The following is a 57,671-nucleotide window of genomic DNA, read 5'->3' as shown; positions in this document are numbered from 1 at the left end:
AACGCTGGGCTATCGCTTCTCCACCGACCTCACGGACCGCCTCCGGATGCAGTCGCTGCGCGTGTATGTCAATGGCACCAACCTGGTGACCAGCCAGGACTACAGCGGCTATAACCCGGAGATCTACAACGACAGTCTGTTCAATAACGGCATCGACCAGGGCACGATCTACCCGATCGCCCGGACCATCACCGCCGGTATCGATATCACCTTTTAAGCAACCCTAATCATGCAAACCATGAAATCGCTCTATCAATGCCTGGGTCTGGCCGTGCTGCTCTCCGCTTCGGCCTGCTCGGACGTCATCGACCGCACCCCCCAGGGCCAGTACACCCTGGAAAATTTCTTCCAGAACGAGGAACAGGCCGTACAGTCGGTCAACGCCGTCTACAACCAGCTACGGCAGTGGTCCACCCACGTCTTCAGCTTTATCGGCATGACGGACATCGTGAGTGACGATTCCGACAAGGGCAGCCTCGTTTCCGACGGCTTCTTCCTGGAGGAGGTCGATCGCTTTACCCATACCGCCACCAACGTCGCCCCCGGTACCGTGTGGGAGGGGTACTACACGGGCGTGTTCCGCGCCAACCTCGCCATCACGCGCATTCCGGAGGTGCCGGAAATGGACGAGGACCTGCGGCAACGGCTGATCGGGGAGGCCTCCTTCCTGCGGGCTTACTACTACTTCAATCTCGTTCGCTGGTTCGGCGGCGTACCGCTGATCCTGGACCCCTTCCCGCAAGAGTTGCAAATTGCCCGGGCCCCGGTAGACGAGGTATACGCCCAGATCGAATCGGACCTGCGGACCGCCATCGAAAGCCTGCCGGCCAGCTACAGCGGGACCGACATCGGCCGCGTCACCAGCGGGACCGCCCGCGGTATGCTCGCCAAGGCGGCGCTCACCCGCATGGACTACGAGCAGGCCGCCACCCGGGCCCTGGAAGTGATCAACAGCGGCGAATATGCCCTGTATCCCGACTACGCCGGCATCTTTACGGATGCGGGAGAGAACAGCAGCGAAAGCCTGTTCGAAGTGCAGGCCGCGGCCTTCGAGATCGGGGGTGCGGGCAGTCAGTACAATGAAGTGCAGGGCGTACGCGGTACACCCAACCTGGGCTGGGGCTTCAACCGGCCAAGCGACGACCTGGTATCTTCCTTCGAGCGCGGTGATCCTCGCCGCGAGGCCACCATTCTCTACGTAGGCGAGATTCTGCCCGATGGTTCCGGCATCGTCGAGGGTGATCCGGGCATCGAGGGCGAGCGCTTCAACCAAAAGGCCTGGGTACCCGATCACCCCGGCGGTAATGGCAACGGCCCGGGAAATATCCGCATCCTGCGCTACGCCGACGTGCTGTTGATTGCCGCCGAGGCCCTCAACGAGATCGGCCGTCCGGAAGAAGCCCTGACCTACCTTAATATGGTCCGCGAGCGGGCTCGCGGCGGGGCCAACGTCCTGCCCGACGTGACCACAACCGACCAGGCCGAACTACGGCAGGCGGTCTGGCGCGAACGTCGTTCGGAACTGGCCCTGGAGCAGCACCGCTGGTTCGACCTGGTGCGCACCAACCGGTCCTTCGAAGTGATGAAGCCCCTGCGGCCAAACTTCACCGAGAATAAAAATGAACTCTTCCCGATCCCCCAGACCGAGATCGACCTGAGTGAGGGCGCGCTGGTGCAGAATCCCGGCTATAACTAAGCGGGCAGCCGAATCGCCGAAAAGAAGCGGGAGCGACGATCTACGGATCGCGCTCCCGTTTTACATTTACCGGCGGTGGCTTACCTTGCTGGTATGCAAAGTCGATTCTACACCCTTCTCACAGTGGCCCTCTGCGCCGGCCTGTTTTCCACCGCCCTGAGCGCCCAGCAATTTCGGGCCCTGCTCATTACCGAAACCGCCGGCTGGCACCACCCCTCCATCACCGCCGGCATTCCCGCGCTGGAGGCCATTGCCAAGCGCCATCAGTTTGCCCTCGACCGTCAGCAGGACGCCTTGCCCATCAGCGATCGCTCGCTGGAGAAGTACGACGTGATCATCATGCTCAGCACGACCGGCGATGTCTTCAACGACGAAGAGCAGGCCGCCATCGAGCGCTTCATCCAGTCCGGAAAGGGCTGGGTCGGCATCCACGCCGCCTCGGATACCGAGTACGATTGGCCGTGGTACACCCAGCTGGTCGGGCACATGTTCAACGTCCACCCCCACAACCAAACGGCCATGCTCCAGGTCCGCGACGCCACCTTTCCCGGTCTCGAGCGCTGGCCGGAGCGGATGCTATGGACCGATGAATGGTATGATTTTCAGGACGCGACCGTCGACGACCTAAACTACATCCTGACCGTGGACGAAAGTACCTACGACGCTACCGCCGACTGGGGCGAGAAGAAAACCGACGGCATGGGGGAGATGCACCCCATCGCCTGGTACCACGACTTCGACGGCGGCCGGGCCTTCTACACCGCCCTCGGCCACATCGACGAAACCTTCCAGGACGCCTTTTTTCTAGAGCACCTCTACGGGGGCATCTACTGGGCGGCTACCGGACGCGGACTCCCCAGCAAGAAATAAGTTTTTGCGGCGGGGCGCAGGTAATTTACCTATCCCCATAGCCGGAAAGCCTGTATGCCGGCGAGCAACACGAATAAACCGCCCACTAGCAGGTGGAAGTGGTGGGTAATGTAGTGGGCGTGCTCGTCTACCCACCGCGCACCGAAGGCGTATCCACTCAGGATGACCATGCTGCCCGTCCCCGTACCCAGTACGAAGAGCAATTTCCCGACGACCGCCGTAGTCAGCACGCCGTCGGACATCAGCCAGCTGCCAATGGCGAAGTAGTACGGTATGGCGATAAAATTGAGGAGCGCGACACTGATGCCGGAGGAGAAGGGCCGGTCTACGGAGTTTTCTTCCCGCTGTTCTTCCACGCTTTTATCCGACTGGTGCTCCCGATACCAACGGAAGAAAAAGAACAGGGCCAGCAAGACCAGTACCGGTACCGCCCACCAGCTCAGAATTTCAATGATGTCGGGATTATCCCGCAGGTAATTCGCGCCCACGATGGCAATGCCCGCCTGTGCGGTCATGACTACGGTGATTCCGGCCGCGTACCGCACGGCCGCCCACTTGTCCTCTTCCAGGCTGCAGTTGACTACGGACATATTCAGCATGCCGGGCATCAGTACGGCTCCGAAGGAGGACACGAAGCCAAGCAACAATGCAATAAGGATATCCAAGCGGCCGCGGTATAGGGAGCAAATGAAGGTAACACCACGAAGGCGACCATAGATGCTTATCCTCTAATCGGAAGGATCATTCGTCATCCAGCAGATCAACGACCGGTTCGATGACCGCTTCCCAGATATCGTAGCCGGCGGCATTCATATGGAGGTTGTCTCCTACGAAAATGTCGCTCCTTACGGAACCATCGGCCAGCAGGGCGGGGGCCCAGACGTCGATGAAGTAGGTGTCTTCCGTAGCGTTAGCGTAGTCTTCCAGCAGCTGGTTGGCGGTTTCGTAATCTGCTTTCATCTCCCACCGGGCAACGCTGGGTTTCGGGGATATAAAAAATACGGGGACCTCCTCCCCTACGTTCTCGGCAATCATCTGCCGAAGTTGCTTGGCGTACTCGTGCACCTGCTCGGGGGAGACGCCCATGGAGATATCGTTGTCGCCCTCGTAAACGAATACCGCCTTTGGCTGGTAGGGATAGATGACCCGGTCGGCGTAGTGGATCAGGTCGTTGAAATTGGAACCGCCGAAGCCGCGATTGAGTACATGGTGTCCCTCCAGGTCTTCGGCCAGGGTTTTCCACATGACAATGGACGAACTTCCCACGAAGAGGATGGGCCCTTTGTCGACGGGGTTTTCGGTATCCGCCGACTCAAAGCCTTCGATGGCGGATTCGAAACGGGTGGGTTCGGGAAGGTCCTGTGCGCTAAGGGTCATCGACAGGAGGGAGAAAAGGATAATGCAGCGGATCATGCGCCTAATTTACTATTTCCTTTGCTAGTCGAGTGATGTTTGGCTTCCACTTACGGGATAAGCCTATTACCTGCGCTCCGCCGCCAAAAAGCAGAGAGCGCGCACCGATACGATCGGTGCACGCTCTCCAAAAATCGTGTAAAATGTATAGCCGTGAATATTAGGTCTTACTGATTTTCCAGCGCGGTCACGCGCGCCTCCAGCGCGGCGTTTTGCTCGGTCAGGGCCTGCAGGGCCTCCTCCAGCTCGGTGGCCTTCATCTGCTGCTGCTCGATGATGTCCTGGAAGGAGGCGGCTTGCTCGGTGAGGTTGGAAATGGTCATCTCGAATTGGTCGGCACGCATGATCTGGGCGTTGATGATCGATTCGTAGGTGCCCGCTTTCGCTTTCAGGTCCTCTACGATTTGCATCTGCTCCTCCATCGTGGTGATGTAGGGGCGAACGTAGCCTTCCACGTCGAATTCACCGCCGTCGTGGCTCATTTTGAGGATGCCGTTTTCGAAAGTGAACTCCTGCAGCTCGTTCGTATCGTCGCTGTCGCCGTCCATGCCGCCGCCACCGCTGGGGAGGGTGATGCTGCCGCCGCCGTTGGTGAGCACGATCTTGTCGCCGTCCAGGTAGATCTCCTGCAATTCGTTAGCGGGATCGTTGTCCAGGCTTTCGACACCGGGAATGTACACCACGTTGCCACCCTCGATGCTCAACTGACGGTTCATGGGGTTGAACTGCAGTTCCTGGTTGTCGGTGTTCTTGACGGAGGCGCTGGGTAGGGTGACGGAACCGCCACCGTTGGAAAGCTCAAGTACGTCTCCGTCGAGCTTCAGGACCTGAATTTCGTTAGACGGGTCGGCATCGGCGTCCGAACCACCGGTAGGGAGGACGATCGAGCTGCCGCGGGTGATGGATAGCTTACCCGTGGACGCATCGAAGCTAATATCCTGGATTTCGTTTTCGGGGTCGGAGTCGTCGTCTTTGCCGGCGGGAATGTATACGGTGTTGCCGCCGTCGATGGACAGTTCACGGCTGCCGGCATTGAAGCTGAGCTCCTGGTTGTCGGTATTGCTGACCGAGCCATCCGAAGAGGGAAGGACAACCGATCCGCCACCGTTGGTAAGTTCCAGCTTGTTGCCGTTGAGTTTGAGTACCTGGATTTCGTTCTCCGGATCGCCATCGCCATCTTTGCCGACGGGAATGTGGACATCGTTGCCTTCGCTGATGCTCAGGTTGCGGCTCACGGGATCGAAGGTGAGCGTTTGATCGTCGGTATCGATGCCGCCGGGGAGCTCAACGGTCCCGCCGTCACCACTCAGGGTGAGCTTCGTACCCTCGATGCTGATCTTCTGTAGTTCGTTGCGGGGGTCGGCATCGTCGTCTTTACCGGCGGGAATGTATACGGTATTACCGCCATCGATGGCTAACTCGCGACTGGCGACGTTGAAGGTCAGTTCCTGATTGTCGGTATTGGTTACGGAACCTTCGCCGCTGGGCAGAGTGACCGCACCGCCGCCGTGGGACAGTTCCAGCTTATTGCCGGTCAGTTTGATGGTCTGCAGCTCGTTTTCCGCGTCGCCGTCACCGTCGTTGCCAACGGGGATGAGTACATCGTTGCCGTCGCTAATGGACAGTTTGCGGGAGACGGGGTCGAAGGTCAGCTCCTGGCTGATGCCTTCGCCGCTGCCGGCCGGCAGTTCCACACTGCCACCGTTGCCGCTCAGGCTCAGGGTACGACCTTCCAATTTAAGCTCCTGGGGCATTTCGGCGGGGAGCGTTACGGTGCTGCCGCCGCTGATGGACAGTTCCCGTCCGGAGAGGGTGATGTCCTGAATTTCGTTGGTGGGATCGGCGTCGGCGTCCGCACCGCCGCCGGTACCGAGCAGGGGCTTCAGATCGACGCTGTTACCGTTGGAAATCGCCAGCGTCGAGCCCGTCAGGCTAAGGGTCTGCTCATCGGTGCCCGAACGGAGTACGACGGAGTTTCCGTCGGTCAGGGTCAGGGTATTCGACATGGGGTCGTAGATGAGGGATTGCAGCTCATCGGTCGGATCTTCGGTGGCACCCACTCCATCGCCACCGTTACTGCTTCCGCCGTTACCTGCCGTATTTGCGTAGAGCGCGTAGGGGACCGATAAAAGCTGGGTGGCGCCCATGTTGGCGTAGTTGCTGCCGCCGTTGGGATCCATGTCGATTTTAAGGTAGTAGCTGGCCGATCCCCAGTCCACCGCGTCGAAGGATCCGCTGACCACTTCGCCGGTACCTACCGCCAGATCAAATACGCCGTATTCGCTGGTGCGCACCTCGTGGCGCTCACTGTAGTTGGCGGGGCCCGATTCGCTCCCGCGGAGGAGACTTACCCGGACCGAGATGTTGCGGTCGGAGAGAATGTTGTCGTCGATACCCCGGGCTACGGCCTGAAAGTTGAAGCCGACGGGGGCCTGGGCGGACACGCCCAGAGAGATGCCTAGCAGGAGCAGCAGCGACAGGCACGTCCGCGCGGGGCTAAGGAAAGGGTGCATAACAGTTATTTAGGTAGAGGTGGGTGAAGGTTTGAATAGGAAACTACTGGCGTACTACGCGAAGGCTGCGCAGCGGACGCCCCGCCCGGCTGATGGTTAGCAGGTAAGTGCCGGCGGGAAATTTTTCAAGGGAGAGGTTTTTAGTCTGCGAATGCAAGGCAAGATCGATCAGGCGACGACCGAGAATGTTCGTGATGGTCACCCGGTCGCCCGCTTCCCAGTCGCCCGCCAGCGTAAGCTCGCCGGAGGTGGGGTTGGGGTAGGCTGATAGCGTCATATCGATGTCGGGCACGGACCAGGAGGAAGTACTGATCCGGGGAGCCCGGGTACGGTGAAAACCGCGGGCGAGCATGAGGCTGTTATCGGTGCGCTCTACGGCCACCTCACCAAGCGTGAACTGGAGGCTACCGCCGGGGCCTGTAAGTAAGGTGCCGGCATTGCCGATGACGCTACGCCCCAGCGATTGTGCCGGCAGCTGCGTGGCGATAAGGCAAAGTAGAAGAGTAAAAAGACGCATAGGCAATGGGAGTTAGGTTAGCGGATCAGCGTGATGACGCCGCTGATCTGTTCGGTACGGCCCTGATTGAGGTGGAGCGTGGCGACGTAGATGTAGGTGCCGGGTTTGACGTCCTTGCCGAAATGGGTGCCGTCCCAGCTCAGCTGTTCGTCGTAGTAGGGGAGCTTGCCATCGCGGAGCATGTGGAGCTGGCCCCAGCGGTCGTAGACGCGCAGGTTTTCCACGAACTCGACGCGCTTACCGACCGTGAGTTGCCACCGGTCGTTGTTGCCGTCGCCGTTCGGGCTGAAAGCGGTAGGTGCGTACGTGTCCTTCACTTCCATGACGATTACGCGGAAGCTTTCCGTTACCCGGCAACCTTCCGGAGAGGTCGCTTCAACGACGTACTCCTGGGTGAAGGGCGGGTCGACGAACACGGTCGGGCAGTCAGGACAATCCAGGCCGGGTGCCGGGGTCCAGTATAGGCTGTCGTAGGCAAAGTTGGGAGCCAGTGGCAGCCGCACGCTGTCGCCGAACGCGATCTGCGCCGAGGTCTTGCCAGGGGTGAACAGGTAGAGTTCGCCGGCGTCGGGCACGGTGGTCGTTGCTTCCGCCACGCAGCCGTGGGCGTTCACCACCCGCACGCCGTAATCACCGGCGGTAAGCTCTTCGAAGACGCCCTCCTGGCTCAGGCTATCCGAGCCCGACAGGCCATACTGAAGGGGACCGTCCCCCGAAGCGATGACGCCGATGCTTCCCGTAGCCGACCCTTCGCATACGGTGCCGGCGGGATCGACGGTCACGATGTCTACTTCCGACAGCGTCAGGTTGTGTTCGAGTTCCATCGTACACCCCTGGAAATCGGTGACGGTGACGCGGTAAAGGCCGCCTTTGTCAACGCTGATCTCGCCTTCCGTGCTTCCGTCGGACCAGGCGTAGCTGGCCATGCCCTGATTCACTTTGAGGCTGGTCTGCCCTCCCCGGCAGACATAGTCACTGCCGGCAATCGCCAGGTCGTCGTCGGAGAACGATACCTTGATCTCGAAATTTAGGATGCTGTCGCAGCCCGCCTCGGTCTGGTACCGTTCGACCAGTAGGGTATCGTGAGTGAAGGCCTGGCCGCGGAAGCGCTCTCCCGGGCAAAGATTCACGAAGTAGAATTCATCCGGAGCCGGCCGCACGGTGAGTGAGGTGTTTACGATGCTGTCGCAGCCATCGGCGGTCCGGAGTACCGTACGGTAATCACCGGTTCGGGTGAGCGCTTCCGTTCCTACGAAAAGGGTATCCCGCATACAGATCGTGTCCGCCTGACTGCTGGTGGGGATGGCCACGTTGATCAGGGTCGGATCGGTGACCCGGCGGCAGTCGCCGGCGGTGTTGCAACTATCGGCCCGGCCGTAGCGGAAACGGTAGCTGATACCGGAACGCGGCGGCTCGAGGGTAATGCTGGAAGTGTAGACGCGCGCCGACTGCCAGCTTTGCTGACCATCGTAGCTGATCTCCCACTCGTAAGTGGAGAGGTCGTCGTCGGAAACGGGGGCCTGCAGGACGAAGGGTCCATCGGTGCATACCACGGTGACGGGGTCGAAATGCTGAGCGGATAGCAGACAGCTCAGTAGCAGACTACCCGGGAGTAGAAGGGCTCGAAACATAAGGATCTGAGCGAGAAGGTTTACTGTATGAGAGACGGCACTCATGAAAAGCGCCTGATACATGTTCCCCAACGGCAAAAGCGGAAGCAATCTTGTCCGGGGAGCGAAAGAAGTGACTTTCGGTGCCTATTTTCACCCGATTTTCTCCACGGATACCTTACCTGCGCTCCGCCGCCCCAAAAAACTTATCCGTCGGGCATCGCGTTATCCCGATTCAAATTTTTCTACCCTTGCTGGCGAAACGTATCATTCCCTGTCTGGACATCAAGGACGGCCGTACCGTAAAGGGGGTCAACTTCGTCAACCTCCGCGATGCCGGTGATCCGGTGGAACTGGGCGCCAAATACAGCCAGGCCGGGGCCGACGAGCTGGTCTTTTTGGACATCACCGCCACCCACGAGCGCCGCCGTACGCTGGCCGACCTCGCCCGCGACATTGCCCGCCACCTCAATATACCCTTCACCATCGGCGGGGGAATTCGGGAGCTGAAGGACGTAGACGTGCTGCTCGACGCGGGAGCCGATAAAGTGAGCATCAATTCCGCCGCCGTACGCCGACCGGAGTTAATTGACGAACTGGCCTACGCCTTTGGGAAGCAATTCGTGGTCGTGGCCGTGGACGCCCGCGTTGCTGAGGGTGGGGAGTGGTACGTCCACCTCAACGGCGGGCGGATCAAGACCGAGCATAAGTTATTCGACTGGGTGACCGAAGCCCAGGAGCGCGGGGCCGGGGAGATCCTCTTCACCAGCATGGATCACGACGGAACCAAGGCCGGCTTCGCCAACGAGGCGCTGGCCGAAATGAGCGACCGGCTCAGCATTCCCATCATCGCCAGTGGCGGCGCGGGAAACAAGGAGCACTTTGCCGATGTGTTCACGACGGGCAAGGCCGACGCCGGACTGGCGGCCAGCATCTTCCACTTCGGGGAAGTGGAAATCGCGGACCTGAAGACCTATCTGGCCGGAGAGGGGGTAGCCGTTCGCCCGGTAGATTAACCCAATAAGGCGGCCGCGCCGGAAAACAGGAAAATGGCGACCGAGAGCGCCATGAAGGCCAGCTGAATGATGGTCAGAATACCGAGAATTTTCAACAGTTTACCCAGGGAAGCGAACGAGGTGGTCATTGCCGCCTGATCCCCCCGGTCGACGGCCTGCATGGCCTGGGCGCCGAAGTTGTAGAGTAGGTAAGCCAGGTACAGCATGATAGCGAAGAAGATGCCGTAGAACAGTATCACCGGCAGTATGACCGCCGCGAAGGGATTGCCGGTTTCACCGCCCATCCCGGCCATGGTCATGGCCGTGCCGCCGAAGAGCAGCATGAGGATAATTCCGATGCCAATGGAAACCATGGAGACGATACCGAGGAAGCGTCCCCATTTTCCGGCTTTTCGGAGATTTTCGCTGCCCTCCGGTGGCAGCAGGGCGGTACCACTGCCGTAGCGGTCGTCTAAGGGGTCGGTGTTTTCGTACATAGTGGGGAGGGTGCTAATTGAGTTCGAAAAGATAAGGTTTTCTTTCCGTCGCATTCACCGCCGTAGTAGTTCCCCCTAAGCCTAGCCAAAGGCAGCAAAAGCACCGCCAATGACGGCGAAGACGATACCGATCGTCATCAGCGCCAGGTATACCAGCATGATGATGCCGTAAATTTTGTAGTAGCGGCTCAGTGCAGCCAGGCTTTCGGACATGGCCGCACCGTCGTGATTATCGACGGCCTGCATGGCTTGGCTACCGAATTTGTACTGGAGATAGAGCATATAGAGCGCGAAGAGGATGAAAGCGCCGTAGAAGACAAACGCTACCATCATGCCCGCGCCGGCTCCGTCTCCCAGACCCATGCTGACCAGCAGAGTAGATCCACCGACGATCATCCCAAGGAGGACCAGGCCTAACGCGGCCATGCTGAAAATGGCAATAAAGCGGGCCCACTTGCCGGCTTTCCGTAGGTTTGCGGCGTCTTGGGTGCTGAGGCTCGCTCCGCTGCCGTAATTATCGTCGAGGGTAGGAGAAGATTCGTACATCAGAAAAGGGTTTTGAAACTTAGTCAGTAAGGTGAGATGAAAGTAGAACTGGAAAATATCGCGGCATTAACGTTCCCGGAAACTAACGGGCTGCTTCCGGCCATAGTGCAGGATAACACGACCCGCGTGGTCCTCATGCAGGGCTACATGAACGCCGAGGCACTGGTTCATACCCTGAAATCCGGAAAGGTTACTTTCTACAGCCGAAGTAAGCAGCGACTGTGGACAAAGGGTGAAACATCCGGCAACTTTCTCACCTTCGTGCGGGCCGATGCCGACTGCGACCGCGACTCCCTGCTCATTCAGGCCATCCCCGCCGGGCCCGTTTGTCATACCGGCTCCGATACCTGTTGGGACCAGGAAAACAAGGGCGACTTTCTCGATCACCTCGAGCGGACGATCCAGGACCGCCGCGACAACCCCAGCGAGAGCAGCTATACCACCTCCCTCCTCCAGCGGGGCATCAATAAGGTAGCCCAGAAGGTGGGGGAGGAAGCCGTAGAGCTCGTCATCGAGGCCAAGGATAACGACAAGGACCTGTTTCTGAACGAAGCGGCCGACCTGATGTATCACTATCTCGTCCTGCTGGCCGCCAAAGGCTATACGCTCGAGGAAGTGCGGGACGTGCTGCGCAAACGTCATAAATAAGGGCGGCGGAGCGCAGGTAGAAAAGGGCGCAACCAAACCGGCATCTCGCAACGTTTCTTCTACCCGGGACCGAAGGGCCCGTCTACCGACCCGGAAGCGCAGCAACCGGGTCCTCTACCGCGGCAAAGCCGCTCTAACCAGGACCACAGGTCCATCTAATCATTGCTAAATGTCTTTACAAGACCGCATCACCCCCGACCTCAAAGATGCCATGCGCGCCAAGGATCAGGCTGCACTGCGCGGAATCCGCGCCATCAAGAATGCTATCCTGCTGCAAAAGACAGACGGTAGCGGTACGGAGCTGGACGAAGCCGGCGAGATCGCCCTGCTGCAGAAACTGGTCAAGAGTCGACAGGAAAGCATAAGCATCTACGAAGAGCAGGGTCGCGAGGACCTGGCCAAGCCGGAACGCGAAGAGGTCGAAGTGATTAGCCGCTACCTGCCCGAGCAGCTGTCAGACGAAAAGTTGGAAGCCATCGTTAAGGAGGTGATCGACGAAACCGGTGCTACGTCCATGCGCGACATGGGCCGGGTCATGGGACAGGCCAACGCCCGCGTAGCCGGCCGCGCAGACGGAAAGCAGGTTGCCGACACGGTGAAACGACTCCTCACCCAAAAGTAACCTTCGAGGAAGGGAGGGCCGCAGCCCCGCCTACCGATCCGCGAGCGAAGCAAGCGGATCGTCTACCCACGCCGCAGGCGTAACTACCGATCCGGAAGCGGAAGCGACCGGATCCTTTAAATGGCCCCCAGGCCCCGCATGAAAAAACTGGATTGGTACATCATCGGTAAGTTTTTGCGCACCTTCTTTTTCGTGGTGCTCATTTTCTCGATGGTGAGCATGATCGTCGACTTCAGCGAAAAGATCGAGCGATTCATCGAGTCGGACATCACGAAGCAGATCATCATCTTCGAGTACTTCCCGACTTTCCTGGTATTCATCCTGGGGTTTCTGTGGCCCATGCTCACGCTGATCGCCGTGATCTTTTTCACCGGGCGGATGGCGGACAATTCCGAGATCATCAGCATCCTCAACGCCGGCGTAAGCTTTTGGCGACTGATGCGACCGTACCTGATTTCTTCCGGCTTCCTGTTCTTGTTGTATCTGGCGGGCATCCACTTCGTTGTGCCCTGGGCCAATGCCCACCGGGCGGAACTGGAAAGGGTGTACTTCAACCGGGGACGCGACGAGGGGAAAACCACGAACGTCCACTTTTTCGTAGCCCCGGATACGAAAGTGTACATGACCCATTACAACAAACGCGATAGCGCGGCGCGAAACTTCCGGATCGAGCACATCGTGGATAACGAGCTCGTGAGCCTGACCAAGGCCCGTACGGCCCGCTTCGTAAAGGGCGACCCGGACATCTGGAGGCTGGACAACTACGAAACGCGCACCTTCGACGGGCTGGAGGAAACGATCGAGGTAGGAAGCCGAATGACGCTGGATACGGTACTGAACCTGCGCCCGGAGGACTTCGTGGAGTACCGGGAGCAGCAGTCCGCCCTGACGACGCCGGAACTGATTCGACAGCTGCGCAACCAGCAGCAACGCGGGGCAGGGAACATCCGGAAATACCAGGTCGAACTGGCGCGACGTTCCGCCGAACCCTTTACCATTTTCATTTTGACGCTGATCGGGCTCTCCGTGGCGGGCCGGAAGGTGCGGGGCGGCATCGGGGTGCAGCTGGCCGGGGGTATTTTCATGGGCGCGTTATTCGTTTTTCTCAGTCGATTTGCCTCGACCATCAGCTCCAGCGCCGACCTGCCCGTATGGCTCGGTATGTGGATGCCCAACATCCTTTTCTTTGCCGCGGCGCTCTATTTCGTATCCAATGCGCAACGCTGATCGAGTCAGCCAGCAGATACATCTAAAAGTGGAGACACCGTGTTGGTATAATGACCATCTTACACTAAATGGTCAGAGAATCAATCAATTAGAAAATGGATCAGAAAAAATTAATGACTTGGGGCATTCTCGGTTTCTTTACCGTGGTCGTGCTTATCGTCCTGAGTAGTGCAACCTTCGTTACCATCGATTCCGGTGAGCGGGGCGTCCTGTTCCGGCCCTTCGAGGGATTGGAGAAGGAGACGGTATTCGCTCCGGGCTTTCACGTCGTTGCCCCCTGGAACACGATGTACGTCTACGAGGTACGCGAACGACAGTTGGAGGAACAGATGGAGGTTCTATCCAGCAACGGATTGAACATTCGCCTGGACGTTACCGCCCGTATTCGCCCCAACTTCGGGCAGGTGCCCCTCCTTCATGAGACCTTTGCCAAGGATTACGTGGAGCGTTTGGTTCGCCCCGAAATTCGTTCCAGCGTTCGACAGGTCATTGGTAAGTTTACCCCGGAGGAACTCTACTCGACCAAACGGGACGAGGTACAGACCCTGATCACCGAGGAGCTATCGAGTACCCTCGCCGCCAACTACATCGACTTGCGCGCGATCCTGATCCGCGATATCGAACTGCCGGACAAGGTGCGTACCGCCATCGAGGAGAAGCTGGAAGCCGAGCAGGCTTCACTTAAGTATGAATACATCCTTACCCGCGAGAAGCAGGAAGCCGAACGCCGCCTGATCGAAGCCCAGGCCAAGGCCGATGCCAACCGTATCCTTACCGCCAGCTTATCCGAGAATATCCTGCGCGACAAGGGCATCGAAGCTACGCTCGAGCTTGCCAAGTCGCCGAACAGCAAGGTGGTCGTGGTTGGTGACGCCGGTAGCGGCGGTTTACCGCTGATCCTGGGCGGTGGCAACTAGCTCGCGGCTCGTTTATCAACGGTCGAAGCGCTAGGCTTTATTCGGATCGAGTTCCCGCTCGTCTCCGGTGCGGAGCATGCTGAGGTAGAAATCGTACACATACTTCCGGGTATCGGTGTAGAGCTCCTCGTATAAGTTCAGTGCCCGGGTCCGCGCCTTTTCATCCTGCTGTCCGCTGATGCGGTAGGCCGTGAGGTGGGCTTCCGCATCCTGCTCCTTGGTAAGGTGTTCGCTGGTCAATAGGCCATCAATTACGGCACGGGCTTTATCATAATTGTGTGTGTCGTAAGCCATCAGGCACCGGGCGTGCAGCAGTTTCGCCCCGAATAGGACGTCTGGATTCCCCAGGTCTTCGGCTACGTCGAGAGCTTCCTGCTCGACTACGCGCAGCTCGTCGAGTTGATTGTCGGCCAGGAGCACCTGTCCCTTCTCATACAGGCTGGCACCCAAAACCAGGCGGTTATTGGTCGTCCGGGCGATGTCGATGGCCTGATTGTAGTATTTGAGCGACAGGTCGTATTCCCCCTGCAGGTAGTAAATATCTCCGAGCGTATTCACCGCTTTGGCCACCCCTTTACGGTAACCGAGGTCGCTGCTGATGGAGAGACAGCGGTCCAGGTGGCTGATGGCCTTGGTGAAGTTACCGAGCACGCTGTTGATGTCTCCGATCAGTCCTTCGGTGACGGCTATGCCCTGGCGGTCGCCCAATTCGTAGCACATCTTCAGGTCCTGCTCGAAAAGATTCAGGGCGTCTTCGTAGTTACCCTGCCGTTCATTAATGCTACCCAGGCTGCCAATCCCGATAGCCTGCAACCGCCGGTTGCCCAGTTCCCGCGCGAGTTTAATGCCCTTATGGTGGTGCTCCAGCGAGAGATCGTAGTCACCGCTTTCGAAATAAACGATACCCAGATTGGTGTGCAGGGTGGCCAGGCCCATGCTGTCCCGGCTGGCTTCGTGACGGGGGATTTGCTCCTTGATCACGGAGATGGCCTCGGCGTATTCGCCCAGGTTCATGTACGTAAGCCCGAGGTGGCTGATCGTGCTGGCGGAGGTCGTAGTGCCGGCCTGGCTGAGTCCGCTTTCCAAAGAAAGCTTGTAGTAGTTTAGCGCCCGGTCGTAATGATTGGTCCGGAAAAACAGGTTCCCCATGTTGCTGTATGCCTTCGCGATACCGAACATGTCGTCTACGGATTCGAAGAGGCCGGCTGCCGTCTTGAGGTACTCCATGGCGAGCTCGTAGTCGCCTTTGAGGGTATGTAAATGACCGAGCGCATTGTTTGTCCGCCCGAGCAGGATCACGTCCCGGCTGGACTTCGCTATACGCTGGGCCTCCTCGTAGGCCAGCTGAGCCTCCTCCCATTTGCCGACGATTTCGCAGACGCTCCCTTGATTAAGGTATATGTTGACCGTGACGTCCTCCTGCGGTTGCTGACTCATCTTTTTGATGAGCCGCTGGTACAGATCCAGGGCCTGCTGATTCTGGTAGTTGGCGCGGGCGTAACTGGCTGCCTTGTTGAGGAACTCGATGGTCTTTTCGGCTTCCCCGCTCTGCTCGTAGTGAAAAGCCAGATCGACGTAGCGTTCCTCGATACTATCGGCGTAGATCTTTTCAATGGCGGCGGCGATTTGCCGATGGAGCTGTTGCAGTCGGGTGGTGAGCTGCATGCCGTAGACGGCCTCGCGAAGGAGACTGTGCTTGAAAATGTAGCGCAATTCGTTCATCGCGCTCCATATTTGTCCTCGTTCGGCGACCTGGATCTGCTCCTGCAAATCCTTCATCATATTATCGGTGCCGGTGAAGCCGGCCTCCGAGCGCATGACTTCGGTGAGAATGGGTACGTCGAATTCCCGGCCGATAACCGCGGCGGCCTTCACCGTTTCCCGAACCATATCCGAAAGACGGTCGATCCGGGCGGTAAGGATGGAGGTAATGCTCGTGGATAGCTGAATACTTTCGTCGCTGAGGTGGAGCAAGCCATCGTCCTTTTTGGTCAGTAGCTGTCCCTCCCGGAAGTACTCCAGAATTTGCTCCAGGTAGAAGGGGTTACTGTTGGTGGCCCGCAACAGCGTTTCGAGGGTGTCTTCGGAAACGGGATCTCCGAGGGTAGCTTCGGCGAACTCCCGAACCGCTTTTGCTTCCAGGCCCGCGATCTCCACGGAAAATTCCTTGACTCCGTGCCGGTCGCGGAAGTTTTCACCGATCAGCCTGGGGTAGTGGCCGTCGTCGTCGGGGCGTGCCGTGGCCAGTACCAGTAACGGCAGGTCGTGGCCGCGCCGTAGTAGTTCCTTGACGATCGCCCGGCTGTCGTCGTCGATCCAGTGAACGTCTTCCAGCTCCAGGACGGTAGGCTGCAACAGGCACTCCGCCATGATCAGGCTGACAATTGCGTCGATGGTGTTCTGGTACCGACCCTGTGCGTCCAGGCGGGTGTAGAGGGTGTCCGGGCGGACGATACCCAACTGGGCGGCTATGATGGATTCGGTGCGATCAAGCTCCCTGGCCAGTTCCTTTGCCTCGGGCACGTTTCTTCGCAGGAGCGCCTGCCGGAGGCGGCTCAACCGGAATTCAAACCGGCGCAGGTTCTGTTCGGAAGACAGATCGATACTCTGCCGGAACATGCGTTGCAGCAGGTAGACGAAGGGATTAAAGGGTTTGCGAAGGATCTGATCGCAGCTTCCGAGCAGCCAGTTGGTCGTATACTCCTCATTGATCCGGCGACGTACCTCGTGGGTCAGCCGACTCTTACCGATCCCGGCTTCCCCGAAGACGTAGGCGATGCCGACGAATTCGCCCTGACGGAGGGGCTCGATGAATTCCAGCATACGCTCGATCTCCCGTTCGCGGCCTATCGGTTTGCCACCGTAATCGGGTTTACCGAGGCTCTGCTGCCGGCCCTCCAGGGCGTAGGTCGGCACCGCGTCCATGATGCCTTTATATTGAATATCGCCCTTAGGTAGAAAGCGGAACTGGGGGTTCGCCGCAATCTCTTCGTCCACCAGCACATCCTGCCAGTCGGCTGCCGCCATGATCCGGGCAGCCAGGTTGACCCGGTTACCTACGCATGCGTACTGGGCCCGCTCCACGCCGCCGACAATACCGGTAAAGGCCGTACCGACGGTCATCCCCATCCGAAACCGAAAGCGGTGCTGCTCACCTTTGCTAAGTACCTGTAATTCGTGCTGGACCACCAGCGCAAATTCTACGGCGCGGGCCACGTTATTCTCGTACGAAACGGGGGCACCGAAGAAGATTACCATCAGGGCACCCTTATCCCCGTAATCGACCTCCTTGAAGTACCCTCCAAAATCCTTTACCTGGTTGAGGACAACGGTGGCGAAGCGATCCAGTTCCTGGTGGCTGCGCACGGCATCGAAGGAAAGGAAACAGGAAACGACGGTCCGGAACTCCCCGGCCTGGTCGTACCGCACCACTTCCGGCGGGAGGAAGGCAATAGCAATGTCGGGGTCGATCGAAGGCAGTTCCAGGGGCGGCACTTCCGCCTCGCTACCGGTGGCGATATCGCTGAGGATGCGGTAGGCTTCCGCGTCTATTTCCTCGGTATAGACGAGTCGGCCTTCGATCAGGCTGTGGACGTAGTTATCGATAACGATCTCCTGCTCGCCGGCAAGGGTCTGGCATTTCGCGGCCGCATCGATTGCCTGCCCCCGGAAATAAAAGGCCCGAAGTTCCTCCCCCACTATGCCGTAGCTCACGGTGCCCGCGGCCACACCGGCCTTTATCCCGATCTTAAAGCTACCGAATTCATTACCGCGCTCCTGAAATAGCTGCCTGGCCTTTTCCGCGGTCCGCAGCAGATGCATGGCATGCGTACGATTGACGGCGATGGGGAAAACGGCCGTGAAGGCGTCACCAGCGAAATAGGGTATAAAGCCACCGGAGGCGTACACCAGCGCCACCAGGGGTTCGAATACCTCGTTCAGCACCACGGAAAGTTGCTCCGCCCCGCTCAAACCCTGTTTCATGAGCGATTCGGTCAGGGGGGTAAAGCCCGACAGGTCGATGTTCAGGGTAAAGGCCTCCAGGTCGCTGTGCAACTCTTTGGCCAGAAGCCTTTGCTGTATGAAGGGGGGGATAAGGGGTTGCACGGAGGAAAGTCAGGATACGGTATTCTCAAAGGTAACCCCGTCGTACAAAACAAAACGGTTGCCGGCGTGGCCGACAACCGTTTAAATTTTTGGTTGGTTTTGAAGGGAGATGGAATGGAATTTTAGGCTGACATAAGCTTGACTACGGAAGCTAAAAGTGACGGGATCCGTCGAGAAGAGCTGAAGTGAGGCTTAGGCCACCGCCGAGCGCACAGGCGGCCATGAGTACGTACAGTATCGTCATGAAGGCAACATTTGAGAGATGATGGGTAAAATGAACAGAATTAAGAAGGCTGAAATTCGGGTCGGGAGAATAAAATGATCGCCTCTCGACCGACGAGCGCAATAAACATAATTACGTCTCTATTTCCAAACTGTCAGGCAAGGAATTTATTTTATGGTAACTTAATTATCGCAAGCGCCTGATCTTCAAGCTGAGGCGGCCCCATCTGGCCGGCTTCCCACTCGTAAATCCGTAATGTCGGTTCTGACCCTTCAAAGGGTATAACATACAGGCCATTTAACTGTCGTCCGGTGACTATTTCAGGCTCGGAAAGGCTGTTCAGATCTCCACTGTAGAGGTAATAGGCTCGCCCCTGGCCGGGAGGCGTAATGTCGGACAAATCAACCAGGGCAATCCCCGCACCGTCGAGCACGTGAATGTGTAACATTCCGGAATCCACGGCCTGATTAAAAGATGTTAAATTCTCCCAGTCGTGCGTCGCCGTGGTCAGCATAGCCCGGCCTCTTTCCATGTCCCGGCGGTGGCTGGCTACGTCCTGCGCGTGCAGTGCCCGCTCGGTGACGAGTTCGCCCCGCACGTCCTCCTTCAGCCGGAACAGGTAACCCGCCACGCCGATAAGGACCAGGCAGGTAGCCATGAGGACGTATCGCCAGATATTAAGCGAATGATTGTGTTCCATCATCGCGGTGATGACTTCGTGGTCCAAGTCACGGAAATCCTCGGCGGTACGGGGTTGCCGGTTGCCGGGCGGAGGCGCGATCTCCCGCATGTCCGCGTACGCATTCAACTCCTGGCGAATACGCGACACCTCGCGACCGAGCTCCGGATCTTCTTCGATCATCTGTTCTACCTCCGCGGTACGCTCCTGGCCCAGGAGGCCCAGCACGTACTGGTCAAGCAAGCCGCTGCGCTTTAGGTCGTCGCTTTTACTCATAGGGCCACGGGGTTAGGTAGGCTAAAATAGAAACACACCGCTTCTTTCGATGTGCGCCTTTTATACCTAATTGAATATCCGTGCCGCTTGTTTAATGCCGCCCAATTCTCTAACCCCCGGCAGGTGGGAACGTCTACTTCCCGACCGCGCTACCGTCGTACGCCCAGCGGAGGTAGAGGGCTCCCCAGGTAAATCCGCCACCAAACGCCGTCAGGATCAGGTTATCCCCCTTTTTAAGCTGTGGCTCATAATCCCAGAGGCACAGCGGTAAGGTGCCCGCCGTTGTGTTCCCGTATTTATGAATATTGACCATTACCTTTTCCCGCGGGAAATTGACCATTTTGCTTACGGTGTCGATGATTCGGATATTCGCCTGGTGGGGTACGAGCCAGTCGACCGTATCGGCCGTGAGGTTATTACGTTGCATGACTTCCGTCACTACTTCCGACATCCCCTTGACCGCCGCCTTGAAAACGGGGCGTCCGTTCTGGCGCACGAAATGTTCCCGGGCCATGATGGTGTCGACCGTGGAGGGTTTACGGGAGCCACCGGCTACCAGGTAGAGAAATTCTTCCCCGCTCCCGTCACCGTAGTGGCGGTAATCCACGAAGCCGTCGCCATCGGTAGTCGGTTCGAGCATGACGGCTCCGCCCCCGTCGCCGAAGATGACGCAGGTTGTCCGGTCGGTATAGTCGATAATGGACGACATCTTATCGGCTCCTACGACGATCACTTTTTTGTGTTGCCCCGCCTCGATAAATTTAGCGCCAACGGTCAGGGCATACAGGAAGCCACTACAGGCGGCACTGACATCGAAACCGAACGCATTATTTATGCCGGCCCGGTGGGCGGAAACATTGGCCGTATCCGGGAAGATGCTATCGCCGGTAACCGTTGCACAGATGACCAGCTCTACGTCGTCCGGATTGGTGTTGGTCTTTTTCAGCAAGCCCTTCAATGCCTCGACGACCATGACTGAGGTACCCTTGCCCTCTCCCTTGAGGATGTGCCGCTCTTTGATGCCGGTGCGGCTGGTTATCCATTCGTCGTTGGTGTCGACGATCGTAGCCAGTTCATCATTGGTTAGTACATAATCGGGTACGTAGCCCTGTACTCCCGTAATGGCGGCTCGAATTTGACTCATGGTTTAAAGGGTGCTGGTTAAAGGGCACAAGGTAAGCAGGTCACCGTCACCCAGCAACTGATAAAGTCCTGCGAAAACCGGTAGCTAAATTCCTCGCGGGTATCGGATGCGACAAAAGAAAAGGCTTCGCCGGCCGATCAGGCAGTGGTGCTGGGGTCCAGCAGGTCAGGATCCATTTCTTCCGGCGACTCGCTCAGCGCCACCAGACCGATGAAGGTGAGCAACCCATTAAAGGCAAGAATCAGGAAGCCAAACTCGAAGCCACCGAGCAATTCTGCGGAGTAGCGGTCGACGAGAATGGAAATGACGGGAGCCAGCAGGCAAACCACGATTAGGGCGGGAAATTGGGTATTCCCGATCGTGATGGTTTCCCGGACGCGGAAATTCGTGAGGAGGCCAAAGCTGAACAGACCGAGCAGGGGGCCGTAGGTATATCCGGCGGCCTTGAAGAGGTCGTTGATTACCGCCTGGTTGTTGATCAGTTCGAAACCCATAATCACGAGGAAGAGCAGGAGGCTGAAGCCGGAGTGGACCAGCAGTCGTTGCCGTTTGGGAGAGGTGACTTTGCGTCCGGTTTCCGACGGGGTTTCTACCTGCGCTCCGCCGCCCTCATGCTCCCGCATACCGAGAAAGTCTACGCAGAAGGAGGTGGTCAGCGCGGTCAGGGCGCTGTCCGCACTCGAATAGGCCGCGGCCACCACGCCGAGAACGAAAAGGACGCCGGCTACGGCGGGCAGATTAACCAGTGCGATCGTGGGGTAAAGGAGATCCGAAGTCGGAGGAATGGTCAGGCCCACGGTGGAGGCGTAGATGTAGAGCAGGGCACCCAATCCCAGGAAAAGCATGTTGGCGAAGAAGAGCACGATGCTAAAGGCGAACATATTCTTCTGGGCATCCCGGAAGTTGGGCATGCTCAGGTTCTTTTGCATCATGTCCTGGTCGAGGCCGGTCATCACGATGGTGATGAGGGCGCCGCTCAGGAATTGCTTGAAGAAGTTATTGGGGTCGGTCCAGCCTCCTTCGAAGAAGAACCACTGGCTGTAGTCACTTTGCCGGATGAGGCGAACCATGCCGCCCATGTCGGTTTCCAGTGCGTTACCGATGTAGACGACCGTGATGGCGGCCGCAGACAGCATACATACCGTCTGCAACGTGTCGGTGATGATGATCGTCTTGATGCCGCCCCGAAAGGTGTACAGCCAGATGAGCAGGATGGTGGCCGCTACGGTTACCGAGAAGGGAATGCCGATCGGCGCAGCCACGAAGCGTTGGAGGACGATGGCAACCAGAAAGAGCCGGAAAGCGGCGCCGATGGTCCGCGACAGCAGGAAGTAAAAGGACCCGATCTTGTAACCGTGCCAGCCGATGCGGGACTGGAGGTACTCGTAAATACTCGTTAGGCCCATGCGGTAATACAGCGGTAGCAGCACCACGGCAATGACGAAATACCCCAGCAGGTAGCCCATCACGACTTGCATATAGCTGAAGGCCTGGTTGACGCCACCGGCCCCTACGGCTCCCGGGATGCTGATAAAGGTCACCCCCGACAGGCTGGATCCGACCATGCCGATCGCAACGAGCGGCCAGGCGGACTTGCGGCCGGCGAGGAAGAAATCGCTGTTGTCGCTTTCCTTGCCACTGGTAAGAAAGGAAACCAGTACCAGAACCGCGAAATAGATCGCGACGATACCGAGGATAGCCAGTGGACTGAGGGATGCATTCATACGGGGGAGCGCAATTTATGCAATTCCCCCGCGAATGGATCAGCTCAGTTTGGCGAGCTCATCCCGGAGGGTCTGCGGACTCTGAACGCCCGCGGCACGGAATTTAAGGTCCCCCTTGTGAAAAATCATGGTGGTGGGCATGGCTTGCACGCCGAGTTTCTGGGTGATCTCCGGGTTGCGGTCCACGTCGATCTTGACGAGGCGCATCTCGTCGCCGAGCTCTTCTTTCAGCTCTTTGAGGATGGGCGAGTAAGCGTGACAGGGGCCGCACCAGGTGGCGAAGAAATCGATCAGGACGGGCTTATCCCCGTTGATGAGGTCATTGAAGGAGGTTTGGGCCATGATTTTTATTGAATGTAACGGGGCGGGGTAGGTGTGGGTTTGTTGTGGCGGGGTGCGGGGTGGCGGACATTTGCCCCTCGCTGCGCCCGGGTATACCGCGAGTGCAACTCGCGAACCGACAACTGACAACCCCTAACTCACGACCCGGCCAAAGCCAAAAACTCCTCCTCCGTCATGATTTGGATCGTTTCGAGCGCCTGGGCCTTTTTCAGTTTGGAGCCGGGTTTTTCTCCGACGACCAGGATGTCGAGCTTTCCGCTGACGGCGGAAACGATGCGGGCGCCGGCGGCCTTGGCGCGTTCCTGGGCCTCCTTGCGGCTCATTTGCTGGAGGCTGCCGGTGAAGAGCATGCTCTTTTCTACGAACGGGCCTTCGGTTACGGTGGGGGCGGGACGGTCCTCCTCGGTGGGGCGGACGTTCACGCCGAGCTGTTCGAGTTCCCGGAGCTGTTCGAGGTGGATGGGGTTGGCGAAGTATTCGGCCACGTTGGTGGCAACGGTGGGGCCGATATCCTTGATATGGAGGAATTGCTCTTCGGACCAGTCCGCCAGGTCAAGGATGTGCTCTACGTTTTGGGCGATGAGCTGGCTGGCCTTTTTGCCGAGGTGGTGAATGCTCAGACCGTGAAGCAGGCGCCAGAGCGGATTTTGCTTGGCGGTTTCCACACTCTGGCGGAGGTTGTCGGCGGAGCGCTGGCCGAAGCCTTCCAGGTTTGCTATTTCGGCGTAGGGCAGGCGGTATACGTCCACGATGGTCTTTAGCCAGCCGAGTTCGTAAAACTGTTCGACGTAGCGGCGTCCCATGCCGTCGATATCCATGGCCGCTTTGGAGACGTGGAAGATGATGCGTTGGAGGTTTTGCGCGCCACATACGCAGACCGGGCAACGCCAGGCCGCTTCGCCGGCGGCGCGGACCAGCGGTACGGCCTCCGCTGTCTGGTTGATGGGGCAAGTGACCGGCCATTCGATGGGCCGTTCGCTACCGTCGCGTAGTTCTTCCAGCGGCTTGACGATGTAGGGGATGACATCGCCGGCCCGTTCGAGCAGGACTTTATCGCCGAGGCGCAGGTCCTTTTCCCGTATAAAGTCTTCGTTGTGGAGGGAAACGCTGCTGATCATGACACCGGCCAGGGCGACCGGCTCGGTCTTGGCGACCGGGGTAATGGTTCCGATCTTGCCCACCTGGTATTCGACGTTCAGCAGGGTGGTCGTAGCCTGCTTGGCCGCGAACTTGTAGGCGATGGCCCAGCGCGGATGGTGGCTGGTGTATCCGGCGCGTTCCTGCAGGGCCAGGTCATCCACCTTAACGACCATCCCGTCAATCTCGTAGGGGTACGCTTCCCGCTTGGCCTCCCAATCGGTGCAGAAGGTCGAAGCTCCCGCGATCGTTTCGGTTCGGGTCCGCTCATACCCCATCACCGGTACCTTGAAGCCCAGGGTGGCCAGGATATTGAGGGCTTCGGTGTGGGTGCCGAGTGCCTGGACGGCATCGTTCCCTTCCGCGTCGGTTCCGTAACCGAAGCTATAGATAAAGGCCTCGAGATTGCGATCGGCTACCTCCGTCGGGGATTTCATGCGTAGCCCGCCGGTGGCCGTGTTCCGGGGGTTGGCAAAAAGGGTAAGCCCGGCTTCGGCGCGCCAGGCATTCATGCGCTGAAACCGGTCCTTGCGGATGATGACCTCTCCCCGCAGCTCCACGCGATGCAGCCCGTACTTGCTGAAGCGGGCGGTGAGCGGAATGGATTTAATGACGCGAGCGTTGTGGGTAATCTCTTCGCCCAGCACGCCGTTGCCGCGGGTGGCGGCCCGTACGAGCCGGTCGTTTTCGTAGACCAGGGCAATGGTGCCGCCGTCGAACTTCGGTTCCACGGCGTAGGCCAGCGCTTCGCCTTCGTCCATATTCAGCATCCGCTTCACCTGCCGGTCGAATTCCGCGAGGTCGTCGGCATTGTAGCTATTGCCCAGGCTTAGCATGGGCGTGAGGTGGGGGACACTGGAGAAATCTCCGGTCAAGTCACTGCCTACGCGCTGGGTGGGGCTGTCGGGGGTTACCAGGGCGGGGTTTTTTTCCTCCCTTGCTTCCAGTAGCTTGAACAGGCTATCGTATTCAAAGTCACTGAGCACCGGGTCGTCCTGTACGTAGTAGCGCCATTCGTGGTAGCGCAGGAGCATACGTAATTCCGGGAGTTGATCTTCCGGGGTGAGGTTGACCTTGCCTTCGAGATATTGTTTGGAGCGGGCGTAGAGCTGCCGCTGTTCTTCATTTCCGTACATAGCTGCCTCTGGTTACTGCTCGGTCTGGCTTTCGTCTTCGGTGGGTTCCGGGAGGGTCAGCAGTACCTCCTCGATGCGGCGCTTATTGACCGCCATCACCTGGAATCGGTAATTGTTAAAGACGATCTCCTCACCGACTTCGGGTAAGCGACCCAGTATTTCCAATAATAAACCGGCGAGGGATTCCGCTTCGCCCTTAACGGGGGTGAAGGTACTGTCGGGCAATTCCAGGAGGCGGTAGACATCGTTGAGCATGGTCTTACCGTCGAAGACGTAGTTCAGATCGTCGATGCGTTGGTAAACGATCTCTTCGTTCTCGTCGAATTCATCGTGGATGTCGCCAATGACCTCTTCGAGAACATCTTCGAGGGTGACGATCCCTTCCGTACCTCCGTATTCGTCGACTACGATGGCCATGTGCGTCTTTTCGGTCTGAAATTCCTTTAGGAGATCGCTGATCTTTTTGTTTTCCGGAACGAAAAGGATGTCCTCACGGACCAATCGTACCCAATCGAAATCTTCCGGCTCGTGGCGGTGCCCGAGCAGGTCCTTTACGTACAGCAGGCCCTTCACCTTGTCGAAGTCTTCTTCGAAGACGGGAATGCGGCTATAGCTCGATTCCCGGATGACATCCCGTAGTTCGTGGTAGCCGATCTTATTTTCCACGGCGATCACGTCACCCCGGGCCCGCATGATCTGACGCACGGTTACGTTGTTGAACTTGACGATGCGCTTGAGAATATCGACGTCCTGACGGGGGTGATCCTCACCACTGTCATCGGAATTGACGGTCAGGTCGATGGCTTCGTCAATGTCCTCCTGGCTGGCGGCGGCCGCGTCCATGGTATGGTTTTCCAGCCGGCGCTCGATGAAACCCGCACCCTGCACGAGACTGGATGCCAGAGGGTGGAAAGCCCGCATCATCACGTCGATTGGCCGCGCCATGGCGATGGCGAGCGACTTCTTGTTGTAGCTGGCGTATACTTTGGGGGCGACCTCACCGAACAGCACCAGGAGGAAGGTCACTCCGATGATGGTGATCGCGAAGCCAATGGCGTTGCTGAGTCCTTCCTCGGTAAAGCGTTCCATAAAGGACAGGCTACCCCGAATGGCGCGTGCCCAGCTGGCAAAGAGAGATTCCGGGAATACCTTTCGGAGGATGATCTCCGAAACCAGGACGATGGCAATGTTGATGAAGTTGTTGGCAATCAGAATCGTAGCCAGTAACAGTCGGGGTTTGTCGCGCAACTCATACAGGGTTTCCCGCGCGGGGTTGCCCTCCTGTTCGAGCTCTTCGTAGTCGTTGGCCGTCAGGGAGAAGAAGGCTACTTCCGAACCCGATACCAGGCCGGACATCAGCAGCAAGATCGAGATCACGATAAGGCCTAGCAGCAGCTCCATAGCGTAGCTAAGGAGGAGCATGCCGGGAAGGATAGATGAAAGGGCTTCAATTGCGTCCAACAGTTGCGGTTCGAGGACCACAAAGATAGGATTTGCAACGCGGCCCGGGGTACCTAGAACGGCAGGTCCTCTTCGGCCTCCATACTGGAGCCGCCGGCCGAGGTTTGTTGGCTCGATTCCGGTGACTCATTATCGGCGGAAGAAGAATACCGCTCGTCGATTTCTCGCTTACCGTCCAGACTGCGGAAGAAGGCACCGACCACCTCGGTGGTCTTTCGCGGATTTCCCTCTTTGTCCTGCCATTTACGGTGGGTAAGCTTTCCGTCCAGGTAGATCATCGATCCCTTCCGCAGGCTCTGCTGGGCTCTTTCGGCCAGGTTACGCCAGAGAACGACGTCGTGCCATTGGGTTTCCTCCTGCCACTGCCCCGACCGGTCTTTATAGCTTTCAGAGGTAGCCACGCTGAACTTAGCCACCATCACCCCGCTGCCCAGGGTACGGATTTCCGGGTCGGCACCTAGCCGACCGACGAGGGTCACTTTATTTATCATGTTTCCGGATTTGAGGCAAAGCTACGCAAGATGGACCGGCAGCACACGGAAATTCGCTTGTTTTAAAACAATTTGTGTCTATAGATCGAGCGTAAGGGCCTTCTCTTCCAGGTACCGATTAATCACGCGTGGCAGGGCATATAGCGATCGTGCCTGGCGGTCGACACGTACCAAATGCTCCGGGAACTCGATAGGGGCTTCACATTTGATTCGGTGAAAGACGGCTAGAATGGTCTGGTGCGAAAGGATTTGTCGATAAATCGTACTCCGACCTTCTGGAGTAATTCGTGATGGCGGCAGCCAATCGGGCCATGCTGGCAAAGCGATAAGTTGTTCTACCCGCAGGGCAGTCCGATCCGCCTCGATGAGGGGGAACTCATAAAGATTTTGCCAAATGTCCTTCTCCGTTCGTTGCTGTAGCAGGACGTGCCCCCGGTCCTCTACCACCAAGTAGTGAAAATGACGGGTGCGCCGGGCTACGGCTTTTGCCTTGACGGGGAGATCGTACACCCGGTCGGTATTTAATGCGACGCACTTAGCGGACAGCGGGCAGGCAGCACAGGCGGCGTTCCGGGGCGTACAAACGAGCGCACCAAAATCCATGATGGCCTGATTGAATGCCGCGGCGGGAGTATCGCCCATAGCGGCATCGACCAGGTCCTGAAAATGTTTTCGTCCACGACTACCGTCGGTGGGAGTTGCGTCTCCCGCGTACCGGGCAAGCACGCGGTAAACGTTGCCGTCCAGAACGGCGACCTGGCGATCGAAAGCGAAGGAAGCAATAGCCGCCGCGGTGTAGGGGCCTACGCCAGGCAGGGAAAGCAGCTCCTCGTAAGTGTCCGGAAAATGCCCGGCATGATCATTGGCTACCATACGCGCGGCCCGCAGTAGATTTCTGGCCCGGGAATAATATCCCAATCCCTCCCAAAGCTTCATGACGGCGTCATCCTCGGCTCGTGCCAGATCGGTGACGGTAGGGTAGGTTTCGACGAAGCGCTCGTAGTAGGGCATACCCTGGGCGACCCGGGTCTGTTGCAGAATAATCTCGCTAAGCCATACCGCGTATGGGTCCCGTACGGCCTTCCAGGGCATTGGGCGTCGCGCTGGGTCGTACCAATGGAGAAGTGACGATCGAAAAAAGGTCCAATCGAGTGCGGGCATGCTGGAAAAAACGGCGGCCCGCCAATATGTTTTGGCGGGCCGGTATAAACTGGGGTTTAAAATAAGGCTACACTGACACTGTTTATTTTTCACGGAGCTTTCCGTACTGGCGGGCGATCTGCGCCTTTAGGTCCTTGCGAGCGAAAAAGATCCGGCTCTTTACCGTACCAAGTGGAAGGGTAAGGTGGTCCGCTATCTCCTGGTATTTGAAGCCCTGATAGTGCATAAGGAAGGGGATACGGGTGGAATCGTCAAGGTCATCGATAATTTCCGTCAGTTCCTTGATCAGGATATTGCTGTCGGCATCGTTTTCGATCGAATGGGATCCGGAGTTCAGGTAATACAGGTTGTCCGTATTATCCATGATGGTATTGGCCTTCACCTTCTTCCGGTAATTATTGATGAAGATGTTCTTCATGATGGTAAAAAGCCAGGCCTTGAGGTTGGTACCCTGCCGAAATTTATCGCGGTTGGTAATCGCCCGAAATGCCGTTTCCTGATACAGGTCCTTGGCATCTTCCGAGTTCTTGGTAAGATTATACGCAAACGAATGCAGAAGCGTCGATTGCTGATTGAACTGGGCGAAGAAGTCAATTTGAGTCATAACGTGTATGGGTGTGGGTCCTTGTTTAACCAAAAGTAAGGATTACTTAGATATTAGAAGCAACGAAATGTATAAATTCGGTAATATTCTTCACAGAAAGGGCAAAATTATCGACATTTTGCTTTCCGTATGACATTCACCCCTGGAAAAGCCTAAATCAAGCTGTCTTGTTCGAAAGAAGTTTCTGAAAAAAATGAAAATTGTTTTTCGACCCGTTTTGGCAACGGCCCGGGAAGCAGAAATCGACCTTGTCCGTTCCTCCCCCACTCCGTATATTTAGTTGATGCCCGAGTTTTCTACGGAAGAATTACCCCTGGAATATGCTATTCCCGGCTTTGTCCTGCTGGTGATCATCGAGCTAGGAGTCGCGATCTACGAGGGTAGCGAGCGCTACGAGCGCCGGGATACCATTAGCAGCCTGAGCATGGGTGTTGGCAACGCTTTGATCCGTCTGCTTACCAAGGGGCTGAGTCTCGGTGTCTTCTACCTTATCTATGCGTACCGGCTTTTCGACCTGGGAGATGCCTGGTGGGTATGGGTGCTCTGTTTTTTCGCAGAGGACCTGACGTACTACATCTTTCACCGTTCCAGCCACGGGATCCGGTACTTTTGGGCCAGCCACGTCATCCACCACAGCAGCAAGAAGTATAATCTGTCCACCGCGCTGCGGCAGACCTGGACCGGTAACCTCTCCGGCGCCTTTCTCTTCCACGCTTGGTTACCGCTGATCGGCTTTCATCCGATCATGGTAGCGATCTTCGAGACTTGCAGCCTGATCTATCAGTTCTGGATCCATACGGAATATATTCAGCGATTACCCCGGCCGATCGAGTTCGTTTTTAATACGCCCAGTCACCACCGCGTACACCACGCCCGCGATGTAAATTACCTCGACCGTAACCACGGTGGCGTGCTCATTATCTGGGACCGTCTTTTCGGTACCTTCCAGGAAGAACGGAAACGTCCTACCTACGGCCTGGTGACCGACATCGACACGTTCAATCCCCTTCGTATCGCCACGCATGAATGGGGCGCATTGTTTCAGGACCTGCGCAAGGCGCCTGACTGGAGGGCCCGGTTGAATTACCTGTTCGGGCCACCGGGCTGGAGCCACGACGGAAGCCGTAAAACCAGCCGGCAATTGCGGGAGGAGCAGCAACGAAAAAGGCTCGCCTCCCCGAAGGAAAGCGAGCCTGTTCTTTAGGGCGAATAAGGCCCGAGGGTTATTCCTCCACGTAGCGAACGTCGTCGAACTCGGCGGCTAGCACCTTGAGGACGTTCATGATGGTTTCCTCCTCGAGGTCCGTACGGCGGACAAGGTCCTCCGGGCTGGTTTCGATCACGGAGCGTGCCGTGTCGAGGCCGATGGACTTGAGAGCGTCGATTACCCAGCCTTCGATTTCGTCGCTGAACTCGTCCAGATCGACGTCGTCGATTTCCACTTCGTTGTTGCGGTATACGTCGATCTCGAAGTCAACCAGCCGGCTGGCCAGCTTGATGTTCGTACCCCCCTTACCGATGGCCAGGCTAACCTGGTCGGGTTCCAGGTAGACCTTCGCCCGCCGGTTTTCCATATCGAGGTCAATATTGGTGACCCGCGCCGGGGTCAGCGAGCGCTGAATGTACAGGTTGGTATTACCGGTCCAGGGAATGACGTCGATGTTTTCCTGGTTCAGTTCCCGGACGATGCCGTGGATGCGTGAACCTTTCATGCCGACGCAGGCACCTACCGGGTCGATACGGTCGTCGTAGCTTTCCACACTGACCTTGGCTCGCTCGCCGGGGATGCGCACGATGCCCTTGATGGTGATCAGGCCGTCCTCAATTTCCGGAACTTCCTGTTCCATCAGTTTGGCGAGGAAGCGCTCGTCGGTGCGGCTGACGATCACGACGGGGTTGTTGTTCCGCATTTCGACCTCCTTGATGACACCGCGGACCATATCGCCCTTGCGGAAGTAATCTCCCCGGATAGTTTCGTTGCGGGGCATGACGAGTTCGCGGCCGTTGGCGTCATCTATGACCAGTACTTCCCGCTTGAGGATCTGCTGGACTTCGCAGAGGACGAGTTCGCCTACCCGCTCGCTGTAGCTGCGGTAGATTTCGTCTTTCTCCAGGTCCATGATGCGGCTGATCAGGGTCTGCCGGGCGGCCATGATGCTGCGGCGCCCGAAGTCTTCCAGGAACAATTGCTCGTAGCATTCTTCGCCGACCTCGTAGTCCTCGTCGATCGCCATCGCCTCGGAGAAGGAGATTTGCGAAAGCTCATCGGTCACCTCGCCGTCCGGGACGATCTCACGGACGCGCCAAAGTTCCAGGTCACCCTTGTTGGCGTTGACGATGATATCGAAGTTCTCATCGGTAGTGAACTTCTTTTTGATCAGCGTGCGGAATACATCTTCCAGTACCCGCACCATGGTGGGGCTGTCGATGCTCTTACCGGAGCTGAATTCCTTGAAGGTATCAACCAGGTTCATCATGGCTTAGAAGGATATTTTTACGATAGATTTTTTAATGGCGTCGTTGGCGATGCTGATATCTTCCACGACGGTCTTTTTCCGTTTGCCCTCTTTGATACGTTGCTTGGCTTCGAGAACGATTTCCGTCGGAGTGGCCTGCTTCAGCTCTCCGGTGAAGGTGTCTCCGTCGGTGGTGGTTACTTCCAGCGTACGGCCAACGTTCTTTAGATACTGGCGGTAGAACTTGAGGGGGCGGTCGACCCCCGGGCTGCTCACGTCCAGCACGTATTCCTCGCCGAGGGGCTTTTGCTCGTCGAGGTAACTTTCAAGATAGCGACTAATTCGCTGACATTTAGCGAAAGTCATTCCGGAGTCGCTGTCGACGAACACTTCCAACTTCTTGTTAGCGTGGTGTACATCGACCACGAAACAGTCGCGAAACTCTTCCTCGGTTTCGAAATAGGTTTCTAGTAGGTTGGTGATCTTTTCTTCCATGTCAGTTACACTACACCTGCGCTCCGTCGCAAAAAAGAGGTAGCAGGTACACAAAAAAGAGGGAATCTCGCGATTCCCTCTCCTGCTTTTTACGGCCTTGTTTAACAAAGATAACGCTTTGCCGCGATATATGGTTGTCTGGTGGGGAATGGTCCCCACCAGACGACGGATTAGTCCTCCAGGTTAGGGAGTAGAATACCGTCGATCAGGTGAACGACACCGTTGGTGCCCTGCACGTCAGTCGTGATGAAGTTGACCATGGTGCTGTCGTAGGTAACGATGGTCGGCGCCATGTCCTCTTCCATATTGATGCTGAAAGTCTGACCGCTGCTCAGGGTGGTGATCACCTGATTGTCGGATAGACTATCGGACTGGATGTTACCGGAAAGCACGTGATAGAGCAGTACTTCCTGGATACCGCTCATGTCGAGGGTAGCGAGGGTGTCGGCGGCGGCGGTGAAGGCGGCGTTGACGGGAGCGAATACGGTAAATGGTCCGTCCATCATCAGGTCGTCATCCAGACCGGCGGCCATGAGGGCAGCTTCCAGGGAATCCAGTTGATTGGCCTTCATCAGGAAGTCGGAAATCGATTGCATCTCCAGAACGTCGTCGATGCCGTGGATGACACCGTTGGTGCCGTAAAAGTCGGGAGCGACAACCATCGCCTGACCGTTGACCGTCACGCTATCGTCGTTGGTGATCATCAGGGAGAGCATGGAATCGTCCGGGCCGTCGGTGCTGAGGGTGGTCTGGAACGACTGGCCGGCGGGGATGTCGGCGGCCGGAATACCGGTACCCAGAACGTGGTATAGCAGCAGGTCGGTGAGGTTTTCGTCACTTACCGTGCTCAGGTTGATGCCCGAAGCATTGAAAGCATCGTCGGTCGGGGCAAAAACGGTGTAGTCGCCGTCTTCGGAAAGCACGTCGTCGAGGCCTACGCGGGCGAGAGCTTCGAGAAGAATGGTGAAGTTACCGTCCAGCGTGGCCCGGTCGACCAGGGTCGGGGGCATGAGCACGTTGTCGATGGTGTAATAAACACCGTTGACCGCTTCCACGGGGCCGGCGGTGATGTTGGCCATACCCTGCAGCATGATGCTTCCTCCGCTATTGTCGAAGGTGATGGGCACATTGGCACCACCGGGACCCTGACTGTTGCGCGCGTCGTAGAGCGACCGACCGTCGGCGATGTCGCCGTCGCGAAGAATCTCGCCGTTCAGGTAGTGGTAAGAGATGATATTACCGAGCTCCTCGTCGCTGATGCTTCCGAGATCGATTCCGGCGGCGGCAAAAGCGGCGTTATTGGGAGCGAATACGGTCAGGCGGGCGGTAGGTCCGTCCAGGAAGTTGATCTGACCGGTCCGTTCGAGGGCGGCTACGAAGGAGGAGAACTCGGGATCGTCCTGGAGATTATCGGCAATGGTCCCGATAACGGGGACCGTGGGGAATTCATCGTCTTCGCCGCAGCTCGAAAATCCGAGCACTAGGGCGAAGAGAAGGAAGGTGAATAAGCGGTATGAGCGCAACATAGGAGGTGTTTGTGTGTCGGTAAACTTTTTACCGGCATTGTATGAATTGATAGAAAATTGGTGCATGATTGAGCAGGTGCTTCTGGGTAAGGGATATAGATTGTTAGAGGGCGAATGGGTAGTTAACCGATCTTTATACGGTGGGATTACCCCTATCGCTGCTTTAAACACGGAAAATTACACAATCTAATCGTGTTGGACAGCCGGAAAGTTCCAATCCCGACTTTCCCCCCGGTCATAATGGTAGCGGATAGCATCCTGAATAGACAGGAAATGGCTTTCCACGCCCATTCGCTCCATCAGCCCCGATCGGTACAGGGTATCGCGCACGGGGCCGATCATACCCGTCAGGTAGAAATGCAGCTGCCGTTGGTGCAGCCCTTCGTACAGTTTTTCCAGCGCGTACAGCCCCGTCGTATCGAGGTCGTTGACCGTGTGCCCATCGAGAATGACCGCTTCGAGCCGGTCGTCACGCTCTTCGACCATCTCTTGGATCCGGTCCGAAAAGTACTCGGCGTTACCGAAGTACAGTTCCGCATCGAAGCGCACGACCAATAAGGCCGGATCCACCTCCGCGCCGGTGAACCGGCTGATGTTACGGAAGGCATTCGTGCCGGGAATACGGCCCAGCTCCGCCAGGTGGGGTCTCGCGGCGCGCAGAAAAACGAAGGTCAGTGAAAGCACGACTCCGCCGGCAATGCCATACTGCAAACCGGCAAATAGGGTAAACAGGAAGGTGACCAGCAACACGGCCAGTTCCCGCGGTGCCAGCCGGTACAACCGACGCATTTCCTCCAGGTCGAAGAGCTTACCCACCGAAAAGGCGATCACCGCCGCCAGCATGGCAATAGGCAGGTAATAGAAGAGCGGAGTCAGGAATAGCAACACGAATACGAGCAGCACGAAGGTGGCCAGGTTCGCCAGGGCGCTTCGCCCGCCGCTTTCTTCCAGGACCGCCGAGCGGCCGAAGCTGGCCGAAGTCGGTACGGCGGCAAAGAGGCTGCCGGCGATCTTGGACAGCCCCAGCGCCAGCAGCTCCCGGTTGGGACGTACCCGGTAGTAGCCGTGGCGGGTGGCGAAGGTGTTGCCGATCGACAGGGTTTCGACAAAGCTGATCAAGGCGAGTACCGCCGCTACGGGCAACAAGGTTAAGGTATCGTCCAGGCTGATGCCCGGAAAGGAGAAAGCGGGAAGGCCCGCCGGTACCTCGCCGACCACATCGATGCCCGATCGATCCAGGCGCAGCAGCCACGTGAGCAGGGTAGCGCCGACTATCCAGATAATGAGGTAAGGAAGGCGCGGAAAAAAGCGTTTGCCGACAATGAGTATACCGAGGCTACCTAGTCCCATCAGCGCCGTAGGCCAGTGGAAGCTGTTCAGATGAGCGGCAAAGGCATAGATGGTTTCGTGGAGATAGGCCGTCCGCGGCATGTCCAAGCCGAAGAGCGACTTAAGCTGAGAAGCCACGATGAGCACCGCGGCGGCCGATACGAAGCCGGACAGGACCGGCCGGCTAAGCAGACTCACCAGCCCACCCAGGCGCAGCATTCCAAAGAGCAGTTGAATAAAGCCCGTGAGTGCCGCCAGCTGCAGGGCAAGGCGTATGAACTCCTCGGTCCCCACGGCGGCCAGATCGGATAGTCCGTTCAGCGTCAGCAGGCTGGCCAGGGCGGTGGGACCTACGGCAATGTGGGGTGTACTTGCCAGTAGGGAATAGACGATAAGGGGAACCAGGGAGGCGTATAATCCATACACTGGCGGAACGCCCGCCAGTAGGCCGTAAGCCATGGCCTGGGGGACAAGAACGACCGTCACCGTGAGGCCCGACAACAGGTCTTGGCGAATATCTTTCCTGCCGTAGTCGGCCGGACGCGGCAGGTAGTTTAGCAGTTTAGGCATCCACGGACTCGGTCGCCAGGATGTCGGCTACCTTGTCCTGCACGTTTACGATACGGTGGAAGCCCCGCGATTGCAGCATACTGGCCGCGATGGTTGACCGGTAACCGCTGCCGCAGTGGATGTAGTACTCCTGATCGGTGTCCAGTTCCGAAGTGGCTTGGCTCAGATTGGCCAGCGGAAGATTGGTGGATTGGCGGAGATGGCCGCTTTCAAATTCCGTTTCCTTACGAACGTCCAAGATACGGGGAGCCTGCAGTGGATCGAAGCCTTCCGCCCGAATAGTCGATATACGATCCGTTTCGCCACCGTAAGCTTCCCAGGCCGCCAGGCCGCCCTCGAGATAACCGAGCGCATTATCGTAGCCGACCCGACTTAGGCGCTCCACGGTTTCGGCCTCCCGGCCCGCATCGGTGACCAACAGTATAGGCTGTTGCAGATCGGGGATCAATTCACCCACCCAGGGCGCAAAACTACCGTCGAGGCCGATGAAGATGCTGTTCGGGATGAATCCGTTTACGAAATCTTCCTTGCTGCGCACGTCTAGAATCAGTGCCATTTCCCGGTTGGCAACTGCCTCGAACTTGGCCGGACTTAGCGCGACCGCGCCGCGCTTCATTACCTTATCGAAGGAGTCATAGCCGGCCTTATTCATGCGTACGTTCTCGCTGAAGTAGGCGGGCGGCGGAAGTAGGCCCTCCGTGACTTCAGCGACGAACTCGCTCCGGGTCATATTCTTTCGTAGCGCGTAATTGGTGGCCTTTTGGTTGCCTAGGGTATCGGTCGTTTCCCGGCTCATCTTCTTGCCGCAGGCCGATCCGGCCCCGTGTGCGGGGTAGACGATCACGTCATCGGGAAGCACCATGATTTTGCGCCGCAGGCTGTCGTAAAGCAGGCCGGCCAGGTCCTCCGTAGTGAGGGCTCCCTTTTTCTGCGCCAGGTCGGGCCGTCCGACATCGCCGATGAACAGCGTATCGCCGGTGAAGATGGCATGGGGCCGGCCGTTCTTGTCGAGCAGCAGGTAGGTCGTGCTTTCCAGGGTATGGCCGGGGGTGTGAAGCACCTTTATCGTCAGGTCACCTACCGAGAATTCTTCCCCGTCTTCCGCTTCGTGCTTATCGTAGTCCGTTTTAGCTCCGGGACCATAGATGATCTCCGCGCCGGTTTCCTGCGCCAGGTCGAGGTGGCCACTGACGAAGTCAGCGTGAAAATGCGTCTCGAAGATGTATTTGATCCGGTCACCGGCCTCCTTTGCCCGCTTGATGTAGGGGGCGGGGCTCCGCAGCGGATCCACGATGGCCGCTTCCCCCTTGTTGGCAATGTAGTAGGCGCCCTGCGCTAAGCAGCCGGTGTAAATTTGCTCGATGGTCATCCTATAGTGTTGTATGAAGCTTTCTTCATACGAAAGAAGGCGCTAGCGGCCGATTGGTTGACTTTTCGGGTGGCGAGCAAGAGGAAGCAACGGAAAGGAGAGCAGCTATCAGGGTACCTCCACTACGTTCAGTACCCGGGCGATGATATCTTCCTGCCGGATATTCTCCGCCTCGGCTTCGTAGGTCAGGCCGATGCGGTGACGCAGTACGTCTTCGCATACCGAGCGCACGTCCTCGGGGGTAACGTAGCCGCGCCGCTCGATGAAGGCTTGGGCCTTGGCGGCCAGCGCCAGGTTGATGCTGGCGCGCGGGCTGCCCCCGTAGCTGATCAGGGGCTTCAGGTCTTCCAGCTTGTAGGCCTCCGGTTCGCGGGTGGCGAATACGATGTCGATGATGTAGCGCTCGATCTTATCGTCCATGTAGATCTGGCGGACGGACTCCCGGGCGTGCAGGATATCGCCGGGGGTAGCCACGGCGTTGATCTTCTCGAAGCCCTCGCCGAGGTTGCGGCGAATGATCGTCCGCTCGTCTTCCCGGGTGGGATAGCCGATGTTGACCTTCAGCATGAAGCGGTCGGTCTGCGCTTCGGGCAGGGTATAGGTTCCCTCCTGGTCGATGGGGTTCTGCGTGGCCAGCACCAGGAAGGGCTCTTCCAGGCGGAAGGTCTCGGTGCCGATGGTGACCTGCCGTTCCTGCATCGCTTCCAGCAGCGCGGACTGCACCTTCGCGGGCGCCCGGTTGATCTCGTCCGCCAGGACGAAATTGGCGAAGACCGGCCCCTTCCGTACGCTGAAGTCGTTGAGGGTGGGGTTATAGATCATCGTGCCCACGATGTCGGCGGGCAGCAGGTCCGGCGTAAACTGGATGCGGCTGAAATCGGCGCTGACCGTCTGGGCCAGCGTCTTGATCGCCAGCGTCTTGGCCAGCCCCGGAAGTCCCTCCAATAGAATATGGCCGCGGCTCAGCAAGCCCAGCAGGAGGCGATCGATCATATTTTCCTGCCCCACGATCACCTTGGCGGTTTCCTGGCGAATACGCTCGACGATCTCACTATCGGCACGGATTTGTTGGTTCAGGGCTTCGATGTCTACGCTGGGCATATGCAGGATATAAATTTTGGGCGGCGGCGCGCAGGTGCAAAGTAAACACATTCGGGGCAGCCGGTAACGCAACATGAATCCTGGCTAATCGGTACCCCGTCCTCTTCCTGCAAAAGCGGCCCGTTTCCCGGGCCGATGGAGTACCAGGAAAGGGCTTGTCAATCTCCAATGTCAACTCCAGGTTAATAAACCCCGACCGCTTACCGCGCGACCGCCGGCGGTCCGACCGGGTGGCGGAGGCAACCCCGGGAGCCGATGCGGGTTCTCATCGGTAACTATCTATACTATGGAGCATACGGACGTGAACACGCTAGGCGAATTCGGACTCATCGATCACCTGACGGAGGGTTTTCAGAACAAACAGGCCACCACCATTCTGGGGGTAGGCGACGACGCCGCCATCATTGACGGCGGAGACGAGCAGATCGTGATCAGCACGGATATGCTGGTGGAAAGTATTCACTTCGACTTCACGTATACCCCGCTCAAGCACCTGGGATACAAGTCGGTGATCGTCAACCTATCGGATATCTGCGCGATGAACGCGCGGCCCCAGCAGATCACGGTCAGCATTGCGCTTAGCAATCGATTCTCGGTGGAGGCCCTCGATGAGTTTTACGCCGGTGTAAAGGCGGCCTGCGACCAGTACGGGGTAGATCTCATCGGTGGGGATACTACCAGTTCGAACCGCGGACTCATCATCAGCGTCACGGCGATAGGGCGCGCCCCGGCTTCCCGGATCACCCGCCGCAGTGGAGCGAAGGTCGGCGATCTGATCTGTATCACCGGCAGTCTCGGTGGCGCCTATCTGGGCCTTCAGCTACTGGAAAGGGAGAAGCAGGTCTTTATGGACAACCCAGACATGCAGCCGGACCTGGGCGAGTATGCTCCCACCCTGCTGCAGCGCCAGCTACGCCCCGAAGCCCGTACCGATATGGTCGATACCTTCGCCAAGGAGGGCATCGTTCCCACCTCGATGATCGATATCAGCGACGGGCTGGCGAGCGAAATCTTTCATATCTGCAAGTCATCCGGCGTAGGCGCGGTCATCGAGGAGAGCGGAGTACCCATCTCCAATGACGCCCAGATGCAAGCTTTGGAATTCAACCTCGATCCGATCACTACGGCATTATCCGGTGGGGAAGATTACGAATTGCTCTTTACCATCGATCCGAAGGATACCGAGAAGATCCGCTTCCTGCCCGATATCTACATTGCCGGGGAGATCGTAGCGAAGGAAGACGGCGTCAAACTGCACACGAAGGGTGGCAACATTCACGACATCAAAGCCCAGGGCTGGAACCACTTCGACTAGCGAAGTCGGATCTCTTATGCCCCAATTGAAAAGGCCAATAATTAGCGTACGGGTACGGTGAGTTCAACATCGAACGCGTCGCCGACCGTAAAGGCCAGCCAGGGTCCCTCTATACCGAAGGCTTGCCGGTCGACCGTCAGTTTTCCTTCGAATCGACCGCTCTTTCCCGTTTTGGTGAAGTTGAAAGGGATGGGGGCGGACTTACTTACTCCGTGCAGGGTGAGCGTTCCGTTGGCCAGGTAGCCGGATCCCGTGCGCTCGAAGTCGGTAGCCCGGTAGCTAATGGTGGGATAATTTTCCACGTCAAACCAGTTCTCTCCACGGGCATGCTTGTCTTTCAGGTCGTTGCCGGTAGCAATGGTGGCCGCTTCTACGCTGACGTCCATACGGGCTGTCGAAAGATCCTCCGGATCGAAAGTGATCTCGCCGGTAAGTCCGCTAAAGGTACCTTCCGCACCACCCCCACTAAAGTGGATCACGTAATCGGGGCCGATCTCATAGTTGCCTATATCATAGTAGCCAGCACTCACGGTAAGGAACACCAGCATGATCCCGACTAAATATTTGACCGCCATACGCATTCGATGTATGCTCTATCTACAGGATAAGGAATGACTAAAATAGTGACCGGTGGGGGTGTATGGGCTTCAAAGTGCCAGGGTGTCGTCCTGCACATAAAAAGCATTATACCTGCGCTCCGTCGCAAAAATCTGGCGCGGGTTGAGGGGGAGGTAAATTTTCCAATACGGTAGGAGAGTGCTCGCCCCCGAAATCGATATCCGTTGATCTTGTACGAACAATGCAATTGCCTGCTCGTGGCTACAACAATCTAGCGGCTAGCGGGTCACCAGTTCCTCACGGTCAGCACCGGTGCTGACCATCGTGACTGGAACATCCAATTTTTCTTCCAGGTACTGGATGTAGTTGAGGCAGGCCTGGGGAAGGGCGGCTTCTTCCTTGACGCCGGAGAGGTCGCTGTTCCAACCCTCGATTTCGGTATAGATCGCTTCGTAGTTTTCGTGGACGAGGTCGAAGGGCAATTCATTGCTCTTTTCTCCGCCAATCTGGTATGCATCGGCGGCCTTGATGGTCTTGAAGCGGTTTAGTACGTCCACTTTCGTGACAACCAACTGGGTGACGCCGCTGAGCATGATGGTGTACCGCAACTGGACCAGATCGATCCAGCCACAGCGCCGGGGCCGTCCGGTGGTGGCTCCGAACTCCGCGCCTTCCTTGCGTAGGAATTCCCCGGTTTCGTCGTGCAACTCGGTGGGGAAGGGGCCACCGCCCACGCGCGTGCAGTACGCTTTCGTGATGCCGATGACCTCGCCGATGCGCTGCGGTGCGATACCGAGACCGGTGCATACGCCGGCGGTGATGGTATTGGAGGAGGTAACGTAGGGGTAGGTGCCGAAGTCGATGTCGAGCATGCTCCCCTGTGCGCCCTCGGCCAGGATCTTCTTGCCGTCGCGGATTGCCTTGTTGATGTAGAATTCACCGTTCACGAAGACGAGTTGGCGCAACCGGTCCACGGCTTTGAACCAGGCCGCTTCCTCCTTGGCCAGGTCGAACTCGATGTAGGGGTAAAGCCCCACCAACTGCAGGTGCTTTTCCTTGAGACGTTCGTACCGTTGCCGAAAGTCCGGAGCTTCCAGATCGCCCACCCGCATACCGTTACGGCCGGTCTTGTCCATATAGGTCGGGCCAATGCCCTTCAGGGTGGATCCGATCTTGCGTTCCCCCTTGGCATTTTCACGTGCGGCGTCCAGGAGGCGGTGGGTCGGCAGGATTAGGTGGGCCTTGCGCGCAACGAATAACCGGTCGGCGTATTCGATACTGGCCGCATCCAGTTCGTCGAGTTCCTTGGAAAGGGTAATCGGGTCGATCACGACGCCATTACCGATCAGGTTGTGGAGGGAGGCGCGGAAGATACCGGAAGGCACGGTATGCAATACGAACTTCTTACCATCGAAGATGAGGGTATGTCCCGCGTTGGGGCCACCCTGGAAGCGGGCGATAATATCATAGCGGGGGGCGAGAACATCTACGATCTTGCCCTTCCCTTCGTCTCCCCACTGGAGACCCAGAAGTACGTCTACGGCCATTTTAGCTTGGCTTTTAGGGGCGAATTACACACTCTTGTGTACCACCCATTGCAAATCGTGGGCAAAGGTAGTCGAAAAATTCCAGCTACCTACCTGTCTGGCGGCTGACTGTTCGTGCGAACATCCGATGTATAATTAGCCATTATAGTAGTAAACATACACATGGCCTTAAGTCACTCTACCCAAAACAAGCTTTTTACTACCGGATATATTGCCAAAGGAGTGGTTTACTGCCTGATCGGCATTTTTGCCATCATTGCGGTAGTCGGCAGCGCCGGCGAGGGCAGCACCAGCGGTCCCAAGGCGGTCATCACCTGGATCGGAACCAACCCGTTCGGGCAGGTTTTACTCTTCCTCATCGGTGTGGGGTTGCTTGCCTACTGTAGCTGGCGGTGGTACACCGCGGTTAAGGACAAGGAGAATGAGGGGTCCGATAAAGAAGGCATCGCCAAGCGTATCGGTTATGCAGTGAGTGGTACGGCTTATGGTGTACTGAGTGCCCACGCTTTCAAATCGGCCTTTGGCGGAGGAGGCAGTAGTGGAAGCAGCAAGCAGGATATAATTGCCCGCATCCTATCGGAGAGCTGGGGACCCTGGGTGGTCGGCATTATCGCGGCCATCATGGCCGGCGTGGCTTTTTTTCAGCTATACCGGGCCCTGACCGATAAGCATATGGAAGGCATCGAAGGCCTGGGATTAGGGCACGATCAGCGGGAAACTTTTAAAAAGACGGGTGAAGTAGGTCTGACCGCTCGCTTCGTGGTTTATGGCATTATCTCCTATTTCTTGTTCCGCGCTGCCCTGATGGACGATCCCAGCCAATTCAAAGGCGTTGGCGAGAGTCTGAGTTTTATCCAGGACCAATCATACGGTGCGGTACTATTGGCTCTGGTGGGGCTTGGCTTGTTAGCCTACGGTATATTTATGTTTGTACGGGCGAAGTACGAGCGGGTATAGATAAGCGCTTAGATGCGTTGAAAGCGCTGGGCGCCGGCTGCCGAGCGGGCGAAATAGACGCCTTTTTTCAAACCGGAAACATTCACGCTGTACGTTCCGTCACCGGTATGGTGAGGGGTGAGTTGAGAGGTTACGTCCCGGCCCTGCATATCGAAGATGGTAACCTCATCGAAACCGCGGAGATATAATACGTCCGAGACCGGATTAGGGTAGACGGACATTCGGTCATCCGGTGAATGGACGGCCCTGATGTCCGATATGGTCGACGTACCATCAACGGACATCATTACTATCCGGTAGTAGGCGACCGTTGACAGCGGGTGTTCATCACGAAACTGATAACCTCCAAGCACATCATTTCCTTTTCGGCTTGGAAGCGTCGCGAGAGGAAGCCAGTCGCTCCCATTGGCAGAACGCTCTACGGTAAAATAATTTTGATCGGCCTGTTCCACCGTGTTCCAGTGGACGCGGACGCTACCGGTAGGTTCGGATTCCGCTCCGAAGTCGGATAGGGCAATAGGAAGGACCGCGTTGCCATCCATGTAGGCCATGCTTACCGTTTGATTAGGTACGCCGGGCGCGCTAATGGTCAGGTTCATGGTTTCGCAGGCAAAGTCTGCGGGGTCTATCCTGTGGCATGGCGTTTTGGTATTGCTGTACTTGTTGTACGACTGGATACTTCCGCTGAGCGAGGAGGATTCGGGGATGCCGATAGTTCCACCGTTGGTCACGCAGCCGTCGCCAATTCCCAGATAATAGGTACGAGGCCCGCCGCCGCCACTGTAGTGCACCTCGTAATCGAAGTTCTGCACGTAATTGAAGCCGTACCTGCAGTTGTTGCTTTCGTTCAGAACGGTGATACCGGTGTACCGGATGGCTACGGTTATGGTCCAACCCTCTGAAGAGGTAACGGAGGCGTAATTGTCCGCCCGGAGGTGTGTACAGGCGATCAGCACCGCAAAAGCGGTAAGTAGTGTTCGAAATAGCATGTCTGAGTGTTATAACTGTGTCTGGAATCCGTGACATAAGGTCACCGGATTAAAAAATGAAAGTGTGGAGTGTCTATAAGGCTAAGGCAAAAATTAGAAGCAGGCAGTTAGTGTAATATCGTTCATATGTCTCGTCCATTAAAACGCGTGTTCTTCCATGCAATTGTCAACTTAACAATTTTACCATTCTCCAATCTTCCATTAGGTACCCTTCCCCGATTTCCGTAGTGTACTGTTCGACTTTCTCGAAGCCCATCCGTTCGTAAAACCTGATCGCCGGGTTTTGGTAGTTGACATCGAGTTTAAGCGCCAACTGTCCATTTCGGGTAGCGATGGATTCTACCTTATCGATCAGGAGCCGGCCAAATCCCCGACCCTGCATTTCCGGCAGGACGTAGAGTTTATGAATCTTAGTTGCACCCGGCGCCTGATCGGTCTCGTGACTGACGTATCCTACGGCTTGAAAACGCCGACTCTGCCCGGAGTAGTCCGAGCGGAAACTTTCGTCGCTGGCCAGCAACAGGTGAAACACATGACCGCTTTGCATCTGGTCTAGCAGGGCATCCGGGCGGTACATCATCTGGAGCATATACTCGATCTGAGCCGCAGAAAGAATATCTCCAAAGGTGTCGGGCCACGTTTTGCGGGCAAGCCGCTCTATGGTCGCGACATCATCCGGAGTGGCTGGTAGAATGCGGACGTTGGCGGAATTCACGGAGCAAGATTATCGGGCGATCAGAAGAAAGAATTCAGGCAGATGGCTCGTGGAGCCGCGGGCCGTTATTTCGTACGTTGCCCACTTCCTGAGAAACGGGATATGTCTTCAGTGTCCCGTCAGGGGGCGTGGCCAGAAGATCCAGTATGGCAGGTAGATCGGCATCACGGTCCAGCCATGCGCCTTGTTGTTCGGCGGTGGTCAGCAACATCGGCATGCGATCATGGATGGACGTCATCTCTTTATTGGGGGGACCGGTAATGATGGAGTAGGTGTAGACCGTGTCTCCGCCATCTTTGGGCGACCAGCTTTCCCAAATACCTGCCATGACGAGCAAGGTGTCGTCGGTCGGGAGTATGCGGAAGGGTGTCTTGCTACCGCCTTCGCGCTTCCATTCATAGAAACTGTCTCCAATCACCAGGCAGCGGCGCTCACGGATGGGTTTTCGGAAACTTGACTTGTCTTCAATTCCTTCCCGCCGCGCGTTGATCATCCTGGCGCCGATCTTGAGGTCCTTGGCCCAGAAGGGCACCAGCCCCCATCGGAAGGCCGATAGCTGTCCGGGTTCCCGGTCCGTTATTACCAGGCCGTCCTGGGTCGGGGCCATATTGTAATTGGTGGGTAGTCCACCCGTGGGCGTTACCAGATCTTTCGTGAATTGCTTACGAAGCTTGGCTTCGTCGATCACTACTGAGTATCGTCCGCACATAGGGTATCGAATTGATGAAACGGGGAATATCCAAATTAGTGAATAGCCCCTTGCGCAGAAGGTTCGCTATTCACTAATTCAGCCATTCGTCCGTTCACCAATTAGTTCGACTGCATCTTCTGCTTGATCTCTACGATCTCGTAGCCTTCGATGATGTCGCCTTCCTTGATATCGTTGAAGTTCTTGATATTCAGACCACACTCCATGCCGCTGCGTACTTCCTTGACGTCGTCTTTGAAGCGTTTGAGGCTTGCCAGTTCGCCGGTTTGTCCTTCCTTAAGCGGGAAGACAACGATACCGTCGCGAATGACGCGGATGAGGGTGTTGCGGGTGATCTTTCCTTCCTCGACATAACAACCGGCGATCGTACCGACCTTGGAGATCTTGAAGGTCTCGCGGACGGCAACCTGACAGGTCGTCTTTTCCTCGCGGGTAGGCTCCAGCATGCCTTCGATGGCGCTGCTGATTTCGTCGATCGCCTCGTAGATGATCGAGTACGTCTTGATCTCGACACCTTCTCGCTCGGCGAGCTTGCGGGCCGAAGAGCTGGGACGTACCTGGAAGCCGACGATAATGGCGTCGGAAGCGGTTGCCAGCAAAATGTCGGAATCGATGATCTGGCCGACGGCCTTGTGAATAACGTTGACCTGTACGGTTTCCTGCGACAGCTTGATGAGCGAGTCGGATAGGGCCTCTACGGACCCGTCCACGTCACCTTTGACGATCAGGTTCAGTTCCTTAAAGGTACCGAGAGCAAGACGGCGTCCGATCTCGTCGAGCGAAACGCGCTTGGCGGCCCGGTTGGCCTGTTCACGGCTGATCTGTGCGCGGCGGCTGGCCAGCTGGCGTGCTTCCTGCTCACTGGGCATCACCTTCAGCATCTCCCCGGCTTGCGGAGCACCGTCGAGGCCAAGTAGGAGAACCGGTGATCCCGGGCCTACTTCCTTTACGCGCTTGTTCCGTTCGTTAAACATGGCCCGGACACGTCCGCTGGCCTCGCCGGCCACCAAGATGTCCTGAACGCGAAGCGTACCGTGCTGTACCAAAATCTTGGTGACATATCCTCGTCCTTTCTCCAACGACGCTTCCAGAACGGTTGCGACCGCCGGGCGATCGGGATTGGCGGATAGTTCCATCATTTCGGCTTCCAGCAGCACCTTCTCCAACAGTTCGTCGATACCGTCGCCCTTGAGCGCGCTGATCTCCTGGGATTGATACTTACCCCCCCATTCTTCAACCTGGTAGCCCATGGAGGCCAGTTCGGTCTTAATCTTATCGGGGTTGGCGCCGGGGCGGTCGATCTTGTTGATCGCGAAGATCATCGGTACACCGGCTGCTTCCGCGTGACTGATGGCCTCCTTCGTCTGGGGCATCACGTTATCGTCCGCAGCAATGATGATGATGGCGATGTCCGTCACTTTGGCACCCCGCGCACGCATGGCCGTAAAGGCTTCGTGACCCGGTGTATCCAGGAAGGTGATCTCGCGGCCGTCGGGCAACTTTACTTCGTAGGCACCAATGTGCTGTGTGATGCCACCTGCCTCGCCGGCAATGACGTTCGCGTCGCGAATACGGTCGAGCAACGACGTCTTACCGTGGTCGACGTGACCCATAACGGTCACGATAGGCGGACGGGATACCAGATCTTCCGGCTCGTCTACGTACTCTTCTTCTTCCTCCTCGGACTCATCCACGTTGATGAACTCAACTTCGTGGTTGAATTCTTCCGCGACCAGTTCGATGATTTCCGCATCGAGACGCTGGTTAATGGAGACGATCACGCCGGCATTCATACAGGCCGTGATGACTTCGCCGATACCGACGTCCATCATGTTTGCCAACTCCTGAGCAGTGACGAATTCCGTCACCTGCAGCTTGTCGTTGGTTTGCTCGTCGAGCAGGGCTTCCTGCTTTTCGCGAATGCGATCGCGGTTATCCCGCCGTTGGCGCTGGCGTTTTTTCTTACCACCGCCGCCTTGCAGGCGAGCCATGGTCGCCTTGATCTTGTCCTCGATATCCTTGGCCGAGACCTCGCGGGGCTCGTCGTTGCGAGCGCCACCGCGACCGCGGTCGTTCCGACCGCCGCCGCCACTGGTGCGGCCGCCCTGGGGTGGTCCGGTAGTGATCTTTTTGCGCTTCCGTTTCTTGCGGCTATCGTCGGAAGTCCGCTTATCGGTCTTCTTGATCTCGATTTTACCCAGCACTTTCAGGCCGCGTAGCTTAGGCTCTGCGGTTTTGTGCATGTCGGGTTGCTCGCCGGACTTGGCCGTGGGTTTGGCTTCCGGCTTCTTTTCTTCCGGGGCGGGCTTGGCAACCTTGGGAGCGGCGTCTTCGGCCGGTGCCCGTTTAGCTTCGGGCTTGGCGGGAGCTTTTTCCGCTCTGGGTTCGGGCTTTCTCTCCGGTTGTTTCTCCGGCTGCTTTTTAGCAGGCCGTCTTCTATTGGCATCCAGATCGATCTTGCCCATGACCTTCAGGCCGGGGACCTCGCGCTTCCCGGTGTCTTGCTTTTCCTCCTTCTTGGACTCTTGGGGCGCGGGAGAAGCAGGTTCCGGAGAAGGGGCTTTTGCCGTTGGTTGTGGCTTCTGCACCGGCGGGGGAGCCGGGGTTGTTGCCGGCCGGGGCGGCGGCGGTGGCGGGGCCGCGCTTCTTGCAGCCGGCGGTGGTGGGGGCGGCGGCGGTGGCGGGGCCGAGGGGCGCGTGCCGAACTCCATTTTGGCAGCCTTCTCCTTATCGGACATAGCTTTAGCGAACTCCTGACGTACAGCCGATTCCATTTCGGCGCTGACTTTCGCGATCGGTTTGTTTTCGATCTCGAAACCCTTACCGGATAGGAACTCGACGATCGTCGAGGTCGCCACGTTCAATTCCTTCGCTACTTTAATTAGTCGTTTACTCATTCGATCTGTTAAGCACGTCATCATTTTACCGCGGAGTGCTGCCGCGGGGCCATTTAGAACTACCCTAAAAAGCCGGATTTCCCCCTTCTGCCTGGCGCCATGTTGGAGGACAACACTCGGAACACTATCCAAATGTAGCACAAAGATAAGTCAATAAAGGAACAAACCCGACAGGCACCCAGGCTTTACAGCGTGTCTGAGTAAACGCGGCAACTTTAACATAGTTTGACGGGGCACCCGCCGAGGTGAAATTACCTCGTCACGATAATGCGACGGCGCCCCACAATTTCACCGGACCTTTCCCATAGCAACAGAGTATAAGCACCGGCTGGGAAGTCGTGTAGCGGAATCGTAAAGCGATCCGCGGTACGATCGGAGGCGTAAACCGTTTGCCCGCTAAGGTCGTGCAACGAGGCTGCTACCGTCCGTTCCGCATGCAGCTCCACCCGTAACCAGTCATTTGCCGGGTTTGGATAGGTACGAATTTCTAGCTCCGGTATCTCGGTTGAGGAAGTAGGCGGCGCGGCGCAGGCAACCTGCACCGCATTGGGATCGGTATCCTCCGGATAGATGCCATCCGGCGCGTACTTCCACAGCTCGGCACCCACCTTGCCGTCATCGGCGGAGAAATACACGAAGCCGTCGAAAGCGTAGAAATATTCCGGGTCCGAGGATGCGGGGCCTGCTTGTATGTCCGCGACCAGTACGGTCCCGTCGACCGTACCGTCGGTTTTCCACAGTTCCCGGCCCAGCTCCGGTACATCCGCCGAAAAGAGCAGCAGCGTATCGTTTACTACGAAAAGATCGCGTGGGGAGGTAGGAGAGGTGCCCGTTTGGGCATTCTGAAGCGGAACAGCCGCCATCCCGGGGCCGGCGGTCGCCCACAATTTCTCGCCGGTACCGGATTGATCGGCCGTGAATACCAGACCGTCTCCTAAAACACGCAGGTTGGATATGGAAACATACCCAGAAGATGCGGTAATCGGCGATGGTTCCACGTCAAAGGGGGCGCCCTTCGTGGTGTATAAGGCGCGGGAACCGTAACCGCCGGCGGTGAAGTACACCTGCCCTCCGTAGGCAAAGGCCAGACTTGGATTCTGCAGATTGCCGAAGCCGGTGAGTTCAAAGGTTCCCTCCTCCGTACCGTCGGACCGAAAGGGGAGGCGGCCCTGCCCGTAGTCGGCGGTGAAAAAAGCCAGGCCGTCGATGACGGTCAGGTTGCCGATATGTCCGTAGAATCCATCTTCCTCGACCTGACGAATGTCCTTGACCAGAAAGGTACCCTCCGCGGTGCCGTCCGTTCGCCAGAGCTCTGTACCGTAAGCCCTGGTCGTTTCCTCGAACAGTAGAATACTGTCGTTCAACGCGACGAATGCCTGCCCGCTGGAGTTAGCCCCGAAGGTAGGTTCGAGCACCTTGATCAGCTCGTAGGCGCCCGAAGGCGGATCGATCGAGTAAAGTACCTGGCCGACGCCGCTGACGTAGGTGCGAAGCAGTAAGCGACTACCGAGACGCACCGGCCCCGAGATGATCGCCCTGCCGACCGGTCCTTCGGGATCCAGCTGAAAGGTTCCCCCCGGGGTGCCGTCCGTGCCGTATAAGCGTGCGTCGTTGAAGTTGCTGACGTTCACAAAGGCTGTATCGCCCAGGGTGGTCGTAACCGTTGGATGGCTACCTTCCCGGCCCGCTTCCAGGTCCGCCACCAGCCCGGTGGTTGCCGCCGACCCCTGCGTCGCAAACAATTCGAACCCCGTGCATGGAGTGGTTGCCCTAAAAAGTAACCGTCCGTTGACAATGGCCTGCGGTTGGGGAATGGATCCGGTTTCCCTAGTATTGACGTCCATCAATAACTCGATCGATTCACTTCCGTTCTCCACGGTGAATACCTCCTCCCCGTACTCCGGATGGATAGCCGTGAGTACGATGCCGTTCCCAGTCGGCACCGGTTCGCTGAATTCCGGACTGCTCGGACCGGGGTAGAAATCCGCCAGCAGACGGGTACCCGACGGGCTGCCGTCGGTGCGCCACAGTTCCGTGCCGATTCCGGGCTGGTCAGCCAGGAAATAGTAGTATCCGTCGGAGGCCACTATCTCCCCCAGGCTGTAGCCGTTGAAGCCGCGGTTGGTGATGTTGTCCAAAAGCAAGGAAGGCTCCGTCGTTCCGTCCGTTCCGTAGAGCGCGTTTGTTTGACGGCCATTGTTTGTTTTTATACTGGTGTAGAAAATTTGATCGGGAAAGAACTGCAGCGTCTGCAGGTAGATCGAATCGCGATTCGGGTTCACATCGAGCACCGGCTCCACGGTGGAGGTGGCCGTATCCAAACGGTAGATCGTCAGGTCCAACTCGGGGGTTTGCAGGGAAAAATAGAGCCCGTCGCTATGCAGGCTCAGGTGGCGAACCGTACCCGGCGGAATGGAAGGGTATACCTCCCGTAGCGGTAAGGCATTGTAGAAGTTCTCATCGTAGACGTAGGGGCCGGCGGACCTGCCGATAATAGCCTGTACCACGGTCCTCGAACCCACGGCTATCAGTGGCTCTACGTATTCCGCACCTTCCAGGGGATACCGTACCAGGGTCCCTTCCTTCGTGCCGTCGGTGACTACGAAGGGAACCGGATCCCCCGGGGAATAACCGTAATCGAAGAAGACCCGGTTACCGATTCTGCCGATGCGGCTGACGTAACCTTCCGGCATCTGTTGCAGCAACGTAAGCGACTCGTCGGTTGGGTCGTACCGGTAGAGTTGCTTGTCGTAGTTGTCATCGGGGTGGATGAAAACGATCGCCCCGTTCACGGCGGTGTACCAGGGATTATTATTGTCAAAGTAGTTGGATGGGAATATTCCTATTTCGCTGACTTCGCCTGTCGCCAGGTCGATACGCTGGTAAGCGATGGTTCCTTGCGCGTCGACGACGAAGTACACGGAGCCCGCGATCAGCGTGGGGCTGTTGGTCCAGTTCATCGTCAGGTCGGGCACCAGGTCGCCGATCGGGGAAGGTTCCGCGATCCCCGTCGCTTGGTAGTAAAGTTGTTCCGTAGTGCCATTATTGCCCACGAATACGGTGTACTCGCCGTCAGACTGTAGGTTGGACGGGTTGCTGCCAGCGTTGCCCTGGCTGATATTAGCCACCAGGATTTGCGCGGACAGTGATAAAGGGAGAGCCGCCCCTATAAGGCAACTCAGTAGCAGGTAAAAAAGGGGCATGGGTGAGTGTTGAGGTATAGGTGCAAAAGCAGTCGCATGGAACGCTCTTGTCGTTATTTGCTCGTCAAAAATATTATTACGTGCTATTTAATGGGGAAAGCGGGATAAAATTTTCCCTTCACTTTCTTCCCCACGCCTGCAAGCGACGAAAAGCTGCGGCACTTCTCGCGTCCCGGTGGATGGGCATGCACAGAATATACCGTGTATACCGTCACTCTTTACACCTTAATCCGGTACCCGGCTACAATACAGTAATAAATCTCCGTACTTTCCCCCTTTAACCAAATGACAACCATGACACAACGATTACGGCCGGTCCTCCTACCGGCCTTCCTCCTCTTTAGTATCGTGCTGTCCGCCCAGACCACCTTCCCCTACAACGGGGTTTACGATCAGGCTGACCGATACTACGCCATCACCGGCGTTACCGTCCACGTCAGTCCGGACCAAACCCTCGAAAACGCTACGCTCGTCATCCGCGACGGGTTAATAGAAAGCGCTACCGCCAACGGCGAGGTGCCACGCGGCGCCGTACCGGTAGCGGCTGACGGGAAGCATATATACCCCAGCTTCATTGAGGTCTACGGCAATTACGGTATGCCGGAAGTCGAGCGTAGCCGCCGCAGCCGGAGTGACGGGCCGCAGATGGAATCGGAAACCGAAGGAGCCTACTCCTGGAATCAGGCCCTACGTCCGGAAACCGACGCCGCGGCGCTGTTTACGATTGACGCCAAGGCCGCCAAAGCCATGCGGGATGCCGGTTTCGGCACCGTATCTACCCACCACCACGATGGCATCAGCCGGGGAGCGGCCGCCGTGGTGACTTTGGCCGAGAGCAGTGACAACGAGGTGCTGCTCAAAAGGGATGTCGCCCACCACCTTTCCTTTGACAAAGGATCCTCCGGGCAGGACTACCCCAACTCCCGCATGGGCACGATGGCCCTACTGCGACAGACCTACCTGGATGCGGAGTGGTACGGCGAGGGAGACCGAAGAGAAACGAACCTAAGCCTGGAAGCCTGGCGGGACCTGCAGGACCTGCCCCAAATATTCGAGGTCGAGGATTGGCAGAACGCACTTCGCGCCGACAAGGTCGGTGATGAATTTGGTGTTCAGTACATCATCCGCGGTGGCGGCGACGAGTACCAGCGTCTGGAAGCACTGCAGGAGTCCGGAGCAAGCTTTATTATTCCCCTGACCTTTCCGGAAACCTACGACGTAAGCGATCCCTTCGCCGCCGACATGATCTCCCTGGCTCAGCTACGCCACTGGGAGCGTGCGCCAGGCAACGTAGCCGCCGTAGCGGAAGCCGGCATCCCCTTCGTAATTACCGCTGACGGACTGGATAAGCCCGGCGATCTGCACGAGGCCATGCGCAAGGCGCATGAGGCCGGAGCCGACGAACGTACCCTTATGATCGCCCTGACCACCGGACCCGCCGAGATGCTCGGAATTGCCGATCGGGTCGGAACGCTCGAAAAAGGGATGTTGGCTAATTTCATCATCACCGACAAGAGTCCCTTCACCGATAAGGCTACCATCTACCAGAACTGGGTACAGGGTTATCCCTTCGAAATAAAATCGCTGAATGCCACGGAACTGGCTACCGCCTACGATATCACAGTTGGTGATGAAAGCTTTGTCGGAGAAGTTTCGGGAGACCCCGGCAGTCAGAAAATGACTCTTAGCACCGAAGGCGACAGTACGAAAACGGACGTCTCTTATTCCGAGAGCGGCGGCGTGCTCACCATGCGTTTCAAACCGGAAGGTGAAGACGGATACTACCGGATCACGGCCACTCCCGATGGAGAAGGTTACTCCGGTACGGGTCGCGACGCCCGCGGGCGCATTGTTTCCTTCCGGGCCACGCCGAGGACGGGAAATGATTCCGGAAATAGCAGAGAGAGCAAGAAAGACGATGCGGAAGCTTCCGAATCCGAGGAGTACGTCAGTCGCCTCACGTATCCCAACATCGCTTACGGACTACCCACTATGCCGGAAGCCAAAACGGTACTTTTCCGGAACGCTACCGTATGGACAAACGAGGAGCAGGGCATTCTGCAGGAAGCCGATGTACTTGTCCAGGACGGGAAAATCGCCGGCGTCGGGCAGGGACTGTCCGATCGGGGTGCGACGGTTATTGATGCCACCGGAATGCATCTCACGAGCGGGGTAATCGACGAGCATAGCCACATCGCGCTCAGCTCCGTTAACGAAGGCACCCAGTCCAGTACCGCTGAGGTCCGCATGGCCGACGTGGTAGATGCCGTAGATGAGAACATATACCGCCAGTTGGCCGGCGGTGTCACCGTAAGCCAACTCCTTCACGGCTCCGCTAACCCGATCGGTGGTCAGTCGGCGCTCGTGAAATTGCGCTGGGGTGCTTCTCCGGAGGAAATGATGTTTGAAGGGGCCGACCCCTTCATCAAGTTTGCACTGGGAGAAAACGTCAAGCAGTCTAACTGGGGCGATGCCAGTCGGGTACGCTACCCGCAGACGCGTATGGGCGTCGAACAGATATTCGAAAATTACTTCAGCCGCGCGGCCGAATACGATCGGGCTATGCGTGCCGGTGAGGACATGCGTCGCGATCTCGAACTGGAAACCCTGGCTCAAATTCTCAACGACGAGCGCTTCATCACTTGCCACAGCTACCAGCAGGGCGAAATCAATATGCTGATGGAGCTCGCCGAGCGCCATGACTTCCGGGTTAACACATTCACGCATATCCTGGAGGGTTATAAGGTAGCCGACAAGATGGCGGAGCACGGCGCGGCCGGCTCCACTTTCTCCGACTGGTGGGCTTATAAGTTCGAAGTAGACGAAGCCATCCCGTATAACGGGGCGCTGATGTATGAGCAGGGCGTTGTGACCGCATTTAATTCCGACGACGCCGAGATGGCCCGCCGGCTAAACCAGGAAGCAGGGAAGGCCGTGCTGTTCGGTGGCGTACCGGAGGAAGAAGCCTGGAAGTTCGTTACGCTCAACCCGGCCAAGATGCTTCACATCGACGACCGCGTCGGTAGTATCAAAGTTGGTAAAGATGCCGATCTCGTGCTCTGGAACGACCACCCGATGAGTATCTACGCCCGGGCGGAACGCACCTTTATCGACGGAAAGGAGTACTTCAACCGCGAAGAAAACGAGGAGCGTCGCCTGGCCCTGGGCGAGGAGCGTAACGCCCTCATTCAGGCTAGCCTCGACGCTAAGAACAGCGGGGGCAAAACCCAGCCCCCCCGCGGGAACAGTCGCCGCCTCCTGCACTGTAACAGCCTTGACCACCACAACGAAGAAAACCATGATCACTAGTATTAAATACCATTTCGCCCTACTGTTTTGGGTAGCGGCATGCTCCTGCGTCTTCGGCCAGAACCCCGTTCCGGCCCGGGCGCAGCAATCGCCATTCGCCGTTACCGGCGCGACCGTGCACGTAGGCGACGGTACCGTACTTGATAACGCAACCATTCTGGTCAGCAACGGCCGGATTGAAAGCGTAGGTGCCGGGGGAGACGTGCCGGCCGGGTACGAAACCGTTGATGCGAGCGGTAAGGAGATCTACCCCGGCCTGATCGCGCTGAACAGCCAGCTCGGTCTGGTGGAGATCAACTCCGTCCGGGCGACACGCGACGATCGGGAAGTCGGACTGATGAACCCCAACGCCCGCGCACTGATCGCCTTCAATACCGACTCACAGGTTATCCCTACCATCCGTAGCCGCGGGGTATTACTGGCGCAGGCCACCCCCGAAGGCAGCCTGGTCAGTGGTACCAGCAGCATCATGCAGCTTGACGGCTGGAACTTCGAAGACGCGGCCGTGAAAGCTGACGACGGTATCCACGTCCACTGGCCCAATCGCAACAGCTACAACTGGCTGACGGGTAGGATCATACCGAACGAGCGCTACGATGAGCAAGAGCGCGAGTTGGAAGCCTTCCTCGAGCAGGCCGTGGGGTACTGCGGTCGCCCGGAGGGTGACGGAGAACGACTCCTGAAATTTGAAGCCCTGTGCGATGTCATTGACGGCGGTGCCAAAGCCTATCTGCACGCGGAGGAAGCCCGTGACATCCAGGCCGGCGTGCTCCTACTGAAGCGAATGGGTGCCAGTCCGGTAATTGTCGGGGGATACCAGGCTCACCTGATTCCCGAATTCCTGAAGCGGGAAGGTGTGCCCGTCATTTTAGGCAGTACACAGGCCCTGCCTGCCGCCCAGGACGAGCCGATCGACCAACCCTACCGCAGTCCGGCCCTGCTGGCGGATGCTGGCGTAGAGTTTGCCATCAGTCACGAGGGTTACTGGCAGCAACGCAACCTGCCGTTCGTGGCTGGCCAGGCCGTTGGTTTCGGACTGGACTACGAAAAGGCGGTTGAGGCCGTTACGCTTACACCCGCTCGCATAGCCGGCATCGATGCGGATTACGGTAGTGTGGAAACGGGTAAATCGGCAACGTTCATCGTCGTATCCGGCGATCTGCTGGATATGCGGACCAGCAACGTCGAGCACGCCTTTATCGACGGGCGCGAAATCGATCTTGACAACAAGCAGGCCGAACTCTACCGCAAGTTCAAGGAAAAGTACGATCGGCAGACCAGCCGATAACTTTCATCATTGGTCGATGGGTTTGCCCCATCAGTATAGGAATAGCCTCCAGTTCGCCATGCTTAGCGAGCCGGGGGCTATTTTCGTTATTTACTAACCCGTTCAGCTCTAAGAACCATGTCCAGCCGCCTTGCCCTCCTGTCTCTCCTGCTCTTGGTTGCGGTTGGTCCGCTCCTGTCACAGGTCCTCTCCGGCCGGGTAACCGACGAAAATAACGGCGAATCGCTACCCTATGCATCCATCTATTTACAGCAGTTGGGGACGGGTGCTACGACCAATGCAGAAGGACGCTACGAGCTGAAACTGAAACCGGGAACTAATACGCTGGTGTTTCAGTATCTCGGCTATCAGACGCAGGTCATCGAGGTGCAGAGCGGTCGGAGTAATCTGGACGTATCCCTGATACCGGAGGCGCTCGAATTGGACGAGGTGCAAGTAGTAAGCGGCGCGGAAGACCTCAGCTACAGCGTCATCCGTCGTGCGATCGCCAAAGCGGATTATCACCGGAACCAACTGGACCGGTACTCGGCGGACGTCTACCTGAAAGGCATTGGCAAGGTCGACAAGATTCCCGGTCTGCTCAAAAAGCTGGCTCCAAAGGACGAACGTAAGGAAATAGAAGAGGTGGTGGGCCGAAGCTTTACCAGCGAAACCACCAGTAAAATCACTTACGAAAGACCGAATACCTTCAGCGAGGAGGTCGTATCCCGCTACGTTGTCGGGGAAGAGAGTTTTTCGGTAAGTGGCTACGTCTTTTCGAGTTTCTACCAACCCGAGGTAGCGGGCATCGTCAGTCCCCTGAGCCCGAAAGCCTTCGCGTACTATAAATTTGAGCACGACGGCGTATTTGGTGACCAGGGTGAACTGATCAACAAGATCCGGGTGATTCCGCGAAGCCGCGGCGAAGGGGTATTCGAGGGAGATATCTATATCGTACAAGGTGACTGGTCACTCCACAGCCTGGACCTGCGGACATACAACACCGGATTTACCATCGATGTCAAGATCAATTACAATGAAGTGGCCGATCATATCTGGCTGCCGACTACCACCGCCATAGCCGGCAGCGGAGGGCTACTCGGTATCAAACTGTCGGTACAGTACATCGCCAATACGAGCAACTATGACATCGAACTCAACCCCGACCTCGAAGGCTACATCGAGGTTATCGATGAAAAGACACAACCGGAGGTAGCCGCCGAGACCCGCCGGGAGAACCGAACGACGGGCTACGAAAATACCCTTGAGGAAGGCGGCGAACTGACCCGTAAGGAACTTCGCCGCCTACTACGCTCGTATGAGAAGGAGGAGCAGGAAAAGCAGGAAGAGCCCGAGGTCGTAGCCAATTACACCTTCAAGGATGACAGCGTTAAGACCATCCGGGACTCCGCGGCCTGGGAGGCCGTGCGGCCCATTCCCCTGACCGTAGAGGAAATTGAGGGTTACCGTTACCAGGATAGTGTAGCCCGGGTGGAGAAGCAGGATTCGATCGCCGAATCCCGCGGCCAGCCTACCGAGGCGGAAAATAAGCGAAAGAAGCGTTCGCTGCCGGGCATTCTCCGGTGGAATTGGATGCCCGATGCGGCATTTAATCCCGTAGAAGGCTACGCCGTCGGCCTCAAACTTACCAAGGCGATCAACCGTACGGTGCGGGAAGACAGCAGCTCGCACAAAGTCCGCTTGGGAGATTTTAGCGTACGCTCCCGCTACGGTTTTGCCTGGAAGCGGGTCAGTTGGGAACTGGGGTACAGTAACTGGACCAACGATCGAAACAAGGGGCGGTACACCTTTACGGGCGGCCGCTACCTCAGTCAGTTCGACGACCGGCCCGCCATCGATCCGATCATCAATACAATCACGGCCCTGGTGTTTGGTGACAATTACGCCCGCCTCTACGAGCGGGCCTACGGGGAGGCCACCTACCGAAAGCGATACAGCGATGCGCTCAGTCTCGGCGGACGAGTCCGTTTCGAAGACCGGCGATTGGTCAATAACTTCACTAATCACCGTTGGGGAGGTGACGACGAATTTGCCTACGCTTCTAATAACCCCTTTAATGAGGAGGTTGGCGAAATCACGCAAGTACGCAATGCCGCATTACTCACGGTGAGCGCGGCCTGGCGGCCCGGACTGAAATACGTTATTCGCAACGGTAGGCGCCAACTAGTCAACGACTCGGCCCCGACACTGGGGATATTGGTGGAGTCCGGACTGCCATCAATAGGCAAGAGCGCTTCCGATTTTACCCGCATTCAGGGCAGCTACCGCCATAAGTTTGAGGCCGGGCCGCGCGGATCCATTCACCTGCTGGCCCGCGGCGGTTCCTATATTAACCGGACGTACGTGGACTTCCCCGATTACCGCCACTTTGCTACCTCGGAAATCCTGCTGACCCGCCTGGATCCCATCGGAAGTTATCGGCTGTTGCCCTATTACCGGAACAGTACGGCCGAAGAGTACCTGGAGGTCTATGCGCATTATCAGTTCAGGAAATTCCTGCTCACGCAAATATTTGAGCTGCATCTGATGGGACTCAAAGAGGACCTCTTCGTCAACTACCTCTACACCCCGACATCCGATCATTACACCGAGGTTGGTTATTCGCTCGACAACATATTGCGGGTAGCCCGTCTGGAGTTCGTGGCGGCCTTCCGGGACGGGGGGTACGATGATTTTGGCGTTCGCCTAAGCGTAACAACTACCTTCTTCGGCAACGATGACGCGGGAACGGAGACGGTGGAGTTTTAGGCTAACTGCCGGCTAACCTTGTTCGCCTTCGGCT

44 protein-coding genes (1 of these 44 running past the window's edge) are annotated in these 57,671 nt (G+C 57.4%); 14 read left to right on the top strand and 30 right to left on the bottom strand.

Annotated elements, in window-relative coordinates:
- The 3 genes from DRW39_RS18430 to DRW39_RS18420 all read left to right on the top strand — a co-directional run.
- Positions 1–217 carry the end of a SusC/RagA family TonB-linked outer membrane protein gene (locus DRW39_RS18430; protein WP_116108554.1) on the top strand. 2,762 nt of this gene lie to the left of the window's left edge, so the window shows 217 of its 2,979 coding nt (coding positions 2,763–2,979); its start codon lies off the left edge, out of view; the stop codon is at positions 215–217.
- Positions 218–238: 21 nt separating this feature from the next.
- Positions 239–1,696, top strand: a complete 1,458-nt coding sequence (locus DRW39_RS18425; RefSeq protein WP_232830190.1) for a RagB/SusD family nutrient uptake outer membrane protein — start codon at positions 239–241, stop codon at positions 1,694–1,696.
- 93 nt (positions 1,697–1,789) lie between these two features.
- Complete coding sequence (locus tag DRW39_RS18420) at positions 1,790–2,566, top strand: ThuA domain-containing protein (protein ID WP_116108552.1); 777 nt, start codon at positions 1,790–1,792, stop codon at positions 2,564–2,566.
- Positions 2,567–2,595: 29 nt separating this feature from the next.
- Here the strand turns inward: DRW39_RS18420 and DRW39_RS18415 are convergent, their stop codons facing one another.
- From DRW39_RS18415 to DRW39_RS18395, 5 genes are all read right to left on the bottom strand, one after another.
- Positions 2,596–3,231 (bottom strand): LysE family transporter, encoded by a 636-nt coding sequence (locus tag DRW39_RS18415; RefSeq protein ID WP_116108551.1) that lies wholly within the window; start codon positions 3,229–3,231, stop codon positions 2,596–2,598.
- A gap of 76 nt (positions 3,232–3,307) precedes the next feature.
- The gene (locus DRW39_RS18410) at positions 3,308–3,979 is read right to left on the bottom strand and encodes a GDSL-type esterase/lipase family protein (RefSeq protein WP_116108550.1); all 672 of its coding nucleotides are present in this window, start codon (positions 3,977–3,979) and stop codon (positions 3,308–3,310) included.
- A gap of 167 nt (positions 3,980–4,146) precedes the next feature.
- Positions 4,147–6,492: a hypothetical protein gene (locus tag DRW39_RS18405; RefSeq protein ID WP_116108549.1), complete on the bottom strand. Its 2,346-nt coding sequence runs from the start codon at positions 6,490–6,492 to the stop codon at positions 4,147–4,149.
- A 43-nt stretch (positions 6,493–6,535) separates the two neighbouring features.
- Positions 6,536–7,009 (bottom strand): T9SS type A sorting domain-containing protein, encoded by a 474-nt coding sequence (locus DRW39_RS18400; RefSeq protein ID WP_116108548.1) that lies wholly within the window; start codon positions 7,007–7,009, stop codon positions 6,536–6,538.
- Between the two features lie 17 nt (positions 7,010–7,026).
- The gene (locus DRW39_RS18395) at positions 7,027–8,640 is read right to left on the bottom strand and encodes a T9SS type B sorting domain-containing protein (protein WP_157976212.1); all 1,614 of its coding nucleotides are present in this window, start codon (positions 8,638–8,640) and stop codon (positions 7,027–7,029) included.
- A 230-nt stretch (positions 8,641–8,870) separates the two neighbouring features.
- Between DRW39_RS18395 and hisF the strand changes: the two genes are divergently transcribed.
- The gene (hisF, locus tag DRW39_RS18390; protein ID WP_116108546.1) at positions 8,871–9,635 is read left to right on the top strand and encodes an imidazole glycerol phosphate synthase subunit HisF; all 765 of its coding nucleotides are present in this window, start codon (positions 8,871–8,873) and stop codon (positions 9,633–9,635) included.
- Here the strand turns inward: hisF and DRW39_RS18385 are convergent.
- Positions 9,632–10,111, bottom strand: coding sequence for a DUF5362 family protein (locus DRW39_RS18385; RefSeq protein WP_116108545.1), 480 nt, complete (start codon positions 10,109–10,111; stop codon positions 9,632–9,634). The genes hisF and DRW39_RS18385 overlap by 4 nt on opposite strands.
- Before the next feature lie 81 nt (positions 10,112–10,192).
- A complete protein-coding gene (locus DRW39_RS18380; protein WP_116108544.1) occupies positions 10,193–10,657 on the bottom strand; it encodes a hypothetical protein in 465 nt (154 codons plus the stop codon).
- A gap of 36 nt (positions 10,658–10,693) precedes the next feature.
- On the opposite strand from DRW39_RS18380, the gene hisIE reads away from it, so the two are divergent.
- The 4 genes from hisIE to DRW39_RS18360 all read left to right on the top strand — a co-directional run bounded on the left by hisIE (position 10,694) and on the right by DRW39_RS18360 (position 14,071).
- Positions 10,694–11,305: a bifunctional phosphoribosyl-AMP cyclohydrolase/phosphoribosyl-ATP diphosphatase HisIE gene (gene hisIE, locus DRW39_RS18375; protein ID WP_116108543.1), complete on the top strand. Its 612-nt coding sequence runs from the start codon at positions 10,694–10,696 to the stop codon at positions 11,303–11,305.
- Between the two features lie 169 nt (positions 11,306–11,474).
- Positions 11,475–11,927: a GatB/YqeY domain-containing protein gene (locus DRW39_RS18370; RefSeq protein ID WP_116108542.1), complete on the top strand. Its 453-nt coding sequence runs from the start codon at positions 11,475–11,477 to the stop codon at positions 11,925–11,927.
- 138 nt (positions 11,928–12,065) lie between these two features.
- Positions 12,066–13,154, top strand: coding sequence for an LptF/LptG family permease (locus DRW39_RS18365; RefSeq protein ID WP_116108541.1), 1,089 nt, complete (start codon positions 12,066–12,068; stop codon positions 13,152–13,154).
- 113 nt (positions 13,155–13,267) lie between these two features.
- Complete coding sequence (locus DRW39_RS18360) at positions 13,268–14,071, top strand: prohibitin family protein (protein ID WP_232830189.1); 804 nt, start codon at positions 13,268–13,270, stop codon at positions 14,069–14,071.
- A 30-nt stretch (positions 14,072–14,101) separates the two neighbouring features.
- On the opposite strand, the gene DRW39_RS18355 is transcribed toward DRW39_RS18360, so the two are convergent.
- From DRW39_RS18355 to DRW39_RS18310, 10 genes are all read right to left on the bottom strand, one after another.
- The gene (locus DRW39_RS18355) at positions 14,102–18,178 is read right to left on the bottom strand and encodes a tetratricopeptide repeat protein (protein WP_116108539.1); all 4,077 of its coding nucleotides are present in this window, start codon (positions 18,176–18,178) and stop codon (positions 14,102–14,104) included.
- A 395-nt stretch (positions 18,179–18,573) separates the two neighbouring features.
- On the bottom strand, positions 18,574–19,356 hold the full coding sequence (locus DRW39_RS18350; protein WP_116108538.1) for a hypothetical protein: 783 nt from the start codon (positions 19,354–19,356) through the stop codon (positions 18,574–18,576).
- A gap of 133 nt (positions 19,357–19,489) precedes the next feature.
- Positions 19,490–20,500, bottom strand: a complete 1,011-nt coding sequence (locus tag DRW39_RS18345; protein WP_116108537.1) for a beta-ketoacyl-ACP synthase III — start codon at positions 20,498–20,500, stop codon at positions 19,490–19,492.
- Positions 20,501–20,637: 137 nt separating this feature from the next.
- Complete coding sequence (locus DRW39_RS18340; RefSeq protein ID WP_116108536.1) at positions 20,638–22,224, bottom strand: sodium:solute symporter; 1,587 nt, start codon at positions 22,222–22,224, stop codon at positions 20,638–20,640.
- Positions 22,225–22,263: 39 nt separating this feature from the next.
- Positions 22,264–22,566 carry a thioredoxin gene (gene trxA / locus DRW39_RS18335; protein WP_116108535.1) on the bottom strand — a complete coding sequence of 101 codons (303 nt, stop codon included), beginning with the start codon at positions 22,564–22,566 and terminating at the stop codon, positions 22,264–22,266.
- Between the two features lie 137 nt (positions 22,567–22,703).
- On the bottom strand, positions 22,704–24,839 hold the full coding sequence (gene ligA / locus DRW39_RS18330; RefSeq protein WP_116108534.1) for an NAD-dependent DNA ligase LigA: 2,136 nt from the start codon (positions 24,837–24,839) through the stop codon (positions 22,704–22,706).
- A 12-nt stretch (positions 24,840–24,851) separates the two neighbouring features.
- Positions 24,852–26,261: a gliding motility-associated protein GldE gene (gene gldE, locus DRW39_RS18325; RefSeq protein ID WP_232830188.1), complete on the bottom strand. Its 1,410-nt coding sequence runs from the start codon at positions 26,259–26,261 to the stop codon at positions 24,852–24,854.
- A gap of 92 nt (positions 26,262–26,353) precedes the next feature.
- A complete protein-coding gene (locus DRW39_RS18320; protein ID WP_116108532.1) occupies positions 26,354–26,791 on the bottom strand; it encodes a single-stranded DNA-binding protein in 438 nt (145 codons plus the stop codon).
- Between the two features lie 78 nt (positions 26,792–26,869).
- Entirely contained in the window at positions 26,870–27,952 is a 1,083-nt protein-coding gene (gene mutY, locus DRW39_RS18315) for an A/G-specific adenine glycosylase (RefSeq protein ID WP_116108531.1), read from the bottom strand.
- An 82-nt stretch (positions 27,953–28,034) separates the two neighbouring features.
- Entirely contained in the window at positions 28,035–28,556 is a 522-nt protein-coding gene (locus tag DRW39_RS18310; protein ID WP_116108530.1) for an RNA polymerase sigma factor, read from the bottom strand.
- 283 nt (positions 28,557–28,839) lie between these two features.
- On the opposite strand from DRW39_RS18310, the gene DRW39_RS18305 reads away from it, so the two are divergent.
- Positions 28,840–29,760 (top strand): sterol desaturase family protein, encoded by a 921-nt coding sequence (locus DRW39_RS18305; RefSeq protein ID WP_116108529.1) that lies wholly within the window; start codon positions 28,840–28,842, stop codon positions 29,758–29,760.
- A gap of 19 nt (positions 29,761–29,779) precedes the next feature.
- Here the strand turns inward: DRW39_RS18305 and nusA are convergent, their stop codons facing one another.
- The 6 genes from nusA to DRW39_RS18275 all read right to left on the bottom strand — a co-directional run bounded on the left by nusA (position 29,780) and on the right by DRW39_RS18275 (position 37,402).
- Positions 29,780–31,030: a transcription termination factor NusA gene (gene nusA / locus DRW39_RS18300; RefSeq protein ID WP_116108574.1), complete on the bottom strand. Its 1,251-nt coding sequence runs from the start codon at positions 31,028–31,030 to the stop codon at positions 29,780–29,782.
- Between the two features lie 6 nt (positions 31,031–31,036).
- On the bottom strand, positions 31,037–31,507 hold the full coding sequence (gene rimP, locus DRW39_RS18295; RefSeq protein ID WP_116108528.1) for a ribosome maturation factor RimP: 471 nt from the start codon (positions 31,505–31,507) through the stop codon (positions 31,037–31,039).
- A gap of 170 nt (positions 31,508–31,677) precedes the next feature.
- Positions 31,678–33,033 (bottom strand): fasciclin domain-containing protein, encoded by a 1,356-nt coding sequence (locus tag DRW39_RS18290; protein WP_198664938.1) that lies wholly within the window; start codon positions 33,031–33,033, stop codon positions 31,678–31,680.
- A gap of 186 nt (positions 33,034–33,219) precedes the next feature.
- Positions 33,220–34,932, bottom strand: coding sequence for a SulP family inorganic anion transporter (locus DRW39_RS18285; RefSeq protein ID WP_116108526.1), 1,713 nt, complete (start codon positions 34,930–34,932; stop codon positions 33,220–33,222).
- Positions 34,925–36,301, bottom strand: coding sequence for an MBL fold metallo-hydrolase (locus DRW39_RS18280; protein ID WP_116108525.1), 1,377 nt, complete (start codon positions 36,299–36,301; stop codon positions 34,925–34,927). The genes DRW39_RS18285 and DRW39_RS18280 overlap by 8 nt, the downstream gene beginning before the upstream one ends.
- A 108-nt stretch (positions 36,302–36,409) precedes the next feature.
- Positions 36,410–37,402: an AAA family ATPase gene (locus tag DRW39_RS18275; protein ID WP_116108524.1), complete on the bottom strand. Its 993-nt coding sequence runs from the start codon at positions 37,400–37,402 to the stop codon at positions 36,410–36,412.
- 286 nt (positions 37,403–37,688) lie between these two features.
- Between DRW39_RS18275 and thiL the strand changes: the two genes are divergently transcribed.
- Positions 37,689–38,717 (top strand): thiamine-phosphate kinase, encoded by a 1,029-nt coding sequence (thiL, locus tag DRW39_RS18270; RefSeq protein WP_116108523.1) that lies wholly within the window; start codon positions 37,689–37,691, stop codon positions 38,715–38,717.
- 41 nt (positions 38,718–38,758) lie between these two features.
- Here thiL and DRW39_RS18265 read toward each other — a convergent pair whose 3' ends face one another.
- Together DRW39_RS18265 and DRW39_RS18260 are read right to left on the bottom strand one after the other, a co-directional pair.
- Positions 38,759–39,292, bottom strand: coding sequence for a YceI family protein (locus DRW39_RS18265; RefSeq protein WP_157976211.1), 534 nt, complete (start codon positions 39,290–39,292; stop codon positions 38,759–38,761).
- Between the two features lie 261 nt (positions 39,293–39,553).
- Entirely contained in the window at positions 39,554–40,822 is a 1,269-nt protein-coding gene (locus tag DRW39_RS18260) for an adenylosuccinate synthase (RefSeq protein ID WP_116108521.1), read from the bottom strand.
- 162 nt (positions 40,823–40,984) lie between these two features.
- Between DRW39_RS18260 and DRW39_RS18255 the strand changes: the two genes are divergently transcribed.
- On the top strand, positions 40,985–41,779 hold the full coding sequence (locus DRW39_RS18255; RefSeq protein ID WP_116108520.1) for a DUF1206 domain-containing protein: 795 nt from the start codon (positions 40,985–40,987) through the stop codon (positions 41,777–41,779).
- Between the two features lie 8 nt (positions 41,780–41,787).
- Here DRW39_RS18255 and DRW39_RS18250 read toward each other — a convergent pair whose 3' ends face one another.
- The 5 genes from DRW39_RS18250 to DRW39_RS18230 all read right to left on the bottom strand — a co-directional run bounded on the left by DRW39_RS18250 (position 41,788) and on the right by DRW39_RS18230 (position 50,292).
- A complete protein-coding gene (locus DRW39_RS18250; protein WP_116108519.1) occupies positions 41,788–42,768 on the bottom strand; it encodes a T9SS type A sorting domain-containing protein in 981 nt (326 codons plus the stop codon).
- Between the two features lie 166 nt (positions 42,769–42,934).
- On the bottom strand, positions 42,935–43,483 hold the full coding sequence (locus DRW39_RS18245) for a GNAT family N-acetyltransferase (RefSeq protein WP_116108518.1): 549 nt from the start codon (positions 43,481–43,483) through the stop codon (positions 42,935–42,937).
- A gap of 34 nt (positions 43,484–43,517) precedes the next feature.
- Entirely contained in the window at positions 43,518–44,192 is a 675-nt protein-coding gene (locus DRW39_RS18240; protein WP_116108517.1) for an SOS response-associated peptidase, read from the bottom strand.
- 101 nt (positions 44,193–44,293) lie between these two features.
- Complete coding sequence (infB, locus tag DRW39_RS18235; protein WP_116108516.1) at positions 44,294–47,089, bottom strand: translation initiation factor IF-2; 2,796 nt, start codon at positions 47,087–47,089, stop codon at positions 44,294–44,296.
- A 251-nt stretch (positions 47,090–47,340) separates the two neighbouring features.
- Positions 47,341–50,292 (bottom strand): T9SS type A sorting domain-containing protein, encoded by a 2,952-nt coding sequence (locus DRW39_RS18230; protein ID WP_116108515.1) that lies wholly within the window; start codon positions 50,290–50,292, stop codon positions 47,341–47,343.
- Positions 50,293–50,586: 294 nt separating this feature from the next.
- Here DRW39_RS18230 and DRW39_RS18225 point away from each other — a divergent pair, with 294 nt between their 5' ends.
- The 3 genes from DRW39_RS18225 (at position 50,587) to DRW39_RS18215 (ending at position 57,637) form a co-directional block, all read left to right on the top strand.
- Complete coding sequence (locus DRW39_RS18225; RefSeq protein ID WP_116108514.1) at positions 50,587–53,601, top strand: amidohydrolase family protein; 3,015 nt, start codon at positions 50,587–50,589, stop codon at positions 53,599–53,601.
- Positions 53,591–54,889: an amidohydrolase family protein gene (locus DRW39_RS18220; RefSeq protein ID WP_116108513.1), complete on the top strand. Its 1,299-nt coding sequence runs from the start codon at positions 53,591–53,593 to the stop codon at positions 54,887–54,889. The genes DRW39_RS18225 and DRW39_RS18220 overlap by 11 nt, the downstream gene beginning before the upstream one ends.
- A gap of 117 nt (positions 54,890–55,006) precedes the next feature.
- Complete coding sequence (locus DRW39_RS18215) at positions 55,007–57,637, top strand: DUF5686 and carboxypeptidase regulatory-like domain-containing protein (RefSeq protein WP_116108512.1); 2,631 nt, start codon at positions 55,007–55,009, stop codon at positions 57,635–57,637.
- The last annotated feature ends 34 nt before the right edge of the window (positions 57,638–57,671 follow it).

It is taken from the genome of Lewinella sp. IMCC34191 (assembly GCF_003390935.1).
Taxonomy (GTDB): Bacteria; Bacteroidota; Bacteroidia; order Chitinophagales; family Saprospiraceae; genus Neolewinella.
Note: the sequence above shows the minus strand (reverse complement) of the source record. Positions and strands in the feature narration are given on the sequence as shown.

What these genes read in the sequence shown, in the direction of transcription:
- DRW39_RS18425 (WP_232830190.1), top strand. Translation starts at nt 239, where the DNA reads ATGAAATCGCTCTATCAATGCCTGGGTCTGGCCGTGCTGCTCTCCGCT.
- DRW39_RS18420 (WP_116108552.1), top strand. Translation starts at nt 1,790, where the DNA reads ATGCAAAGTCGATTCTACACCCTTCTCACAGTGGCCCTCTGCGCCGGC.
- DRW39_RS18410 (WP_116108550.1), bottom strand. Translation starts at nt 3,979, where the DNA reads ATGATCCGCTGCATTATCCTTTTCTCCCTCCTGTCGATGACCCTTAGC.
- DRW39_RS18405 (WP_116108549.1), bottom strand. Translation starts at nt 6,492, where the DNA reads ATGCACCCTTTCCTTAGCCCCGCGCGGACGTGCCTGTCGCTGCTGCTC.
- DRW39_RS18400 (WP_116108548.1), bottom strand. Translation starts at nt 7,009, where the DNA reads ATGCGTCTTTTTACTCTTCTACTTTGCCTTATCGCCACGCAGCTGCCG.
- DRW39_RS18395 (WP_157976212.1), bottom strand. Translation starts at nt 8,640, where the DNA reads ATGTTTCGAGCCCTTCTACTCCCGGGTAGTCTGCTACTGAGCTGTCTG.
- DRW39_RS18385 (WP_116108545.1), bottom strand. Translation starts at nt 10,111, where the DNA reads ATGTACGAAAACACCGACCCCTTAGACGACCGCTACGGCAGTGGTACC.
- DRW39_RS18380 (WP_116108544.1), bottom strand. Translation starts at nt 10,657, where the DNA reads ATGTACGAATCTTCTCCTACCCTCGACGATAATTACGGCAGCGGAGCG.
- hisIE (WP_116108543.1), top strand. Translation starts at nt 10,694, where the DNA reads ATGAAAGTAGAACTGGAAAATATCGCGGCATTAACGTTCCCGGAAACT.
- DRW39_RS18370 (WP_116108542.1), top strand. Translation starts at nt 11,475, where the DNA reads ATGTCTTTACAAGACCGCATCACCCCCGACCTCAAAGATGCCATGCGC.
- DRW39_RS18365 (WP_116108541.1), top strand. Translation starts at nt 12,066, where the DNA reads ATGAAAAAACTGGATTGGTACATCATCGGTAAGTTTTTGCGCACCTTC.
- DRW39_RS18360 (WP_232830189.1), top strand. Translation starts at nt 13,268, where the DNA reads ATGACTTGGGGCATTCTCGGTTTCTTTACCGTGGTCGTGCTTATCGTC.
- DRW39_RS18350 (WP_116108538.1), bottom strand. Translation starts at nt 19,356, where the DNA reads ATGAGTAAAAGCGACGACCTAAAGCGCAGCGGCTTGCTTGACCAGTAC.
- DRW39_RS18345 (WP_116108537.1), bottom strand. Translation starts at nt 20,500, where the DNA reads ATGAGTCAAATTCGAGCCGCCATTACGGGAGTACAGGGCTACGTACCC.
- DRW39_RS18340 (WP_116108536.1), bottom strand. Translation starts at nt 22,224, where the DNA reads ATGAATGCATCCCTCAGTCCACTGGCTATCCTCGGTATCGTCGCGATC.
- trxA (WP_116108535.1), bottom strand. Translation starts at nt 22,566, where the DNA reads ATGGCCCAAACCTCCTTCAATGACCTCATCAACGGGGATAAGCCCGTC.
- ligA (WP_116108534.1), bottom strand. Translation starts at nt 24,839, where the DNA reads ATGTACGGAAATGAAGAACAGCGGCAGCTCTACGCCCGCTCCAAACAA.
- gldE (WP_232830188.1), bottom strand. Translation starts at nt 26,261, where the DNA reads ATGCTCCTCCTTAGCTACGCTATGGAGCTGCTGCTAGGCCTTATCGTG.
- DRW39_RS18320 (WP_116108532.1), bottom strand. Translation starts at nt 26,791, where the DNA reads ATGATAAATAAAGTGACCCTCGTCGGTCGGCTAGGTGCCGACCCGGAA.
- mutY (WP_116108531.1), bottom strand. Translation starts at nt 27,952, where the DNA reads ATGCCCGCACTCGATTGGACCTTTTTTCGATCGTCACTTCTCCATTGG.
- DRW39_RS18310 (WP_116108530.1), bottom strand. Translation starts at nt 28,556, where the DNA reads ATGACTCAAATTGACTTCTTCGCCCAGTTCAATCAGCAATCGACGCTT.
- DRW39_RS18305 (WP_116108529.1), top strand. Translation starts at nt 28,840, where the DNA reads ATGCCCGAGTTTTCTACGGAAGAATTACCCCTGGAATATGCTATTCCC.
- nusA (WP_116108574.1), bottom strand. Translation starts at nt 31,030, where the DNA reads ATGAACCTGGTTGATACCTTCAAGGAATTCAGCTCCGGTAAGAGCATC.
- rimP (WP_116108528.1), bottom strand. Translation starts at nt 31,507, where the DNA reads ATGGAAGAAAAGATCACCAACCTACTAGAAACCTATTTCGAAACCGAG.
- DRW39_RS18290 (WP_198664938.1), bottom strand. Translation starts at nt 33,033, where the DNA reads ATGTTGCGCTCATACCGCTTATTCACCTTCCTTCTCTTCGCCCTAGTG.
- DRW39_RS18285 (WP_116108526.1), bottom strand. Translation starts at nt 34,932, where the DNA reads ATGCCTAAACTGCTAAACTACCTGCCGCGTCCGGCCGACTACGGCAGG.
- DRW39_RS18280 (WP_116108525.1), bottom strand. Translation starts at nt 36,301, where the DNA reads ATGACCATCGAGCAAATTTACACCGGCTGCTTAGCGCAGGGCGCCTAC.
- DRW39_RS18275 (WP_116108524.1), bottom strand. Translation starts at nt 37,402, where the DNA reads ATGCCCAGCGTAGACATCGAAGCCCTGAACCAACAAATCCGTGCCGAT.
- thiL (WP_116108523.1), top strand. Translation starts at nt 37,689, where the DNA reads ATGGAGCATACGGACGTGAACACGCTAGGCGAATTCGGACTCATCGAT.
- DRW39_RS18265 (WP_157976211.1), bottom strand. Translation starts at nt 39,292, where the DNA reads ATGGCGGTCAAATATTTAGTCGGGATCATGCTGGTGTTCCTTACCGTG.
- DRW39_RS18260 (WP_116108521.1), bottom strand. Translation starts at nt 40,822, where the DNA reads ATGGCCGTAGACGTACTTCTGGGTCTCCAGTGGGGAGACGAAGGGAAG.
- DRW39_RS18255 (WP_116108520.1), top strand. Translation starts at nt 40,985, where the DNA reads ATGGCCTTAAGTCACTCTACCCAAAACAAGCTTTTTACTACCGGATAT.
- DRW39_RS18250 (WP_116108519.1), bottom strand. Translation starts at nt 42,768, where the DNA reads ATGCTATTTCGAACACTACTTACCGCTTTTGCGGTGCTGATCGCCTGT.
- DRW39_RS18240 (WP_116108517.1), bottom strand. Translation starts at nt 44,192, where the DNA reads ATGTGCGGACGATACTCAGTAGTGATCGACGAAGCCAAGCTTCGTAAG.
- infB (WP_116108516.1), bottom strand. Translation starts at nt 47,089, where the DNA reads ATGAGTAAACGACTAATTAAAGTAGCGAAGGAATTGAACGTGGCGACC.
- DRW39_RS18230 (WP_116108515.1), bottom strand. Translation starts at nt 50,292, where the DNA reads ATGCCCCTTTTTTACCTGCTACTGAGTTGCCTTATAGGGGCGGCTCTC.
- DRW39_RS18225 (WP_116108514.1), top strand. Translation starts at nt 50,587, where the DNA reads ATGACACAACGATTACGGCCGGTCCTCCTACCGGCCTTCCTCCTCTTT.
- DRW39_RS18220 (WP_116108513.1), top strand. Translation starts at nt 53,591, where the DNA reads ATGATCACTAGTATTAAATACCATTTCGCCCTACTGTTTTGGGTAGCG.
- DRW39_RS18215 (WP_116108512.1), top strand. Translation starts at nt 55,007, where the DNA reads ATGTCCAGCCGCCTTGCCCTCCTGTCTCTCCTGCTCTTGGTTGCGGTT.